The 56,832-nt window shown below is 72.4% G+C and carries 53 protein-coding genes (2 of these 53 only partly in view); 33 read left to right on the forward strand and 20 right to left on the reverse strand.

All coding sequences use genetic code 11. From position 1 onward, the window contains the following. On the forward strand, positions 1–495 hold the 3' portion of the coding sequence (locus C2L59_RS07390) for a sensor histidine kinase (protein WP_103348746.1). It extends 426 nt beyond the left edge of the window; only the last 495 of its 921 coding nucleotides appear in the window; its start codon lies off the left edge, out of view; the stop codon is at positions 493–495. Between the two features lie 87 nt (positions 496–582). On the opposite strand, the gene C2L59_RS07395 is transcribed toward C2L59_RS07390, so the two are convergent. Continuing rightward, positions 583–1,536 (reverse strand): alpha/beta hydrolase family protein, encoded by a 954-nt coding sequence (locus C2L59_RS07395; protein ID WP_103348747.1) that lies wholly within the window; start codon positions 1,534–1,536, stop codon positions 583–585. 79 nt (positions 1,537–1,615) lie between these two features. Then, positions 1,616–2,323 (reverse strand): TetR/AcrR family transcriptional regulator, encoded by a 708-nt coding sequence (locus C2L59_RS07400; protein WP_103348748.1) that lies wholly within the window; start codon positions 2,321–2,323, stop codon positions 1,616–1,618. Positions 2,324–2,394: 71 nt separating this feature from the next. On the opposite strand from C2L59_RS07400, the gene C2L59_RS07405 reads away from it, so the two are divergent. Then, positions 2,395–3,834, forward strand: a complete 1,440-nt coding sequence (locus C2L59_RS07405; RefSeq protein ID WP_103348749.1) for a carotenoid oxygenase family protein — start codon at positions 2,395–2,397, stop codon at positions 3,832–3,834. Here the strand turns inward: C2L59_RS07405 and fdhD are convergent. Next, positions 3,831–4,655 carry a formate dehydrogenase accessory sulfurtransferase FdhD gene (gene fdhD, locus C2L59_RS07410; RefSeq protein ID WP_103348750.1) on the reverse strand — a complete coding sequence of 275 codons (825 nt, stop codon included), beginning with the start codon at positions 4,653–4,655 and terminating at the stop codon, positions 3,831–3,833. The two genes, C2L59_RS07405 and fdhD, sit on opposite strands and share 4 nt — an antisense overlap. Positions 4,656–4,757: 102 nt before the next feature. Here fdhD and C2L59_RS07415 point away from each other — a divergent pair, with 102 nt between their 5' ends. From C2L59_RS07415 to C2L59_RS07430, 5 genes are all read left to right on the forward strand, one after another. After that, the gene (locus C2L59_RS07415; RefSeq protein ID WP_103348751.1) at positions 4,758–6,107 is read left to right on the forward strand and encodes an OFA family MFS transporter; all 1,350 of its coding nucleotides are present in this window, start codon (positions 4,758–4,760) and stop codon (positions 6,105–6,107) included. Then, positions 6,107–6,232: a hypothetical protein gene (locus C2L59_RS49790; RefSeq protein ID WP_255410247.1), complete on the forward strand. Its 126-nt coding sequence runs from the start codon at positions 6,107–6,109 to the stop codon at positions 6,230–6,232. Before C2L59_RS07415 ends, C2L59_RS49790 begins: the two co-directional genes overlap by 1 nt. After that, positions 6,229–6,981, forward strand: a complete 753-nt coding sequence (locus tag C2L59_RS07420; RefSeq protein ID WP_103348752.1) for an SDR family NAD(P)-dependent oxidoreductase — start codon at positions 6,229–6,231, stop codon at positions 6,979–6,981. The genes C2L59_RS49790 and C2L59_RS07420 overlap by 4 nt, the downstream gene beginning before the upstream one ends. A 48-nt stretch (positions 6,982–7,029) precedes the next feature. Further along, positions 7,030–8,436, forward strand: a complete 1,407-nt coding sequence (locus tag C2L59_RS07425) for an LCP family protein (RefSeq protein WP_103348753.1) — start codon at positions 7,030–7,032, stop codon at positions 8,434–8,436. 281 nt (positions 8,437–8,717) lie between these two features. After that, complete coding sequence (locus C2L59_RS07430) at positions 8,718–9,299, forward strand: hypothetical protein (protein WP_233223324.1); 582 nt, start codon at positions 8,718–8,720, stop codon at positions 9,297–9,299. A gap of 3 nt (positions 9,300–9,302) precedes the next feature. On the opposite strand, the gene C2L59_RS07435 is transcribed toward C2L59_RS07430, so the two are convergent. The 5 genes from C2L59_RS07435 to C2L59_RS07455 form a co-directional block, all read right to left on the reverse strand. Next, positions 9,303–11,609 carry an FdhF/YdeP family oxidoreductase gene (locus C2L59_RS07435; RefSeq protein ID WP_103348754.1) on the reverse strand — a complete coding sequence of 769 codons (2,307 nt, stop codon included), beginning with the start codon at positions 11,607–11,609 and terminating at the stop codon, positions 9,303–9,305. Between the two features lie 42 nt (positions 11,610–11,651). After that, a complete protein-coding gene (locus tag C2L59_RS07440; protein ID WP_103348755.1) occupies positions 11,652–12,953 on the reverse strand; it encodes an MFS transporter in 1,302 nt (433 codons plus the stop codon). Positions 12,954–13,024: 71 nt separating this feature from the next. After that, a complete protein-coding gene (locus tag C2L59_RS07445) occupies positions 13,025–13,462 on the reverse strand; it encodes a MarR family winged helix-turn-helix transcriptional regulator (RefSeq protein ID WP_103348756.1) in 438 nt (145 codons plus the stop codon). Positions 13,463–13,506: 44 nt separating this feature from the next. Then, positions 13,507–14,361 (reverse strand): hypothetical protein, encoded by an 855-nt coding sequence (locus C2L59_RS07450; protein WP_146060286.1) that lies wholly within the window; start codon positions 14,359–14,361, stop codon positions 13,507–13,509. A gap of 50 nt (positions 14,362–14,411) precedes the next feature. Further along, positions 14,412–14,705, reverse strand: a complete 294-nt coding sequence (locus C2L59_RS07455; RefSeq protein WP_103348758.1) for a hypothetical protein — start codon at positions 14,703–14,705, stop codon at positions 14,412–14,414. Positions 14,706–14,761: 56 nt separating this feature from the next. Between C2L59_RS07455 and C2L59_RS07460 the strand changes: the two genes are divergently transcribed. Then, entirely contained in the window at positions 14,762–17,383 is a 2,622-nt protein-coding gene (locus C2L59_RS07460) for a valine--tRNA ligase (protein ID WP_103348759.1), read from the forward strand. A gap of 86 nt (positions 17,384–17,469) precedes the next feature. Here the strand turns inward: C2L59_RS07460 and C2L59_RS07465 are convergent, their stop codons facing one another. Next, on the reverse strand, positions 17,470–18,354 hold the full coding sequence (locus C2L59_RS07465) for a LysR family transcriptional regulator (RefSeq protein ID WP_103348760.1): 885 nt from the start codon (positions 18,352–18,354) through the stop codon (positions 17,470–17,472). A gap of 86 nt (positions 18,355–18,440) precedes the next feature. Here C2L59_RS07465 and C2L59_RS07470 point away from each other — a divergent pair, with 86 nt between their 5' ends. Together C2L59_RS07470 and C2L59_RS07475 are read left to right on the forward strand one after the other, a co-directional pair. Next, complete coding sequence (locus tag C2L59_RS07470) at positions 18,441–19,202, forward strand: alpha/beta fold hydrolase (RefSeq protein ID WP_103348761.1); 762 nt, start codon at positions 18,441–18,443, stop codon at positions 19,200–19,202. Positions 19,203–19,215: 13 nt separating this feature from the next. Next, positions 19,216–19,992 (forward strand): alpha/beta fold hydrolase, encoded by a 777-nt coding sequence (locus tag C2L59_RS07475; protein ID WP_103348762.1) that lies wholly within the window; start codon positions 19,216–19,218, stop codon positions 19,990–19,992. Between the two features lie 18 nt (positions 19,993–20,010). Here the strand turns inward: C2L59_RS07475 and C2L59_RS07480 are convergent, their stop codons facing one another. Beyond that, positions 20,011–20,646, reverse strand: a complete 636-nt coding sequence (locus C2L59_RS07480) for a class I SAM-dependent methyltransferase (protein ID WP_103348763.1) — start codon at positions 20,644–20,646, stop codon at positions 20,011–20,013. Between the two features lie 74 nt (positions 20,647–20,720). Here C2L59_RS07480 and C2L59_RS07485 point away from each other — a divergent pair, with 74 nt between their 5' ends. From C2L59_RS07485 to C2L59_RS07500, 4 genes are read left to right on the forward strand one after another with little or no spacing between them, the layout of a single operon-like run. After that, positions 20,721–22,376 carry a folylpolyglutamate synthase/dihydrofolate synthase family protein gene (locus tag C2L59_RS07485; protein ID WP_103348764.1) on the forward strand — a complete coding sequence of 552 codons (1,656 nt, stop codon included), beginning with the start codon at positions 20,721–20,723 and terminating at the stop codon, positions 22,374–22,376. 38 nt (positions 22,377–22,414) lie between these two features. Next, the gene (locus tag C2L59_RS07490; protein WP_199198968.1) at positions 22,415–22,771 is read left to right on the forward strand and encodes a DUF4233 domain-containing protein; all 357 of its coding nucleotides are present in this window, start codon (positions 22,415–22,417) and stop codon (positions 22,769–22,771) included. Between the two features lie 40 nt (positions 22,772–22,811). After that, a complete protein-coding gene (locus tag C2L59_RS07495) occupies positions 22,812–23,402 on the forward strand; it encodes a hypothetical protein (protein WP_103348766.1) in 591 nt (196 codons plus the stop codon). A gap of 13 nt (positions 23,403–23,415) precedes the next feature. Continuing rightward, complete coding sequence (locus C2L59_RS07500; RefSeq protein ID WP_103348767.1) at positions 23,416–23,751, forward strand: hypothetical protein; 336 nt, start codon at positions 23,416–23,418, stop codon at positions 23,749–23,751. On the opposite strand, the gene C2L59_RS07505 is transcribed toward C2L59_RS07500, so the two are convergent. The 3 genes from C2L59_RS07505 to C2L59_RS07515 are packed head-to-tail and all read right to left on the reverse strand — an operon-like array spanning position 23,720 to position 25,792. Continuing rightward, a complete protein-coding gene (locus tag C2L59_RS07505) occupies positions 23,720–24,022 on the reverse strand; it encodes a helix-turn-helix transcriptional regulator (protein ID WP_103348768.1) in 303 nt (100 codons plus the stop codon). The two genes, C2L59_RS07500 and C2L59_RS07505, sit on opposite strands and share 32 nt — an antisense overlap. Continuing rightward, complete coding sequence (locus C2L59_RS07510; RefSeq protein ID WP_146060287.1) at positions 24,019–24,864, reverse strand: hypothetical protein; 846 nt, start codon at positions 24,862–24,864, stop codon at positions 24,019–24,021. The genes C2L59_RS07505 and C2L59_RS07510 overlap by 4 nt, the downstream gene beginning before the upstream one ends. 34 nt (positions 24,865–24,898) lie before the next feature. Then, positions 24,899–25,792 (reverse strand): SDR family oxidoreductase, encoded by an 894-nt coding sequence (locus C2L59_RS07515; protein WP_103348770.1) that lies wholly within the window; start codon positions 25,790–25,792, stop codon positions 24,899–24,901. A gap of 85 nt (positions 25,793–25,877) precedes the next feature. On the opposite strand from C2L59_RS07515, the gene C2L59_RS07520 reads away from it, so the two are divergent. Then, a complete protein-coding gene (locus tag C2L59_RS07520) occupies positions 25,878–26,447 on the forward strand; it encodes a TetR family transcriptional regulator (protein ID WP_103348771.1) in 570 nt (189 codons plus the stop codon). Positions 26,448–26,470: 23 nt separating this feature from the next. Here the strand turns inward: C2L59_RS07520 and C2L59_RS07525 are convergent, their stop codons facing one another. Next, positions 26,471–28,828 (reverse strand): penicillin acylase family protein, encoded by a 2,358-nt coding sequence (locus C2L59_RS07525; protein ID WP_103348772.1) that lies wholly within the window; start codon positions 28,826–28,828, stop codon positions 26,471–26,473. A 124-nt stretch (positions 28,829–28,952) separates the two neighbouring features. On the opposite strand from C2L59_RS07525, the gene C2L59_RS07530 reads away from it, so the two are divergent. The 7 genes from C2L59_RS07530 (at position 28,953) to C2L59_RS07560 (ending at position 37,817) form a co-directional block, all read left to right on the forward strand. Then, positions 28,953–30,557 (forward strand): alkaline phosphatase, encoded by a 1,605-nt coding sequence (locus C2L59_RS07530; protein ID WP_103348773.1) that lies wholly within the window; start codon positions 28,953–28,955, stop codon positions 30,555–30,557. 58 nt (positions 30,558–30,615) lie between these two features. Continuing rightward, positions 30,616–31,026 carry a nucleoside-diphosphate kinase gene (gene ndk, locus C2L59_RS07535; RefSeq protein WP_103348774.1) on the forward strand — a complete coding sequence of 137 codons (411 nt, stop codon included), beginning with the start codon at positions 30,616–30,618 and terminating at the stop codon, positions 31,024–31,026. 58 nt (positions 31,027–31,084) lie between these two features. Next, positions 31,085–31,804, forward strand: coding sequence for a maleylpyruvate isomerase family mycothiol-dependent enzyme (locus C2L59_RS07540; protein ID WP_103348775.1), 720 nt, complete (start codon positions 31,085–31,087; stop codon positions 31,802–31,804). 111 nt (positions 31,805–31,915) lie between these two features. After that, positions 31,916–35,206 (forward strand): phosphodiester glycosidase family protein, encoded by a 3,291-nt coding sequence (locus C2L59_RS07545; protein ID WP_370444721.1) that lies wholly within the window; start codon positions 31,916–31,918, stop codon positions 35,204–35,206. A gap of 30 nt (positions 35,207–35,236) precedes the next feature. Beyond that, positions 35,237–36,193 (forward strand): ABC transporter ATP-binding protein, encoded by a 957-nt coding sequence (locus C2L59_RS07550; protein ID WP_103348776.1) that lies wholly within the window; start codon positions 35,237–35,239, stop codon positions 36,191–36,193. Beyond that, positions 36,193–36,996 carry an ABC transporter permease gene (locus C2L59_RS07555; protein ID WP_103348777.1) on the forward strand — a complete coding sequence of 268 codons (804 nt, stop codon included), beginning with the start codon at positions 36,193–36,195 and terminating at the stop codon, positions 36,994–36,996. Before C2L59_RS07550 ends, C2L59_RS07555 begins: the two co-directional genes overlap by 1 nt. Beyond that, entirely contained in the window at positions 36,996–37,817 is an 822-nt protein-coding gene (locus C2L59_RS07560; protein WP_103348778.1) for an ABC transporter permease, read from the forward strand. Before C2L59_RS07555 ends, C2L59_RS07560 begins: the two co-directional genes overlap by 1 nt. 10 nt (positions 37,818–37,827) lie before the next feature. Here the strand turns inward: C2L59_RS07560 and C2L59_RS07565 are convergent, their stop codons facing one another. Then, complete coding sequence (locus tag C2L59_RS07565) at positions 37,828–39,246, reverse strand: S8 family serine peptidase (protein ID WP_103348779.1); 1,419 nt, start codon at positions 39,244–39,246, stop codon at positions 37,828–37,830. Positions 39,247–39,782: 536 nt separating this feature from the next. Between C2L59_RS07565 and C2L59_RS07570 the strand changes: the two genes are divergently transcribed. The 5 genes from C2L59_RS07570 (at position 39,783) to proB (ending at position 46,208) form a co-directional block, all read left to right on the forward strand. Continuing rightward, positions 39,783–42,755, forward strand: a complete 2,973-nt coding sequence (locus C2L59_RS07570; protein WP_103348780.1) for a translation initiation factor IF-2 N-terminal domain-containing protein — start codon at positions 39,783–39,785, stop codon at positions 42,753–42,755. A gap of 164 nt (positions 42,756–42,919) precedes the next feature. Next, a complete protein-coding gene (gene rplU / locus C2L59_RS07575; RefSeq protein WP_003067132.1) occupies positions 42,920–43,234 on the forward strand; it encodes a 50S ribosomal protein L21 in 315 nt (104 codons plus the stop codon). A 40-nt stretch (positions 43,235–43,274) separates the two neighbouring features. Next, positions 43,275–43,532 (forward strand): 50S ribosomal protein L27, encoded by a 258-nt coding sequence (gene rpmA / locus C2L59_RS07580; RefSeq protein WP_103348781.1) that lies wholly within the window; start codon positions 43,275–43,277, stop codon positions 43,530–43,532. 106 nt (positions 43,533–43,638) lie between these two features. After that, positions 43,639–45,102 carry a GTPase ObgE gene (obgE, locus tag C2L59_RS07585; protein ID WP_103348782.1) on the forward strand — a complete coding sequence of 488 codons (1,464 nt, stop codon included), beginning with the start codon at positions 43,639–43,641 and terminating at the stop codon, positions 45,100–45,102. Further along, positions 45,099–46,208: a glutamate 5-kinase gene (gene proB / locus C2L59_RS07590; protein WP_103348783.1), complete on the forward strand. Its 1,110-nt coding sequence runs from the start codon at positions 45,099–45,101 to the stop codon at positions 46,206–46,208. Before obgE ends, proB begins: the two co-directional genes overlap by 4 nt. A 150-nt stretch (positions 46,209–46,358) precedes the next feature. Here proB and C2L59_RS07595 read toward each other — a convergent pair whose 3' ends face one another. Continuing rightward, a complete protein-coding gene (locus C2L59_RS07595; protein ID WP_103348784.1) occupies positions 46,359–47,072 on the reverse strand; it encodes an SDR family oxidoreductase in 714 nt (237 codons plus the stop codon). A gap of 61 nt (positions 47,073–47,133) precedes the next feature. Between C2L59_RS07595 and C2L59_RS07600 the strand changes: the two genes are divergently transcribed. Then, the gene (locus tag C2L59_RS07600; protein WP_103348785.1) at positions 47,134–47,733 is read left to right on the forward strand and encodes a TetR/AcrR family transcriptional regulator; all 600 of its coding nucleotides are present in this window, start codon (positions 47,134–47,136) and stop codon (positions 47,731–47,733) included. Here the strand turns inward: C2L59_RS07600 and C2L59_RS07605 are convergent. The 4 genes from C2L59_RS07605 to C2L59_RS07620 all read right to left on the reverse strand — a co-directional run bounded on the left by C2L59_RS07605 (position 47,703) and on the right by C2L59_RS07620 (position 53,392). Continuing rightward, a complete protein-coding gene (locus C2L59_RS07605) occupies positions 47,703–47,987 on the reverse strand; it encodes a putative quinol monooxygenase (protein ID WP_103348786.1) in 285 nt (94 codons plus the stop codon). The genes C2L59_RS07600 and C2L59_RS07605 overlap by 31 nt on opposite strands. A gap of 13 nt (positions 47,988–48,000) precedes the next feature. Beyond that, a complete protein-coding gene (gene argS / locus C2L59_RS07610; protein WP_103348787.1) occupies positions 48,001–49,722 on the reverse strand; it encodes an arginine--tRNA ligase in 1,722 nt (573 codons plus the stop codon). A gap of 71 nt (positions 49,723–49,793) precedes the next feature. Continuing rightward, a complete protein-coding gene (locus C2L59_RS07615) occupies positions 49,794–51,080 on the reverse strand; it encodes an MFS transporter (protein ID WP_103348858.1) in 1,287 nt (428 codons plus the stop codon). A gap of 200 nt (positions 51,081–51,280) precedes the next feature. Beyond that, entirely contained in the window at positions 51,281–53,392 is a 2,112-nt protein-coding gene (locus C2L59_RS07620) for a RecQ family ATP-dependent DNA helicase (RefSeq protein ID WP_103348788.1), read from the reverse strand. A 197-nt stretch (positions 53,393–53,589) separates the two neighbouring features. Between C2L59_RS07620 and nadD the strand changes: the two genes are divergently transcribed. The 5 genes in view from nadD to C2L59_RS07645 are tightly spaced (at most 60 nt apart) and all read left to right on the forward strand, a layout consistent with a single transcriptional unit that may run on beyond the window. Next, on the forward strand, positions 53,590–54,159 hold the full coding sequence (nadD, locus tag C2L59_RS07625) for a nicotinate-nucleotide adenylyltransferase (protein WP_233223333.1): 570 nt from the start codon (positions 53,590–53,592) through the stop codon (positions 54,157–54,159). Between the two features lie 60 nt (positions 54,160–54,219). Further along, complete coding sequence (rsfS, locus tag C2L59_RS07630; protein ID WP_003067112.1) at positions 54,220–54,615, forward strand: ribosome silencing factor; 396 nt, start codon at positions 54,220–54,222, stop codon at positions 54,613–54,615. Beyond that, entirely contained in the window at positions 54,612–55,226 is a 615-nt protein-coding gene (locus C2L59_RS07635; protein WP_103348790.1) for a histidine phosphatase family protein, read from the forward strand. The genes rsfS and C2L59_RS07635 overlap by 4 nt, the downstream gene beginning before the upstream one ends. A gap of 3 nt (positions 55,227–55,229) precedes the next feature. Beyond that, complete coding sequence (gene octT / locus C2L59_RS07640) at positions 55,230–55,958, forward strand: diglucosylglycerate octanoyltransferase (protein ID WP_103348791.1); 729 nt, start codon at positions 55,230–55,232, stop codon at positions 55,956–55,958. Positions 55,959–55,962: 4 nt separating this feature from the next. Further along, positions 55,963–56,832, forward strand: partial view of a DegV family protein gene (locus tag C2L59_RS07645; protein WP_103348792.1) — the 5' portion only. 36 nt of this gene lie beyond the right edge of the window; only the first 870 of its 906 coding nucleotides appear in the window; its start codon is at positions 55,963–55,965; its stop codon lies off the right edge, out of view.

Here is a 56,832-nt window from a genome sequence, read left to right on the forward strand (position 1 = left end):
GTGCTGGCCGACGCCGAGCGGACCCACCCGGAGCTGTGGGGCCTGGCCGGTCCGTTCGTCAGCTCGCGCTTCGACCCCGACGGCGTCCGCGCGGACTTCACGCGGCCGCTCGACCCGCCGCCGGGCGCGGTCGAGCGCGGGTTCGACCTCGGGCAGCTGGCGTCGCTGCGCGGCTTCGCGGAGATCTGGGCCGCTCGCCACGGCCTGCGCCGGCCCCGCCGCGACGACTTCGCGCTGGCGATCGCCGAGCTGACCACGAACAGCGTCCTCTACGGCGGCGGCACCGGCCTCCTGCGGCTGTGGGCGGAGCCGACCGAGGTGATCGGCGAGGTGACCGACACGGGCACGATCGCCCAGCCCCTGGCCGGCCGCATCCCCCCGCCGGCGGCCACCCTGGGCGGCCGCGGCCTCCTGCTGGTCAACCGCCTGGCGGACCTGGTCCGCACGTACTGGGTCCCAGGCCGCACGACCACCCGCATCCACTTCACCCGATGAGGGGCCGCGGCGGGTCGGCTGGCGTACCTGGAGGGTCGGCTGGCGTACCGACCGTCTGGGTACGCGAGCCGACCGTCGGGGTACGGGTCAGTCGGCGCGGGGGACGTGCTTGCCGAGGAAGCTGATCAAGCTGGGCACCACCGTGCGGTTGAACGGGTCGCCGTGCTTGCCGTGCGCGGTGTGCGCGACCGCCGGGCGGGCCGCTTCGATGTAGCGCCTGACGCCGGTGATGAACGAGTCCTCCGTGCCGCACCAGATGCCGTTGGCCACGCCCTTGGTCTCGTCGACGTGGCGCAGCGGGTCCAGGGCCGTCCAGTCCTGGATGCCGGTGAAGATGTGGCGCTTGGCCATCTCCGGCCACGACGTGATCAGCGCCGGGGCCAGCGTCGCGACGGCGGCGGGCGGCTGGCGGCGCTCGACGCGGCGGCGCGTGTACACCAGCGCGCCGAATCCGCCCATCGACACGCCCGTGCAGCCGAACGGCTGCCCGGTGGGCCCGGCGAAGCCGCGGGCCCGCAGCCACTGCGGCACCTCCTCCAGCAGCATCGCCATGGGGTCGTCGCCGGGGTGGACCTCGTGCCAGTAGTTGTCGCCGCCGTCGACGGCCACGAAGCCGAACGCCGGGACCGCCTTGCGGGCGACGTCGCTGGCCAGCTGCTTGAGCGTGCCGGTCGGGGCCGCGCTGCGGGCGTTGCCGTGCAGGCCGTGCAGCACCAGCGACATCGGCAGCCCCTTCGGCGGGGTCTTCGACGGCAGGATGAACACCAGGTCGACCATCCGGCCGCGCGCGGCGGAGTAGACGCGCTCGACGCGGGTGCTGCCCAGCTGGGTAGTCGGGTTCGACGACGTCACGCCCAGCGTCCGCTGCAGGGCCTGGCTGAACGGCAGCTTGCCGGTCGCCGTGCCGGCGGCCAGACCGGTCACGGCCAGCCCGGACGCGCCCGCGATCAGCACCGACCGGCGGCTCAGCCACCGCCGGGCGCCCTGGACCGCCTCGGCGACCGTCCCGGCCGGCTCCGCGTCCCCGTTTTCCTCGTTCACCCTGTCTCCATCCCCCTGCCCCCGTAATCAGAGACGCCGCGCAGCCGCTCCGCGTTCCCTCGCGTCCCTGTTCACCGGGTCAATCGTTACCACCCTGCCCGGCGTTTCCGGTCCTCGCTCGCCAAACGGCCTTCGCCGCTTCGGCCGACTCCCGGGCCCGGTCCACAGTGTCCCCGAGGCCCGCCGCCATGGTGATCCCGAGGGGGACCAAAATGTGGTCTATGCCCTGTTCGGCGGGGCCGAAGTGACCGGACGCCTCCAGCGTGACGAACCCGTGCAGCGCGCTCCACAGCTGGGCGGCGGCCTGGTACTCGTCCGCGGCCCGGAACCGGCCGGCCGCGATCGCCCGCGCGGTGGCCCGGACGATCGGGGCGAACGCCTCCAGCCCCTCCGGAGCGGCTTCGCGGCCCTCCTCGGTGGTCAGGTCGGACAGCGTCGCCCGCTTGCCGCCGGGCGCGGACTGGCCGAACGCCACCGCGAACAGCTGCGGCCGCTCGGCGACCACCTGCCGGTAGGTGCGGGCCAGGCTGAAGATGTCCGCCACCGGGTCGTCGGTCTCGCCGACCTGCGCCAGCTCCTCCGAGAGGCGCCGGAACCCCGCCCGCGCGACCTCGTCGACCAGTGCGGCCATGCCGCCGAAGTGCGTGTACACCGCCATCGTCGAGGCGCCGACCTCCGCCGCCAGCTTCCGGGCCTGCAGGGCCTCCGGGCCGCTCTCGTCGAGCAGCCGGATGGCGGCTTCGACGAGCCGGGCCTTGACGTCGGTCGCGCGCGGTTTCGGGCTCATGCTTGCCAGTATCCCATAACCCTGTTATACCTGGATGCATAACCGAGTTATGGAAACCGTGGAGAGGTCACATGGGCAACAAGTTCCTCGAAGGCAACTTCGCTCCGGTCAGCCGGGAGCACACGATCACCGAGCTCGCCGTCACGGGCGCGATCCCGGAGTTCCTCGACGGCCGCTACCTGCGCAACGGCCCCAACCCGCTGTCCGAAGTGGACCCGGCGGCCTACCACTGGTTCATGGGCGACGGCATGGTCCACGGCGTGCGCCTGCGCGACGGGACGGCCGAGTGGTACCGCAACCGGTGGGTCCGCAACCCCGCCGTCACGGCCGCGCTGAACGGCGAGGACGCCGGCCGGTTCTGCGGCCTGGACGCGCTCGGCGCGAACACCAACGTCATCGGCCACGCGGGCAAGACCCTGGCCCTGGTCGAGGCGGGCGCGCCGATCTACGAGCTGACCGACGAGCTCGACACCGTCGGCCTCTGCGACTTCGACGGCACCCTGCCCGGCGGCTACACCGCCCACCCCAAGCGCGACCCGGCCACCGGCGAGCTGCACGCCGTCTCGTACTTCTTCGGCCTGGGCAACCAGGTCCGGTACTCGGTGCTCGACACGGCCGGCCGGGTCCGCCGCACGGTCGACGTCGAGGTCACCGGGTCGCCGATGATGCACGACTTCTCGCTGACCGAGCGGCACGTCGTGTTCTACGACCTGCCGGTGACCTTCGATGCCGAGCAGGCGGTCGCCGCGAGCGTGCCGGGGGTGCTGCGCGCGCCGGCGAAGCTGGTGGTGTCGGCCATGGTCGGCAAGGTCCGCGTGCCGGACCCGGTGACCGCGATGATGGCCCGCAAGATCGGCGCGAACGGCGGCCTGCCGTACCGCTGGAACCCGAAGTACCCGGCCCGGATCGGCGTGATGCCGCGCGAAGGCGGCAACGGCGACGTCCGCTGGTTCGAGGTCGAGCCGTGCTACGTCTTCCACCCGCTCAACGCCTACGACGACGGCGACGGCATCGTGCTGGACGTCGTCCGCCACCCGCGGATGTTCGACACGGAGCTGCACGGCCCGGACGAAGGCGGCCCGACGCTGGACCGCTGGACCGTGGACCTGACCGCGGGCAAGGTGCTGGAGGAGCGGCTCGACGACCGCGGCCAGGAGTTCCCGCGCGTCGACGAGCGCCTGGTCGGGCGCCGCCACCGCTACGGCTACGCGATGTCCGCCGACGACGGCGCGCAGCCGGGCGGCTCGCTGTACAAGCACGACTTCCGGACCGGCACCCGCGCCGAGCGCGCGTTCGGCGCGGACCGGCAGCCGGGCGAGTTCGTGTTCGTCCCCCGCCACGACGACGCGGCGGAGGACGACGGTGTCCTGATGGGCTTCGTGTTCGACCCGGCGACGCAACGCAGCGACCTGACGATCCTGGACGCGGAAACGCTGGAGACGGTGGCGGCCGTCCACCTGCCCGACCGCGTGCCCCACGGCTTCCACGGCAACTGGGTCGCCTCGGTCTAGGTCAGCACGCGGTGGTCGCCGGTGTAGAGGTTCATCGAGTCGCCGCGCAGGAAGCCGACGAGGGTCATGCCGTTCTCCTCGGCCAGCTCCACCGCCAGCGACGACGGCGCGGACACCGCGGCCAGCAGCCCGATCCCGGCCATCGCCGCCTTCTGCACCAGCTCGAACGAAGCGCGCCCGGACACCAGCAGGCCGTGGCCGGGCGCCGGGATCCGGCCTTCGAGGACCGCCCAGCCGAGTACCTTGTCGACCGCGTTGTGCCGGCCGACGTCCTCGCGGACGACGGCGATTTCGCCCTCCGGGGTGAACAGGGCCGCCGCGTGGAGGCCGCCGGTGCTGGCGAACACCTTCTGCCGGGCGCGCAGGGCGTCCGGCAGCGCCGACAGCGTCTCGCTCTTCACCGCGAACGCCGCCGAAGCGGGCGAGAAGCGGGTGCGGAGCTTGACCGCGTCGAGGGCCGCCTTGCCGCAGACACCACACGATGAGGTGGTGTAGAAGTTGCGCTCGACGCCGGTGTCCGGCGGCGGCACGCCGTCGGCCAGCGCGATGTCCAGCACGTTGTAGGTGTTGCGGCCCTGGTCGTCGACGCCGTCGCAGTAGCGGGCGACGGCCACGTCCTCGCGGCCGCCGATGACCCCTTCGGACAGCAGGAAGCCGTGGGCCAGCTCGACGTCGTGGCCGGGGGTGCGCATGGTGACCGCCAGCGCCCGGCCGCCGACCCGCAGCTCCAGGGGCTCTTCGGCCGCGAGCGCGTCGGGACGGCGCCGGTCCCCGGTCGCGGAGATCCGCCGCACCGGCCTGCGCACGGTCACCCTGCCCATCGGCACACCTTTCGCTGCCCGGAAGTTCGACACTCGTATGGTGCAACACCGGGAAATTGGTAATACATTCCCACCATCATCCCCAGAGTACGGAGGGAACCGATGGCTCTCGGCTTCCTGGACCGATCCCGGATCGTGGCACCGCCCGGCTGGACGCGCTGGCTGGTGCCGCCGGCGGCCCTGTCGGTACACCTGTCGATCGGGCAGGCCTACGCGTGGAGCGTGTTCAAGACCCCGCTCGAGAAGACGCTGCACCTGAACGGCACGCAGAGCTCGCTGCCGTTCCAGCTCGGCATCGTCATGCTCGGGCTGTCCGCCGCGTTCGGCGGCACGCTCGTCGAGAAGAACGGCCCGCGCTGGGCGATGTTCGTGTCGATGTGCTGCTTCGCCAGCGGATTCCTCGTTTCCGCGCTCGGCGTGGCGACCGGGCAGTTCTGGCTGGTCGTGCTCGGCTACGGCGGCATCGGCGGGGTCGGGCTCGGGATCGGCTACATCTCGCCGGTGTCGACGCTGATCAAGTGGTTCCCGGACCGGCCGGGCATGGCCACCGGCATCGCGATCATGGGCTTCGGCGGCGGCGCGCTGATCGCCTCGCCGTGGTCGTCGTCGATGCTGGGCACCACGCCGACGACGAGCACGATCGCCACGGCGTTCCTGGTCCACGGGATCGTCTACGCGGTGTTCATGTCGATGGGCTGGCTGCTCGTGCGCGTCCCGGCCGACGACTGGAAGCCGGCCGGCTGGACGCCGAAGACCGACCACGGCAAGGCGATGATCAGCACGGCGAACGTCTCGGCCGCCAACGCCATCAAGACGCCGCAGTTCTGGTGCCTGTGGGTGGTGCTGTGCTTCAACGTCACCGCGGGCATCGGGATCCTGGAAAAGGCTTCCCCGATGATCGTCGACTTCTTCAAGAACACGTCGACGCCGGTCGGCACGGCCGCGGCGGCCGGGTTCGTCGCGCTGCTGTCGCTGTGCAACATGCTCGGCCGGTTCGTCTGGTCGTCCACATCGGACCTGGTCGGCCGCAAGAACATCTACCGCACCTACCTCGGCGTCGGTGCGCTGCTGTACCTGGTGATCGCGCTGACGCAGAACTCGTCGAAGCTCGTGTTCATCCTGTGCGCGATGGTGATCCTGTCCTTCTACGGCGGCGGGTTCGCGACGGTCCCGGCCTACCTCAAGGACCTCTTCGGCACCTACCAGGTCGGCGCGATCCACGGCCGGCTGCTGACGGCGTGGTCGGTGGCGGGCGTGCTCGGCCCGCTGATCGTCAACCGCATCGCCGACGGCGAGAAGGCGGCGGGCAAGTCCGGCCCGGACCTGTACACGACGTCGTTCTACATCATGATCGGCCTGCTCGTGGTCGGCTTCGTGGCCAACGAGCTGGTGCGCCCGGTCAAGGAGAAGTACCACGAGCCGGCCCGCGAGCCGGTCAGGAGTGAGGCGTGATGAGCGAACCGTCGACGAAACCCGCCCGGGTGCCGCTGATCGTGCTGGCCTGGGCGTGGGTGGTCATCCCGTTCGGGTACGGGGTGTACCAGCTGTTCCTCAAGCTGGTGCAGTTGTTCGGATGAGCAGGGGAGTCCTGGTCACCGGCGCGTCCCGCGGCATCGGGCGCGCCGTGGCCACGGCCTTCGCGGCGCGCGGCGACCGCGTGGCCGTCCACTATGGACATCGCGCGGCCGACGCCGAAGCCACGTTGGAAGCGCTCGCCGGCGAAGGGCACCTGCTCATCAGCGGTGACCTCGCCGACCCCGAGGCGGCCCGCAAGCTCACCGACGCGGCCGAAACCGGGCTCGGCGGGGTCGACGTGCTGGTCAACAACGCCGCCGTGGCGACTTCGCCGGAGACCGCGCACCCGGTCGACGCGGTGTCCTACGCGGACTGGCAGGCGATCTGGCGGCGCACCCTCGACGTCAACCTCGTCGGCGCCGCGAACCTGAGCTACTGCGTCGCCCGGCACCTGATCGGGCGGGGTGTCCCCGGCCGGATCGTCAACGTCGGGTCGCGCGGGGCCTTCAAGGGCGAGCCCGACCACCCCGCGTACGGCGCGAGCAAGGCCGCGTTGCACGCGTTCGGGCAGTCGCTCGCCGTCTCGCTGGCGCCGCACGGGATCTCCGTCACCTCGGTCGCTCCGGGCTTCACCGCCACCGAGCGCGTGGCCGGCCGGATCGACGACGCCCTGCGCGCGCAGAGCCCGTTCGGGCGGGTCGGCACGCCCGAAGAGGTCGCGGCGGCGGTGGTGTACCTGGCTTCCGCCGAGGCGACCTGGGCCGCCGGCGCGATCCTCGACCTCAACGGGGCCTCGCACCTGCGGATGTGACGCCGGTCACCGGTGCAGCGGATCGCGCCGCCCGGGCGTCGAGAGGGCGTGCATGCTCTCGGCAAGATCGCCGTCGCCGGGCTGGCCCTGGTCGTCCTCGGCGGCACGGCGTACGGCTACGTGAACCTCCACGCCCTCGACGGCGTGTCGCGGGACAGCGTCATCGACGTGGACCCCGGGACGAAGCCGGGGGAACAGCCCGCCGACGGCTCGCTCGACATCCTGCTGGTCGGCCGGGACGCCCGCGCGGACAACCAGGGCAACCCGCTGCCCCCCGAGGTGCTGCGCGAGCTGCGGGCCGGCGCCAACGGGGACGACCTCACCGACACCCTGATCGTGCTGCGGATCCCGAACGGCACCAAGGAGGTGAAAGCGTTCTCCGTCCCGCGGGACAGCTACGTGTCGATGCCGGGCGGGAAGGGGAAGATCAACGCCGCGTTCGGGCGGGCGAAGGCCGCCGAAGCGAGGCGGCTGCGCAACGCGGGCGAGACCGACAAGGCGAAGATCGACCAGGGCGCGCTCACCGCCGGCCGGCGGGCGACGCGGCAGGCGGTCGAGGACCTCACCGGCGTGAAGATCGACCACTTCGCCGAGGTCAACCTGCTCAGCTTCTACGAGATCAGCAAGGCCATCGGCGGCGTCGACGTCTGCCTGAAGCGGGCCACCAAGGACGAGAACTCCGGCGCCGACTTCCGGGCCGGTGAGCAGCGCGTGGCGGGCGCGGACGCGCTCGCCTTCGTCCGGCAGCGCGACGGCCTCCCGGGCACCGACCTCGCCCGGATGCGGCGGCAGCAGGTGTTCCTCGCCGGGCTGGCCCGGCAGGTGCTGTCGGCGGGCACGCTGGCCGACCCGGGGAAGCTCGGGGACCTCATCGACGCCGTGAAGCGCTCGGTCGTGCTGGACAACGCCTGGAACCTGCTCGACTTCGTCGCCCAGATGCGCGGGGTCAGCGGCGGCGGGATCCGGTTCGAGACCATCCCGATCGTCAACGTCGACTACCGGTACGACCCGGCGAACCCGCGCGCGACGGCGGTGCAGGTCGATCCGGCCGCGGTGAAGGCGTTCGCGGCGAGCCTGATCGGGACCCCGCCCCCGGTCACGCCCGCCGCCCCGGTCACCGTCGACGTCGCCAACGCCGGCCCGAAGGTGGGGCTCGCGAACCGGGTGGCGGGTGTCCTGCGGGACAAGGGGTTCACGCCGGGCCCGACCCGCAACACCGACTCGCGGCGGACGTCGCTGGTCCGGTTCGGCCCCGAGCTCGCCGAGCGTGGCGCCGAGGTGGCGAAGCTGCTCGGCGGGCTGGCTACGCAGCAGTCCGCGACGGTCCCGGCCGGGCACATCGAGGTGGTCCTCGGGTCGGTGTACGCCGGCCCCGGCGCGGCCGGCGGCGGCGGGGCTCCCGCCGGTGACGGGGACGAGCCGATCACCTCGAACGGCGTCGTCTGCGTTTATTGACCGATTCCGGCGGACCGGATTTCGACGAATTCTCTGAAATGCCCCCGCAATTCCCGCGGGCGCCGGGCCCCCACCCGGTCACCGGACCACGGTGGACCACGCGGGTCAGTGGTCTTGACGCTGCCGCACTGGTGAGGCAGGGTGCGGTGACCGTCGGTGGGCAGGACCACGTGACGGCCCGAAAAGTTCACCCGATCGGTGAGCGAGTCGGAAAGTCAATTTCAGGGAATAAGGAAAGTCCGGGATTTATGCGCAGCAGCGTTGCCCGCGGTGGGTGGATCTTGCCGATCCTCGCGTCCGCCGTGCTTTGTGCCGGGTGCCAGCCGGCGTCCGCTTCGGTCCACTACCCCGGCGCGATCGACGCCTGCCGGCTGCCCGGCGCGAACCTGCCGGCGCAGCTCGCCGCCGGGACCGTCGAGATCCCGGCCGCCTCGGTCAAGACCGCCGACGCGAAGGTCGTCCCGGAGGACCAGCCCGGCGACGGCACCGAGGTCACCGGCTGCAAGCGCCTGTTCGCGCGTGACCTCGGCGGCGGGAAGGCCAACCTGCAGGACTACCGGCTGGTGACGATCGCCGTGGTGCGGTTCACCGACGCCGACTCCGACCAGGCGGCCACGAAGGCGAGCCAGCTGATGACCGACGCCCTCGGCGACCACTCCGGCGTCCGGCTCGTCACCGGGGTCGGCGACGAGGCCGGGTTCGCCGAGCAGTGGGCCGCCGTGCGCACCGGGAACGTCGTGCTGGGCGTGGCCATCGCCGACGGCGGCACCGAGGCCGCGCTGATCCCGGCCGCGACGCTGGACAACGTCCAGGCCGCGATGACGGACATGACCTCCACCCTGCAGCGGGACTTCCAGGGCTGAGGTTCAGGGCCGGGGTTCCAGCCGCACCACGATCGCCTTCGACACCGGCGTGTTCGACTTGTCCGCGACCGAGTCCAGCGGCACCAGCGCGTTCGCCTCCGGGAAGTACGCCGCCGCACAGCCGCGCGCGGTCGGGTACGCCACGATCCGGAACGCCGGCGCGCGCCGGTCGCCGTCGCGCCACTCGGAGACCAGGTCGGCCACCGTGCCGTCGGCGAGGCCGAGCGCGGCCAGGTCGTCCGGGTGCACCAGCACCACCCGGCGGGCGTTCTCGATGCCGCGGTAGCGGTCCGACAGCCCGTAGATCGTGGTGTTGTACTGGTCGTGGCTGCGCAGGGTCTGCAGCAGGAGCCGGCCCTCGGGCACCTGCGGGTACTCCAGGGCGGACACGGTGAAGTTGCCCTTGCCGTTGGCGGTGCCGGTGAATTCGCGGGAGTCGCGCGGGGCGTGCGGCAGCACGAAGCCGTCCGGCTCGCGGACGCGGCGGTTGTAGTCCTGGCAGCCGGGCACGACCCGCGAGATGCGGTCGCGGACCAGGTCGTAGTCGGCCTCGAACGTCCGCCACGGGACGGCGTGCCCCGCGCCGAACAGCTTCTCGGCCAGCCGGCAGACGATGGCGACCTCGGACAGCAGGTGCTCGCTCGCCGGCTTCAGACGCCCGCGCGAGGTGTGCACCTGGGACATCGAGTCCTCGACGGTGACGAACTGCTCGCCCGAGGCCTGGATGTCCCGTTCGGTGCGGCCGAGCGTCGGCAGGACGAGCGCGGTGCGGCCGTGCACGACGTGCGACCGGTTCAGTTTCGTCGACACGTGCACGGTCAGCGAGCACGACTCGAGCGCCTTCTCGGTCAGCTCGGAGTCCGGTGTGGCCGCCGCGAAGTTGCCGCCGACGGCGAAGAACACCTTGCCGCGGCCGTCGCGCATCGCCCGGATCGCGTCGACGGTGTCGAAGCCGTGCTCGCGCGGGACGTCGATGCCGAACTCGGCGGCGAGGGCGTCCAGGAAGGACTGCGGCATCTTCTCCCAGATGCCCATCGTCCGGTCGCCCTGGACATTCGAGTGCCCGCGCACCGGGCACAGGCCCGCGCCGGGCTTGCCGATCATCCCGCGCATCAGCGCGAGGTTGGCGATTTCGGAGATCGTCGGGACCGCGTGCTTGTGCTGGGTGAGCCCCATCGCCCAGCAGTAGATCGTGCGCGCGGACGACGCGATCATCCGCGCGACGCGTTCGATCTGCTCGCGCGGCAGGCCGGTCGCGCGCTCGACCGCCGCCCAGTCGATCTCCCGCAGGTGCTTCGCGTAGCCGTCGAAGCCCTCGGTGACCCGCTCGACGAACTCGCGGTCGACGATCGTGCCCGGCGCTTCGGCCTCCCACGCCAGCAGCAGGTGCCCGACGGCCTGGAACAGCGCGAGGTCGCCGCCGAGCCGGATCTGCGCGAACTCGTCGGCCAGCGGCGTGCCCTTGCCGACGACGCCCCGGACGTTCTGCGGGTTCTTGAACCGCATCAGCCCGGCTTCCGGCAGCGGGTTGACGGCGATGATCTTCGCGCCGCGGCCCTTGGCCTCTTCCAGCGCCGAGAGCATCCGCGGGTGGTTGGTGCCCGGGTTCTGCCCGACGACGACGATCAGGTCCGCCCGGTGGATGTCGGCGAGGCTCACCGAGCCCTTGCCGACGCCGGTGGTCGCCGCCAGCGCCGCACCCGAGGACTCGTGGCACATGTTGCTGCAGTCCGGGAGGTTGTTCGTGCCGAAGGAACGCACCAGCAGCTGGTAGAGGAACGCGGCCTCGTTGCTGGTGCGGCCGGAGGTGTAGAAGATCGCCTCGCCGGGGCCGGTCAGCGCCTTGAGCTCGCCCGCGACCAGCTCGAACGCGTCGTCCCAGGAGATCGGCTCGTAGTGCGTCGCGCCTTCGCGCAACACGAACGGCTCGGTGATCCGGCCCTGCTGGCCCAGCCAGTAGTCGGTCCTGGTCTTCAGCTCCCGGACCGGGTGCCGCGCGAAGAACTCGCGGTCCACCCGCCGTTTCGTGGCTTCCTCGGCGACGGCCTTGGCGCCGTTCTCGCAGAACTCGGCCGGCTTGCGCTTCTCGCCGTCGACCTCGCGGGGTTCCGGCCACGCGCAGCCCGGGCAGTCGAAACCCTCGCGCTGGTTCAGCAGCCGCAGCGCCTTGACGGTCCGGGCGGTGCCCATCTGCTCGACGCTGCGCGCGAGGGACACGGCGACGCCGGGTATCCCGGCCGCCCAGCCCTTCGGCTTGCCCACCTCGAGGCGGGTTTCGTCCACGTCCTGCGCCGGCGCTTCACGGGTCATGCGTTCATCGTGCGCCTCGATGATCGCCAGGCGCCACGAGGGTCACGCCTTTCCGGCGCGCAGCCCCCGGTCGGCGACGGTGACGAGCAGCAGCAGGCCGCTGATGACGACGAGCGCGACGGCCAGCCGGTGCAGGCCCGCGGAGTCCGCGTGCGGGCCGTAGCAGAGGGCGATGAGCGTCGAGGCCACGATCGCGCCGAGGTACTGGGCGGTGCGGAACAGGCCGCTCGCGGTGCCCATCTGCGCGGCGGGTGCCTCGCGGTAGAGCGTCGTCTGGTTGGCGACGCTGGTCAGGCCCTGGGCCAGGCCGAACAGCCCGGCGAGGGCGAGCAGCGCGCCCACCCCCGTGCCGTCGTGGACGAGCAGCAGCAGGGCCGAGCCGCCGGCCAGCGCGACGGCCACGGTGACCAGCCGCGCCTTGATCCCGGACGCGCGTCCGGAGAAGGCCGCGGCGCAGACGGCGGTGCCCGACATCGGCAGCAGCATCAGCCCGGCGGCTTCCTCGGACAGCTGCCGGGCGGTCTCCAGCCACTGGACGTAGCCGAACATGATCGCGTAGATGGCCATGAAGCTGAGCGCCTGCCGGAGGTAGGTCCGCAGGATCGCGCGGTTGGCCGCGAGCATCCGCAGGTCGAGGAAGGGCGCGTCGCGGCGCAGTTCGACGAGGGTGAAGGCGGTCCCGAAGGCGGCGACGACGGCCGGCAGCCAGACCTCGGCGCCCGGGTCCATCAGGAAGAACAGGAGCGCGAGCAGGGTCGCGGAGAACAACGCGATGCCGAGCACGTCGATCCGGGTGGCGGTGCGCTCGCCGCGGTCGTCCTTCGGCACCCACGCCCATGCCAGCACCAGCGACAGCCCGGCGAGCGGGATGTTCACCGCGAAGATCGCGGGCCAGCCGAACAGGCCGATCAGCACGCCGCCCAGCGTCGGGCCGATCACCATCACCGTCTGCGCGGACATCGACAGCACCGACAGCACGCGGGCGGGCACGCCCTGGCCGTGTGCTTCGGCGTGGTGGCGCAGGACGGCCATCGCGGCCGGGAACCCGGCGCACGTGCCGAGGCCGAGGACGACCCGCACCCCGGTCAGCCAGCCGACGGAGAGCGGGATCATCCCCGCGATCCCGGCGACGATCACCAGGCTCGCGCCGCCGAGCAGGACGCGGCGGGCGCCGTGGCGGTCGACCAGCAGACCGACCACGGGCTGCCCGACCGCGGTGGCGAGGTAGAGGGCGGAGATGAGCCAGGCGGTCTGGCCGGGGCCGGCGCCGAAGCTCTGCCCGATCGGTACGAGGGCGACGGCGATGAGCGTGGAGTTGATCGGGTTGAGCACCGCGCCGGCCACCAGCGGGGTGACCAGGCGGGCGCCGAACTTGGCGGGGGCGGTGGCGGTGGTCGTGGGGAACTCCCTGGTGGTCAGTGTTCGGCGACGCGCTGCAGCAGCGGCAGGGCGCGGGTGACGACGTCGAGCTCGGCGGGGGACAGCTCGTCCACCAGCGCTTGGGCCAGCCACTCGTCGCGGTGGTGCTGGATCCCGCGCACGGTGGCGGTGCCGGTGCCGGAGAGGCTGATCACCACCCGCCGCCGGTCGGCCGGATCGGGCGTGCGGGCGAGGTAGCCGAGCTCGTCGAGGACCCCGAGGGTGGCGGCCATCGACTGCTGCCGCACGTGCTCGGCCGCGGCCAGCTCGCCCTGCGTGGCCGGGCCCTCGCGGTGCAGCCGGTGCAGCACGGCGGACTGCGACGGCGTCAGGATCCCGGCGTTGTCGACCTGGCGCAGCCGCCGGTGCAGCTGCCCGACGACCCCGCGGATCCATCCGGCGCTTTCGGCCACGTGCGGAGGTACTTCGCCCATGCACACAGTTTAACTGTTCAGTCCAGACTGTGCATCTGGTGGGCTCAGGTGCGGCAGCGGTGGGCGGTCGGGACCGGGTGGTTCGGGTCGTAGTAGCCGGGCGCGTCCTGGTCGCCGGGGCCCGGGTCGCCGTCGTTCGTGTAGCCGGGGGCCAGGAAGCCGTCCTCGGCCGCGGCGCAGCCGGCCGACGAAAGCGCGCTTTCGGTGTGGAACGGCCACAGGCCGTTGCCGTAGGACATCCCGGTGTCGCGGCGGATCAGGAAGCTCTCGTCGACCCGCAGGAAGCTGACGAGGTCGCCCGGGCCGCGCAGCTGCTCCGGGTGCGCGGTGTCGAAGGCGTAGGCGATGGCGAACTGCGCGTCGATGACCAGCTGGTTCGGCCAGTCGGTCGCGCGCGCGGTGAGGGTGCCGGACGAGCGCGGGCCCTGACCGAGCAGGCGGTGGCCGTCGGCGATTTTCGTGAGGTGGCTCGCCACGCCGCCCTTCGACGGCTTCTGGGTCAGGTCGGCGCTGAGGGCCGGCCGGGCGTCCATGGCGAACAGCGCCAGGAAGGGTTGCGGATCGTGCCGGTAGAGCACCGCCGGGTCCAGCCGCGCGGCCGTGATGACCTGCCGGACCTTCGCGTAGGCGGCCGCGACCGCGTCGGCCTTGAAGGAGCCGATGTCGACGGCGGCCGGCGAGGTGATGCCGTCGAGGCCGGTGCGCCACGTGTCCGCGGGCGTGTGCGCGTACGGGTGCGCCAGGTCGACGGCCGTCACCCCCGAGAGGCGCGACGAGGAACGGCCGGCGAACACGACCAGGGTGGTCGTGACGGCCAGGATCGCCAGGAAGGCCACGAAGCCCCACCAGCGGCGGCGTTTCGGCGGCCTACGAGCCTGCTCCGGCTCCATCAGGTCCACGTAAGTCCCCCCAAGGTCGACGAATGATCATCGACGGCGGGGGACGGGCGTTACCCGAAGTAGGTGAACTCGTTGACGCCGGCGCCCTGGAGCTGGTGCACGATGACCGCCGCGGCGACCAGGGCGATCACGATGAGCAGGGCCAGCACGCCCGGCCAGCGGCTGTGCCCGGGCTGCCGGACCCCGCCCGTGCGGCGCTCGCGCTTGCGGCGCTTCTTGAGGTCCTTCTTCGCGCCCAGCCAGGCGTCCCGTTCGGCGTACTTCTGCCAGTCGGGGTTCATCAGGTCCGGGTGCGTTTCGAGGCGCCGGTCGTCCGGATCCTGCGGCTGCCGAGGCTCTGCCATCCCGAGTGCCTTCCCCCTGGGTGACCCGCCGTGACGGGTTCGTAGACTTGTCCATTGTGACCGAGAACGCTCCGCAGCAGACCACCGACCTTCCGGGTGCCTGGGACCCGGCCGCCGAGGAAGCACCGATGTACGACCGCTGGGTAGCGGCCGGGTACTTCACGGCCGACGCCTCGTCGGGGAAGCCGCCGTTCTCGATCGTACTGCCGCCACCGAACGTCACCGGCTCGCTGCACATGGGCCACGCCCTCAACCACACGCTGATGGACGCGATGAGCCGCCGCCGTCGCATGCAGGGCTACGAGGTGCTGTGGCTGCCGGGCATGGACCACGCCGGCATCGCGACGCAGAACGTGGTCGAGCGGCAGCTGGCCGGCGAGGGCCTTTCGCGCCACGACCTGGGCCGCGAGAAGTTCGTCGAGCGCGTCTGGGAGTGGAAGGCCGAGTACGGCGGCAAGATCCTCGGCCAGATGAAGCGCCTCGGCGACGGCGTCGACTGGTCGCGTGAGCGCTTCACCATGGACGAGAACCTGTCGAAGGCCGTCCAGACGGTGTTCAAGAACTTCTTCGACGAGGGCCTGATCTACCGGGCCGAGCGGATCATCAACTGGTGCCCGCGCTGCCAGACGGCGCTGTCGGACATCGAGGTCGACCACAACGACGACGACGGCGAACTCGTGTCGATCCGTTACGGCGACGGCGACAACGCCATCGTGGTCGCGACGACTCGCGCCGAGACGATGCTGGGCGACACCGCGGTCGCCGTCCACCCGGACGACGAGCGGTACGCGCACCTGGTCGGCACCGAGGTCGAGCTGCCGCTGACCGGCCGCCGCATCCCGATCGTGGCCGACAAGCACGTCGACCCGGAGTTCGGCACCGGTGCGGTGAAGGTCACCCCGGCGCACGACCCGAACGACTTCGAGATCGGCCGCCGCCACGACCTGCCGATGCTGACGATCATGAACGAGCGCGCGGAGATCACCGCGCCGGGCCCGTTCGAGGGCCTCGACCGCTTCGAGGCGCGCCCGGCGGTCGTCGCCGCGCTGCGGGAGGCCGGCCGGATCGTCGCCGAGAAGCGGCCGTACGTGCACGCGGTCGGGCACTGCTCGCGCTGCGACACGGTGGTGGAGCCGCGGCTGTCGCTGCAGTGGTGGGTCAAGGTCGAGGAGCTGGCCAAGCTGGCGGGCGACGCGGTCCGCGACGGCCGGACCAAGATCCACCCGCCGGAGCTGGGCAAGCGCTACTTCGACTGGGTCGACAACATGCACGACTGGACGATCTCGCGCCAGCTGTGGTGGGGCCACCGCATCCCGGTGTACTACGGCCCGGACGGTGAAGTGGTGTGCGTCGGCCCGGACGAGCAGCCGCCGTCGGGCGAGGGCTGGACGCAGGACCCGGACGTGCTGGACACGTGGTTCTCGTCGGGCCTGTGGCCGATGTCGACGCTCGGGTGGCCTTCGTCGTCGGACGACCTGGCCAAGTTCTATCCGACGAGCGTGTTGTCGACCGGCTACGACATCCTGTTCTTCTGGGTGGTCCGGATGATGATGTTCGGCGTGCACCAGATGGACGGGAAGCAGCCGTTCGACCACGTGTACCTGCACGGCCTGATCCGCGACGCGCAGGGCAAGAAGATGTCGAAGTCCCGCGGCAACGTGATCGACCCCCTGGAGTGGATGGACGCGTACGGCGCGGACGCGACCAGGTTCACCCTGGCCCGCGGCGCGAATCCGGGCGCGGACATGGCCCTGGCCGACGAGTGGGCGGCGGGTTCCCGCAACTTCTGCACGAAGCTGTGGAACGCGACGAAGTTCGCGATGATGAACGGGGCTTCGGTCGCCGATCCGCTGCCGGCTGCTGCTTCGCTGACCGAAGCTGATCGCTGGATCCTGGGCCGCCTGGGCGCGCTGGTGTCCGAAGTGGACGGCCTGTTCGAGGACTTCCAGTTCGCGAAGGTGGCGGGCGCGCTCTACCAGTTCACCTGGAACGAGCTGTGCGACTGGTACCTGGAGCTGGCGAAGGTCCAGCTGTACCAGGGCGATGCGGCCCGGGTGGCCGCTACCCGGTCGGTGCTGGGCCACGTGCTGGACACGGTCCTGCGGCTGCTGCACCCGTTCATCCCGTTCATCACGGAGAAGCTCTGGACGGCGCTGACCGGCGGTTCGTCGTTGGTGATCGCCGCTTGGCCGTCGCCGTTCGAGGGCTACGCGGACGCGGCGGCCGACGCCCGGATCGCGGACGTCCAGAAGCTGGTGACGGAGATCCGCAGGTTCCGGGCGGACCAGGGCCTGAAGCCGGGCCAGAAGGTGGCGGCCCGCCTGCAGGGGTACGCGGACGGCCACGAACCGGCGATCCGGTCACTGGTCCGCCTGACGGAGCCGGCTCCCGAGTTCGCGGCGAGCGCGTCCCTGGAGGTGGCCCTGACGGACGGCGTGGTGACGGTGGAGCTGGACCTGTCGGGCACGGTCGACGTGGCGGCGGAGCGCAAGAGGCTGGAGAAGGACCTGGCGGCGGCCCAGAAGGAACTGACCCAGACGGAGGCGAAGCTGGGCAACGAGGCGTTCATCGCGAAGGCCCCGGAGCAGGTGGTGGCGAAGATCCAGCTCCGCAAGGAGACGGCGTCGGCGGACATCGACCGCATCACGTCCCGGCTGGCGGCGCTGCCGGCTTCCTGAGGTCCCTCGACTGAGCCCGGCACTCCGCCGTTGTGGAGTGCCGGGCTTTGTCGTACCCCTCGGGTAGCGTGGAAATCGGGGGCTGCTCAGCCGGCTTCGACCGTCCGTGCCGCCTCGATCAACGCCACCACCTCCGGCGTCACCCGCCGGTCCGACGACGTGGCCAGGTACGTCGGCATCCGCGGGGTCGGGTCCCGCAGCGGCCGGAACGCCACGCCCGGCACCGGCAGCAGGTTTGCGTGCGCCCGGTAGAACACCGTCCAGTGTGGACGGCCGAACCCCAGTGTCCCCAACGTGTCCTGTGCCGTCGTGAACTCCTTGCCGAGCACCGGCTCGAACCCCGCCTCCCGGCAGCACGAAACGACCAGGTCGTACAACGGCTGGTTCCGCGCAGGCGGGCTCAACCGCACCGGAAGCGAAGCCAGCGAGGCGAACGGAACGACCGCCGAAGCAGCCAGCGGGTGCGAGGCCGGCAGCGCCACCAGCACCTCGTCCGTCCACAACGGCGTCAGGTCCAGCCCCGAAGCCGGCCACGAACCCCGCACGATCGTCGCGTCCAACGAGCCGTCGCGGACACGCTGGAGCCGTTGCAGAGTCGGCGCGTGGAGCAGCTCCAGCGAAACCGACGGGGCCAGCCGGGCGAAGGCGCTCAGCAGGACGTCCAGCCGGTCGCCCAGGCCTTCGCTCGTGCCCAACCGGAGCAGGCGGACGTCGCGGAAGTCCGCCACCGAGTCCGCCGCCCGGTCCGCCGCCGCCAGGACCGCGCGCGCGTGCGGGAGGAACCGGCTGCCCGCCTCGGTGAGGACCACCGACCGCGTCGTGCGCGAAAACAACGACACGCCCAGGGCCCGCTCCAGCCGCCGGATCTGCTGGCTCACCGCCGGCTGGACGATGTGCAGGCGCTCCGCCGCGCGGCCGAAGTGCAGCTCCTCCGCCACCGTCACGAAGTACCGAAGCTGACGCAGCTCCAACGCCGCCCCCGTTCATCAGGATCCGTGATCAGTGTAGGAGCCGACTGCTCATCGAAACGCGGGAAGCCGCGCAGCAAGCTCGAGCTATGCCCTTCTTGGAAGTCGACGACACCCGCCTCCACTACGAAGACGCCGGCACCGGTCCCGCCCTGCTGTTCGTGCACGGCTGGGGCACCAGCGGCCGCGTCTGGCAGTCGTGCCTGCCCGATCTCGTGCGTGACCACCGTGTCGTCACCCTCGACTGGCGCGGGTGCGGCCGCTCCGACCACCCCGCCGCCGGCAACACCATCGCCCGGATCGCCGCCGACCTGGCCACCGTGATCGAGACGCTCGAGATCAGGCCCACCGTCGTCGGGTCGAGCATCGGCGGCGTTTTCGCCACCGAACTCGCGCTCGCGCGCCCCGGTCTCGTCGGCCACGTCGTCGCGGTCGACAGCCCGGGACACTGGCCCAGCACCGGCATGCTCGAAAAGGTCCAGGACCTGCGGCAGCGGCTCGTCGACGACCGGGCCGGCACCCTCGGGAGCTGGGTGCCGAACTGGTTCGCCCCGGGCGCCGCGCGCGGGCTCGTCGACTGGACCGTCCGGCAGCTGCTCGACTCCGGCGTCTACATCGACGCCCTGTTCACCGAGTGCACCACCTACGACCCCCGGCCGCGGCTCAAGGACCTGAAGACCCCGATCACCTACCTGCACGGCGAGCTCGACGCCGAAATCCCCCTCGATGTGCCGCGCAGCTGCGCCGCCGAGACACCCGGTGCCCGCGTGCACGTCTTCGCCGGCTGCGGTCACCTCCCGCACCAGGAAAACCCGCGCGCGTTCACCGCCGCCCTCCGCGAAATCGCCTGAAGGAGCACGACGAATGCCCGAAGTATCACTACGCGCGACGACCGTCCACTACGACCGCACCGGCGACGGCCCCGCCCTGCTCCTGCTGCACGGCACCGCCGCATCCCGTGAACAGTGGGCGCCGCTGACCGCGCAGGCGGCCGGCTTCACCGTCCTGGCCCCCGACTTCCCCGGCTCCGGCCTGACCACCGACGACGGCGGCCCGCTCACCGTCGAAGCCCTCGCCGCCCAAGCCGAGGCCGTCCTGGACCACGCCGGCTTCGCCACCGCCCACGTCGCCGGGCACTCGCTCGGCGCGGTCGTGGCCGCCCACCTGGCCGGTACCCGCCCGGACCGCGTCCGGAAAGCGGTCCTGCACGCCGCCTGGCCGGTCACCGACACCCGCCAGGACGCCGAATTCCGCTACTGGCTCGACCTGCTCGCCACCGGCACCTTCGCCCGGATGCTCCCGCTGATGGCGTTCGGCCCGCGCTACTGGGACCAGGCCACCGCCGACAGCAACGAACAGCTGATCAAGACCCTGGAAACGGTGATCCAGCCCGGCACGGACCGGCAGGTCGCCGCGGACCGGGCCGTCGACCTGCGGCCGGTCCTCGGCCGGATCACCGCGCCCGTCCTGGTGCTCGGCAGCGCGCACGACCGGATCGTCACCGCGGACCAGCACCGTGCCCTGGTCGCGGCGATCCCGGACGCACGCGCCGCCGAGATCGACGCGGGGCACGGCGCCCCGGCCGAGCTGCCGGACGAGTTCGCCCGGCTCGTGCTGGACTTCGTCAGCGCCGCGCCCTGAGCACCACCGCGGCCGGCTTCACCCGTCGGCCGGGTCGCCGTCGCCCTGCTCACGGTAGGTGATCAAGGTGCGCCAGAACAGCAACGGCCGGACCGTGCTGCCGGGCAGCAGCCGGGCCGACTCGCGGCGCAGCTCGGCCAGCGTCGGGTAGTCGTCGAAGACGGGGGCCTTCGGACCGTCTTCGGGGCCGCCGTTCAGCCGCTCGCCGGCGTAGACGATCAGCCGCGCGAGCGCGTTGACCGGGACCGCGGCCAGTGCCTGCGCCCAGTCCACCGGCGTGCTCGGCCGGGCCAGGCCGAGCACCGCGAGCACCCCGCCCGGCACCAGCGCGCGGCGCAGCTTGGTGACCGTCCCGAACGGCAGGTGGTGCAGCGACGCGATGCACGAGATGTAGTCGTAGTGCGCCTCGGGCAGGGGGTCGGTGGTGACGTCGGCCTGCCGGTAGACGATCTCGCCCGGCCCCGGCGAACCCAGTCCGGCCGCCGCCGCCACCATCGCCGCCGAGACGTCGAGCGCCTCCACCGCCATGCCGGTCGCGGCCAGCCGCCGGGCGAACCGGCCGGTGCCGCAGCCGACGTCCAGCGCGATCCCCGGTCCCGGCGGCAGCAGGTCCAGCAGCAGCGGGTGGTAGTGGTCGTTGTGGTTGAACGGCATGCGTCGAGAGTGCCACTCGTCACGCACGTAGACTCGGAAGGCAAGTGCGAAAACCCCAGGCCGGAGGAGATTCAGTGCCGCAGGATGAGACAGGTCGCAGGCCGGACCTGTCGGATCTGGACAGTTTCGCGGGCGTCGACGAACTGGGGACGTCGGGCTACGAGGAGTCCGACGACCACGACCCGGAGCTGGACGTCCGGGACACCGCGTTCGAAGCCGGCGGCGGCTCGCGCGGCGGGATCGGCGGTGTCGGCCAGCTCGGCGACAACCTCGCCACCGGCCCGGTGCCCGACCTCACCGTGCCCGGGGACACCGAGCTGCACGAGCTCGACGACCAGGGCGAACAAGTCCAGTACGGCGACCCGGACGGCCCCGAGGCGCGCCGCGAGCTGATGGCCGTCGAAGCCGAGCTGAACCAGCGCTGGCCGGAGACGAAGATCGAGCCGTCGCTGACCCGGATCTCCGCGCTGACGCAGCTGCTGGGCGAGCCGAACCGCGGCTACCCGGTGCTGCACGTCGCCGGCACGAACGGCAAAGGCTCGACGGCCCGGATGATCGACGCGCTGCTGACCCGGATGGGCCTGCGCGTCGGCCGCTACACGAGCCCGCACCTGCAGCTGGTCACCGAGCGGATCGCGCTCGACGGCCGGCCGATCTCCGCCACGCGCTACGCCGAGCTGTGGCACGACATCGCGCCGTACGTGTCCATGGTGGACGGTGCTTCGGCGGACGGCGTCGAGCTGAGCAAGTTCGAGATCCTGACCGGGATGGCGTTCGCCGCGTTCGCCGACGCCCCGGTCGAGGCCGCGGTGCTCGAAGCGGGCCTGGGCGGCGCCTGGGACGCCACGAACGTCGCGGACGCCGACGTCGCCGTCATCACCCCGATCGGCCTGGACCACGTCGAGTACCTGGGGCCCGACGCGGTCAGCGCGGCGCGCGAAAAGGCGGGCATCATCAAGCCCGGCTCGGTCGCGGTGATCGCCGAGCAGGACCCCGAGGTGCTCAAGGTGCTGCTGGAGCGCGCGGTCGAGGTCGACGCCGCGGTCGCGCGCGCGGGCAGCGAGTTCGGCGTGCTGGAGAAGGAGGTCGCGGTCGGCGGGCAGCTGCTGAAGCTGCAGGGCCTCGGCGGCGTGTACGACCAGATCTTCCTCCCGCTGCACGGCGCCCACCAGGCCGCGAACGCCGCGCTGGCGCTGGCCGCGGTCGAGGCGTTCTTCGGCGCGGGCAAGGACAAGCAGCTGGTGGTCGAGGCGGTGCGCGAGGCGTTCGCCGAGGTCGAGACGCCGGGCCGGCTCGAGCGCGTCCGCTCGGCGCCGACGGTGCTGCTCGACGCGGCGCACAACCCGCACGGCGCCCGCGCGCTCGCGACGACGGTGTCCGAGGAGTTCGCCTTCCGCCGCCTGGTCGCGGTGGTCGGCGTGATGGCCGAGAAGGACGCCCACGGCATCCTCGACGCCCTCGAGCCGGTGGTCTCGGACATCGTCGTGACGCGCAACTCCTCGCCGCGGTCGATGCCGCTGGAAGAGCTCAACGCGCTGGCGATCTCGGTGTTCGGCGAGGACCGCGTGGTCGCCGAAACGGACCTGGAGACGGCGATCGAGACGGCGATCGCGCTGGTGGAGACCAACGACGACCCCGAAGAGTCCCTGTCCGGCGGCGGCGTGCTGGTCACCGGCTCGGTGGTCACCGCGGGCGAGGCGCGCACGCTGTTCGGGAAGGAGCCCGCGTGACGTCGCAGCCTCAGGAGAAGCCGAAGCCGAAGGACCCGATGAAGGGCTTCCGCGGCGTGATGTCGGGGACGCTGATCATGGAGGCGATCACGGTCGCCCTCGCCCTCCCGGTGGTGAACAAGCTCGGCGGCGGAATCTCCACGGGCACCGGCTGGACGGTCATCGCGGTGGCCGCCCTGCTGATCGTCACGTGCGGGTTCGTCAAGCGCCCGTGGGCGGTGCCGGTGATCCTCGGCCTGCAGGTGGTGTTGATCGCGCTGGTGGTCTGGCTGCCCGCGATCGCCGTGCTGGGGGTCATCTTCCTGGCCGTCTGGGCCTGGCTGCTGTGGCTGCGCCGCGACGTCGCCCGCCGGCTGGCGGCGGGGACGCTGGCGAGCCAGCAGCCCCAGCCGTGACATTTCGCTCCCGTCGTGCGACTCCTTGAAGGAATCGTCGATGGGAGCGAGCCTTGGCCAGGAAAGCCCTGCTCATCACCTTCACCTCGTACGACCCCCGTCGTTCCGCACGCCCGGCCGGAGTCAAATCGACTTCCAGGGGCTCTATGATGTCCTTCGCGATCCGGACATCGGCCGCCCGTGTCTCAGGCGGATGATCGTTCTCGACTTCTCCTGTTCCGGCTTGTTCATGGCGGCCTTGAAGAACCGGCGGAGTCCCTCGACGACGACGCTCGCCGTCGCAGCCACCAGCGCCCACCGGGACGTCCGGGCAGAGGCGGAGTGGTCCGGCGGACTGCTCACCGAGCGGCTGATCGACGGGTTGCGGACAGGGGCCGCCGATCTTGACCAGAACGGGGTGGTGACGGGACAGGGATTCGCGGACCACCTCGTCTGGCTCGCCGGAACGGAGCTGCAGCAGCCGGCGACGTATCGGCAGGGCTCTGTGGCCGACCTCGAAGTCGCCTGGAACCCTAGCTCGCCGAACGTGCAGGCGACCACGTCGGTCGTCGCCGAGGTGGCTCAGGACGACCCGCCGGGTTCCGACGTCGACTGGCGATGCACCTGCCGACCGGGATCTCCTCGACCGTGAGGCGCTCGCGAGCGTGGTCCGCGACCGCCTCGCTTACAGCATTTTCCGCTGCGTCCGCACCCTCGAAGGGGATACGCCGAGCCGGGACCCGCTGGCCTTGTGGAGCATCGTGCGGATGCGCCGGCCGAGCCTGTTCGACTACCTGGAATCGTGCCCCGAGGCCGTCGCCGGAGTCCTGGAGCCGATCTTGGTGGCCGGCCACTTCCCCACGGACTTGCACGGCGTGGCGACGTCCGCGCCGGTGCGGGAGGTGTTCACCTCGGCGCTGGGCGGGCCGCTGACGGCCGTCAGGATCCGGCAGTGCGCGGGAGAGCCCGTCACGGGTGCTGGCAGGCCCGCACCTCGGTGATGACGGCGTCGAGCGCGTCCAAGGCGTCCGCCGGTACGTCGAGGCGGTAGATCCGGTGCGGACCCGACCGGCTCACGGTCAGCAGGCGGGCGTCGAGCAGGATCCGCAGGTGCCGCGACACGGTGGACTGCGGCAGGCCCAGGGCCGCCTGGACCTCGCCGACCGTGGCGGACCCGCCGCGGTCGAGGAACACGCCGACGATCTGCACCCGGGTCGCTTCGCCGAGCGCCCGCAGCACGGGCAGGGCGGTGGTGAGGGCGTCCCGGATCACGCGGGCACCTGCTCCAGCAGCTCTTCGAGCTCCCCGGTCGGCAGGCCGTGCTGCCGGCCCAGGTCGACCCAGTCCCGCAGCATCCGGACCGTCTGCGGCCCGTGCCCGCCGAAGTGGCCGCGGAGGTAGCCCGGCACGTCGAACGGGGCCAGCCGGGGCAGCAGGGTCAGCGCCGCGAGCACGCCTTGCGAGCGCACCGGACGCGGATTCCGGCCGCCGTACCCGGCCGCGACCGCGGTGCGGGCCTGGGTCGCGGCCGCCGCGAGCTGCCGCGACGACCGGCGGGTCGCCGGCAGGTCGAACCCCGCCGCGTGCAGCCCGGCCACGACGGGCATCGTCGTCGCCGCGGACACCAGGGGAGCCGCGAGCGGGGCGGTCCGCGACCACCGCGGCCGGGCGAACAGGGACCGCAGCGAAGACGACGCGGGACCGGCGACGGTGAACCGGACCCGCGCCGGCGGCCACCACCACGTCGGATCGGCGCCGCCGGCGAAGAACTCGGGAACCACCAGCCCCCACGGCCGATCGCCCGCCAGCTCACGAAGCAGTTCGACCTCCGACGGCACCTGCGTGACCGCCGCGACGACCGCCGGCTGCGCGAGCAGCTCGGCGACGCCCGGCGAGGCGGGCGAGGCGGTGCTGATCACCACGTCCCAGCCTGCGCCGGCGGTCGTCAGTTCGACGCGCCGCCCGGCCTGCCCGGACCTCCGGAGCCGGCGGGTCCCGACGAGCCGGGACGCCGCCGTCCGTTCGCGCACCGCGAGCCCGACCTGGTGACCCTCGGCCAACGATGTTGCCAGCACCCGGGCCACCGGACCCCGGCCCACCACGAGAACACGCATGCCCGCACTATATCCGCATATCCGGATATAATGCTCAGAGGTAGTCGCCGTGCTCGATGTCGTCGAGCAGGGTCGGCTGCGTCGGTGACCAGCCCAGCTGCTCCCGCGTGAAGGCGCTGGAGACGGGCGCGTCGAAGCCGTAGACCGTGGCCATGAACGGGCTCGCGTAGTGGCCCGCCGCTTCGTCCGGCGTCAGCGACACCACGGGCAGGTCCAGGCCGCGCCCGATCGTCTCGGCGATGCTCCGGAACGGGACGTTCTCCGCGGCTCCGTGCAGCACGCTGCCGGCCGGCGCCTGCTCCAGGGCCAGGCGGAACAGGACCGCCGCGTCGAGCCGGTGCACCGCAGGCCAGCGGTTGCCGCCGTCGCCGACGTAGGCCGATTTCCCGGTCTTGCGCGCGGTGTCGACGAGCATGCCGATGAAGCCGTGGTCGCCCGGGCCGTGGACGGTCGGCGCGAGCCGGACGACGCTCGCGCGCACGCCGCGAGCGGCGAAGTCCAGGCAGGCCCGTTCGCCGGCGATCCGGAACGCGGCGAGCCCGGACGCGTCGGGCTCGTCCTGCTCGGTGCTCTCCCGGCCGGCGGGCATGACCAGCGTGCCGGACGTGCTGACGAACGGTTTGCCGGTCTGCTCCAGCGCGTGGCCGAGCGCCTCGATCGCCGTCCGGTCCCGCCGCATCATGTCGTCCGGGTCGCTGAAGTCGCCGCCGAAGGCCATGTGCAGGACGCCGTCGGCGGCTTCGGCGCCGGCGCGCAGGCTGCCGAGGTCGTCCAGTGCGCCGGGGTGCGGGGTGGCGCCGAGCGCTTCCAGCCGGGCGGCGGCCGCGTCCGAACGAGCGAGGCCGGTGACGGTGTGGCCGGCCGCGATCAGCCCGGCGACGACGGCGGGGCCGGTCAGGCCGGAACCGCCGGTGACGAAGACGTGCATGGGCTCTCCCGGGTAGTGACAGTGACTGACACCAACAACCGTAGCTCGTAATGTCAGTGACTGGCGTTACGGGTAAGCTGACCCGGTGCCACGCAGCGGGGAAGAAGCGCGCCGCCGCCTCCAGCAGGCGGCCCTGGAGCTGTACGGAGAGCGGGGTTTCGACCGGACGACGACGGCCGAAATCGCCGCCCGGGCCGGCGTCACCGAGCGCACGTTCTTCCGGCACTTCCCGGACAAGCGCGAAGTGCTGTTCGACGGCGAAGCCGCCCTGCGCGCGGACCTGACCCGGTCGGTGGCCGACGCTCCCGAGGGCTTGTCGCCGCTCGAAGTGCTGCTCCGCGCCTTCCGGAAGGCCGGGAAGATCCTCGAGCAGAACCGGCCGTTCGCCGAACCGCGGCTCGCGGTCATCGCCGCGACCCCGGCGTTGCGCGAGCGCGACCTGGCCAAGGCCGCGGCGATGGCCGACGCCCTGGCGGCGGCGCTGCGCGAGCGGGGCGTCGGCGACCGGCTCGCCGCGCTGGCCGCCCACGTCGGCTGGGTCACCTTCCACCACGCGGCCGGCGCCTGGATCCGGGAATCCGCGCGCAGCCTGGACGAGCACCTCGACGAGGCGTTCGCCGATCTGCGCGCGCTGTCGGCGGAGGCGAGCGGCTGAGTGCCCGCCTCCGCCGGGGCCCCTCAGCGCAGCACGACCACCCGCAGCGTGGGGGAGCGCAGGATGTCGGCCTCGCAGAACCGGCCCTTCACCCACTCGCCGCGGCTGTAGAGCTTCGTCTGGTCGCTGAAGTACGGCGACGCCGGGTTGGCCGACTGCGAGTACGTCAGCAACGTCGAGGAGTCCGGGCACCCGCGCCCGCCGAAGCCCACCACCTGGATGAAGCTGGACCCGTGCACGACCTCGGTGTTGCCGCGCGCCGGGTCCCACACCGGCGTCATCACATTGAGCACCCCGAGGAAGCCCTGGGCGCCGTGGAGGGGGATGCGCTCGCCGTTGCGGGTGACCGCTTGGCCGTCGCGCAGCCGTGCGTCGGGCGCCAGGCCCGCCGCGCGCAGCTCCACGAGGGCGTCCCCGAACGCCTTCCGGACGCCCGCGTCGCCGACGTTGAGCGTGTTCGGCGTGGTCAACGGCGCCTTCGGGTCGAACGGCACGCTGAAGCGCGGCAAGCCGCCGAGCCGGATGGCGAACCGCTGGAACAGCAGCGAACCCCGGCTGTCGAGCGAATACGTGTGGTCCCAATTCGCCAGCGCGGCGCAGGCCGGGCCGACCGGCACCGGGCCGGCCGACGAAGGCGCCTGCCCGTCCGGGAACGACGCGCACAGCTTCGCCAGGTCCGCCGCCGCCAGATCGGCGATCAGGCTGTGGTCGGCGAACAGCACCTTCTTCATCGAATCCGTGCTGAACCCGCCCTTTTCGGCCGTGAGCAACGCTTCCCGGGTGCGCGGGTTGCGTTCGGTGGCCTGGTCGCCGACGATCCGCGGGTAGCCGGTGATCGGCGCGCGGGCGTTCGCGAGCCACGCGCTGTCGTTCGTGTTCAGCTCGTAGTCCCGGCGCTGCTGCTGCGGCAGCCTCGACGGCGCGAAGAGCCCCGGTTCCAGCGCACCCGGGTCGGAACCCCACCGGCACGCCGACTTCCCACCGTCCAGAATGGGCAGTCCGTCGGCGGCGAACGTCTCCCGGCCCACCGGGGTGCTGCACGCCTTCGCCAGTTCGTCGGTGACGTGCGGGACGACCTGGATGTCGGCGTAGAGCGCATTGCCCGCCCGGTCGGTGGCGATCGTGTTGACCCACGGCACGCCCTGCGTGCTGCTGAGCGTGCGGACGATGTCGGCCGTGCTGCGGGCCTGGTCCAGCTCGAACCACGTGTTCAGCCCGCGCATGTTGGTCGCGTTGGCGTCGCGCAGCGCGTACGCCGACTTCGCCGTCCACGGCACCGCGAACCCGCCGACGTCGTTCAGCACCGGCCCGTACCGCGTCGCCCAGAAGGTCCGGCGGACCGGCTTCAGCGAGCCGTCGGCCTGGCGCACCTGGACCGTGACGTCACGGGAGGTCATCTTCTCGGCCTTGCCGTCGACGAGGTACGTCGTCGGGTCGCCGGGCGTCAGCGGCACCTCGAACAGGCCGAACGTGACCGGCGTGGACACCGTGTGCGTCCAGGCCGCGTCGGCGGTGTGCCCGATCATCACGAACGGCATGCCGAGCAGGCTCGCGCCGGCCACGTCGACCCGGCCCGGGATGGTCAGCTGGCTCTGCCAGAACCGGCGCCCGTCGTGCCACGGGTAGTGCGGGTTGCCGAGCAGCACGCTGCCCCGGCCCGCCGCGGTCCCGTCGCTGCCGACGGCGATGCCGTTGCTGCCGAGCCCGCCCTTGCCGAGCCCGTCGCGCAGGCTCGCGGACAGCTGCGCGGCCGGGCCCGGGCTCGCGGCCGCCGTGCCGGACGGCGGTGCCGCGAACAGCCCTTCGGTGACGAAGCCCAGGCCGCCGGTGACGGCGATCGAGTAGAAGTGGCGGTAGAAGTCCTGTTCGGTGATCGGCCGGACCCAGTCCGCGCCGCGGCAGGCCGGGTCGGTGATCCCGGACCGGCCGGTGCGGGCCAGGAAGGTGTTGAACCCCTTGACGTAGCCGGAGACGACCTGCCGGACCTCGGGCCGCGGCCCCTGCGGCGCGGGTTGCGCGACCAGCCGGTCGACCACGCCGGAGTCGTTGAGCTGCTGGAAGAACAGGTCGCTGTGCAGGTTGTTCTTCGCCTCGGACAACGACGGATAGCCTTCGCCGTCCGGGCCGAAGTACCGCGATCGCTGCGCGCTCACCGTGACGTAGATCTTCGCGAGTTCGCAGACGTTGTCGGTCGCCGCCGCGTAGCCGTAGCCGTAGCCGAGGCCCGCGAAGTCCCGGGCGACGATGTGCGGGATGCCGTGTTCGGTGTAGCGCAGGACAGCTTTCGCGTGGTCCTCTCCGGCGTTCGCGCCCCCCGCGCCGAGGGCCGTGACGGAGAGCGCGGCCGCGAAAACCGCCAGCGCCTTGCGGATGTGTGGCATTCGTACCCCCTTGTCGTGATCGCCACGCTACCGACGGCGATGACGTCCGGACATGGGGGAAACCCCCGGTATTCGTTCACCCGCGCGCAAACCGGCGTTGGCCGCGGCGGGATAGAAACCGCGCATGACCGAACACTCCCGCCGCACCCTCTTCAAGGCCGGGCTGACCGGCGCCTCCGCCGTCGCGGCCGGGCTCGCGCTGCCGTCCACGGCGTTCGCCGCGGTCCCGCTCGTCCGCCGCGACCGGCCGGTGCTCACCCACGGCGTCCAGTCCGGCGACGTCACCCCGGGCTCGGCCATCGTCTGGTCCCGCGCGGACCGCCCGTCGCGCCTGGTCGTCGAGATCGCGCGCGACCCGTCGTTCCGGCACGCCCGCCGCGTGCCCGGCCCGCTGGCCGGCCCGGACAGCGGCGGCACGGGCCGCGTGCGCGTCGCGGCGCTGCAGCCGGGCACCGAGTACCACTACCGCGTCACGGCGGAGGCGCTCGACGGCCGCGCCACGAGCGAGCCGTTGACCGGCCGGTTCGCCACGGCGCCAGTGGGCCGCCGCGACGCGCGGATCCTGTGGTCGGGCGACGTCGTCGGCCAGAACTGGGGGATCAACCCGGGCCTGGGCGGGATGACGATCTTCTCCGCGATGGCCGCCCGCTGCCCGGACCTGTTCCTGCACAGCGGCGACACGGTGTACTCCGACGGACCCCTCACCGAGACGGTCACCCTGCCGGACGGCCGGACCTGGCGCAACGTCGTCACGCCGGAGAAGTCCAAGGTCGCCGAGACGTTGGACGAGTTCCGCGGCCAGCACGCGTACAACCGCCTCGACGACAACTTCAAGCGCTTCGCCGCGCAGGTGCCCGCTTATGTCCAGTGGGATGATCACGAGGTCCTGAACAACTGGTACCCGGGCAAGATCCTCGACAACCCGGCCTACACCGAGAAGCGCGTCGACGTCCTCGCGCCGCGGGCGTACCAGGCGTTCCACGAGTGGCACCCGATCGACCCGCGCCGGGCCGTCGACGGGCGCGTCTACCGCAGCTTCACCTACGGTTCGCGGGTCGAAATCTTCGTGCTCGACATGCGGACCTACCGCAACGCCAACACCGCTCCGGAAAACACAGCGCCGCGCAGCGGCTCGGTCGAGGGCGGCGGCGGGGGCATGGATGGACAGACCAAGCCGGGCTACATCCTGGGTGACGCCCAGGCCCGCTGGCTGGCCGACGCGCTCGGCCGCAGCACCGCGACGTGGAAGATCGTCCAGGCCGACATGCCGCTCGGCCTGGTCGTCCCGGACGGCGCGAACATCGAAGCCGTCGCGAACAACCTGCCCGGAGCGCCCGGCGGGCGCGAGACCGAACTGGCGTGGGTGCTGCGGGAAATCCAGCGCCGCCGCGTCCGCAACGTCGTGTGGCTGACCGCCGACGTCCACTACACCGCGGCGCACCGCTACTCGCCCGACCGGGCGGCCTTCCAGGACTTCGATCCGTTCTGGGAGTTCGTGTCCGGGCCGCTGAATGCGGGCGCGTTCGGGCCCAACACGCTGGACCCGACGTTCGGCCCGGAAGCGGTGTTCGTGCACGCGCCGCCGGTGGCGAACACGGCCCCGGTCGACGGCTTCCAGCACTTCGGCGAGCTGAACGTCGACGGCGCGAGCGGCGACCTCACGGTGGACCTGCGGGACGCCACCGGGGCGTCGCTGTGGTCGAAGACACTGCACCCGCAAGGCCGCTGAACAGGGTCGGCTAGGCTCTCGCGCACCGAAACCCACCGTATTTAGGAGAAACACCGTCGTGACTGAACGCACGCTGGTCCTGGTCAAGCCCGATGGCGTCGCGCGCGGCCTCGTCGGCGAAGTCATCTCGCGGATCGAGCGCAAGGGCCTCAAGCTCGCCGCGCTCGAGCTGCGGACCGTGCCGCAGGCGCTGGCCGAGGAGCACTACGCCGAGCACAAGGAGCGGCCGTTCTTCGGCGACCTGCTGGAGTTCATCACCTCGGGCCCGCTGGTCGCGCTCGCCATCGAGGGCCCGCGCGCCATCGCCGCGTTCCGCCAGCTGGCCGGCGGCACCGACCCGGTCGAGAAGGCCACCCCGGGCACCATCCGCGGCGACTTCGCGCTGGAGACCCAGTACAACCTGGTCCACGGCTCGGACTCGCCCGAGTCGGCCGAGCGCGAGCTGAAGCTCTGGTTCCCCGACCTGTGATGCTCCTGAACCGGGGTCACGTGCGCGTGGCCCCGGTTCCCTGGTTCCCGGAGAGCCCATGACGACGATGCCGTTCGCGCCGCGTGACTACGTCCCGGTGCTCGCGGAGCTGACCGGCGCGTTCACCGAGGCGCTGCGCACGGCCGACCCGGCCGCGGCGGTACCCGACTGCGCCGGCTGGACCGTCGCCGACCTCGCGACGCACCTGGGCAACGTGCACCGCTGGGCCGCGACGGTCGTCCGCACCGGCGAAGTCCAGCCGCAGGACTTCGCCGCCGGGGCGGGCGACGACCTCGTGGCGTGGTACGCCGAAAGTGCGCAGCTCCTGCTCGGCGAGCTGCAGGCCGCCGAGCCCGCGGACCCGTGCTGGCACTTCGGCGGCACGGAAAAGACGAAGGCGTTCTGGTACCGCCGCCAGGTCCACGAGACCGCCGTCCACCTGGCCGACTCGGGGAGCGGGCACGTGCTCGACCCGGCCGTCGCCGCGGACGGGGTCGACGAGGTCCTGACCGCCTGGCTCCCGCGCGTCACCCGCTGGCACTCCGCGCCGTCGCTGGCCGCGCCACTCGTGCTGCGCGCCACCGACACCGGCGACGCCTGGACGCTGCACCCGGGGCAGCCGCCGGCCCTCGGTCCGGCCGTCGAGCCCGCCGCGACCGCCGAGGCGCCGGCGCGGGATCTCGTGCTGCGCCTCTGGAAGCGGACGGCCACGCCGCCGCGGTTCGGCGGCGACACCGCGCTCGCCGTCCGGTTCCTCGAGGCGCCCTTCACGGCCTGACCCGGTAGCTGTTCTAGACCATTCAGGCGGCGTTCACCGGGAAGCCTTCCCCCGGCCGTGCCGCTGCGCTGTGCTGATGTGGCTCACTCTCACTCGATACTGGGGTACCTGGTGAAGAAGTCACGCATAGCGCTGCCGTTCATCGCCCTCTTCGCGACGGCATTCGCCGTCCCCGCCGATCCCCTGAAAGCGCCGCTCGGCACCCCGCCGGTCGAGGCCGCGCCCGCCGCGTCGTCGGCCCGCGAAGGGCCGGCCTTCGCCGCCGCGAACCCCGACGACGGCCTGGTCACCGGCAGCGCCACCACCGAGGTCGCCCCCGGGCTGAACCTCACCCAGTTCGACCGGTTCGACCCGGCCGGCTGGATCCGCGGCGACACCCTCGCCGTCGACCTGGGCGGCAAGGTCCTCAAGCCGGCGTACCTGAGCCCCGGCACGGTCTCCGCGCGCACGCCCCTGTCGCAGCAGCTTGCGCGGACGGGCGCGGTGGCCGGCGTCAACGGCGACTTCTTCGACATCAGCGCCACCGGCGCGCCGATCGGCGTCGGCATCGACCGCGGGCAGCTGCAGGCCGCGCCCGCCGCCGGGCACAACCTCACCGCGTCGATCACCGACGCCGGCAAGGCCGCTTTGGCCTCCGTCTTCCTCGACGCCACCGTGACGCTGCCCGGCGGCGTCGTGCGGGCGACCAACTTCAACAGCCCGGTCCTGGGGGTGGACGCGATCGGCGTCTACACACCGTTGTGGGGCGCCTCGGACCGCCGGACGTCGGTCGCGGGTGCCTCCCGGGTGCGCGAAGCCGAACTGCGCGACGGCGTGGTCACCGCCGTGCGCGAGCAGCCCGCCGACGGCCCGATCGCGGCCGGGACGACCGTCCTGCTGGCCCGCGAAGCCGGCGCGGACGCGCTCGCCGGGCTGCAGCCGGGTGACGCGGTCGGCGTCACCTACGCGCCGCGCTCGGACGCGGGGAAGATCGCGGTCGCGGTGGGCGGCAACGAAATCCTGCTCCGGGACGGTGTCGTGCAGCCGGTCGACGACGTCGCCATGCACCCGCGGACCGCGGTCGGCTTCTCCGCCGACGGCCGGCGGATGTGGCTGGCCACCGTGGACGGACGGCAGGCCGACAGCCGCGGGATGACCGAGCTCGAACTGGCCCGGCACATGAAGAGCCTCGGCGCCGACGACGCGATCAACCTCGACGGCGGCGGCTCGTCGACGCTCCTCGCCCGCACCGAGGGCGAAGCGGCGCCGAGCGTCCGGAATTCGCCGTCCGACGGCGGGGAACGCCTGGTGCCCAACGGAATCGGCTTCACGACCGTGCCCGGCAGCGGCCGGCTGGCCGGCTTCGCGCCGGCGCCCGCGGTGGCGGCGGACGGCGCGGACCGCGTGCTGTCCGGGCTGACCCGGCACCTGGTCGCCGACGGCCACGACGAGACCGGCGCCGCGGTCGCCGCCGACCCGCGCTGGAGCACGTCGGATCTCCGGCGGGCCACCGTTACGCACGGGGTCGTCACCGGCCACCGCGCGGGGTCCGTCGAGGTCGTCGCGCGCTCCGGCCGGGCGTCCGGGAAGACGGCGCTTTCGGTGCTGGGCAAGCCGGTCCGGCTCGGCACCAGCACCGAGCAGGTCGCGCTGTCGGGCGTGGGCGCGAAGAGCATGTTCGAGGTCTACGGCTACGACGCCGACGGCTACGGCACCTGGCTCGAACCCGACGACGTCAAGCTGGACTACGACCACTCGGTCGTCCGGATCGAGCCGTCGGGGGACGGGTACGCGGTGACGGCGCTGACCGCGTCCGGTGCCGCGGCGATCACCGCCTCGGCGGCCGGCCTGACCACGCACCTGGCCGCCTCGGTCGGCACCGTGGCGCGGATCGCGTCGCCGCTGGACGGTCCGGCCGGCTGGACGGCGACGGTGTTCCCGGCGGTCGTCGGCGCGGCGCTGTCGGCGGCACCCGGCCGCGACGGCGGCGCCGGGCTCGCGCTGGACTACCGGCTCACCGGCACGACGGCCACGCGCGCGGCCTACGTGACGCCGTCGAATCCGCTGCCGGTCCCGGACGGCACGCAGAAGATCGGGCTGTGGGTGGACGGTGACGGCAAGGGCGCGTGGCTGCGGGCGGAACTGCGCGACGCGGCGAACGTGGCGTCCATTGTGGACCTGTCGCTGAGCGTCGACTGGACGGGCTGGCGGTACGTCACCGCGGCGGTCCCGGCCGGGCTGCCCGCGGGCCAGCGCCTGGCGCGCTTCTACGCCGTCGAGAACGTGCCCGACCAGCAGTACGAAGGCCGGCTCGGATTCGACGACCTGACGTTCGAGGTGGCGCCGTCGACGACCGTGCCCGCCGACCCCGCCCCGCACGACCCGGCGCTGGTCACGGACGGCGTCCTGGCCGGCGGCCTGCGCGTCGCGGTGGTCAGCGACGCGCAGTTCACCGCGGACGACCCGGCGGGGCCGCTGGTCGCGCAGGCCCGGCGCGCGCTGCGCGAAGCCGTCGCGGCGAAACCGGACCTCGTACTGCTCAACGGCGACTTCGTCGACCGCGGCACGGCACCCGACTTCGTGCTGGCCCGGCGGGTGATCACCGACGAGCTCGACGGCAAGGTGCCCTGGTACTACGTGCCGGGCAACCACGAGGCCGAAGGCGGCAACGGCCTGGCGAACTTCCAGGCCGCGTTCGGCGTCACGCACCGGGTCGTCGACGTGCACGGCATCCGGCTGGTGCTCCTGGACTCCTCCCGCGGTTCGCTGCGGGCGGGCGGGTTCGACCAGGTCCGGCTGCTGCGGTCGGCCCTCGACTCGGCCGCCGCCGACCGGTCGGTCCGCGGGGTCGTCGTCGCCATGCACCACCCGGTGCAGGACCCGGGCCCGACCGGGAACTCGCAGCTCGGCGACCGGAAGGAGGCCACGCTGCTGACCCGGTGGCTGACCGGGTTCGAGCAGTCCTCCGGCAAGCCGGCCGCCGCCGTCGCATCGCACGCCGGGGTGTTCTCGCTGTCCCGGGTCGACGGGGTGCCGTACCTGGTCAACGGCAATGCGGGCAAGGCACCGGCGGCCGCGCCGGGCGACGGCGGGTTCGTCGGCTGGACGCTGCTGCGCGTGGACCCGGCCGACCGCGCCGAGCCGGTGCGGTTCGAGACGCGGCCGAACGTCGACTCGCTGACGCTGACCGGGCCGTCGTCGCTGGCGCCCGGCGAGCGCGCGCAGGTGCGCGCTTCGGTGCGGCAGGGGACGCGGGACGTGCCGGTGTCCTACCCGGTGAGCGCGGACTGGCAGGTCGGCCGGGGCGTCGTGGCGTTCGACCCGGCTTCGGGCGTGCTGACGGCGTTGCGGCCCGGGGTGGCGCGGCTGTCGGTGCAGGTAAACGGGGTCTCGCAGACTCTGGTGGTGACGGTCCGCGGTTAATCCGCTCGGTTTTTGTCGGTGGTGGGTTCTATGGTGCGGAGCGTGGACGATTCGGAGGACCGGGAACCGGCTTTGGTGCAGGCCAAGGCCCTGGTGAAGCGCTTCGGCGAGTTCGAGGCCGTGCGCGGGATCGACGTCGAGGTGCGGCGCGGGGAGGCGTTCGGCTTCCTCGGCCCGAACGGCGCGGGCAAGTCGTCGACCATGCGGATGATCGCGTGCGTCTCGCCCCGCACCGACGGCGACCTGCGCGTGCTCGGGCTGGACCCGGAGGCCGCCGGGCCGCGGATCCGCGCGCGGCTGGGCGTGGTGCCGCAGCAGGACAACCTGGACGTCGAGCTGACGGTCCGGGAGAACCTGCTGATCTACGGCCGCTACTTCGGGCTGTCCCGGGCGGCGGCCCGGCGCAAGGCCGAGGAGCTGCTGGAGTTCGCCCAGCTGGGTGACCGGGCCGACGACAAGGTCGACCCGCTCTCGGGCGGCATGAAACGGCGGCTGACGATCGCGCGGTCGCTGGTCAACGACCCGGAGCTGCTCCTGCTCGACGAGCCGACGACGGGGCTCGACCCGCAGGCCCGCCACCTGCTGTGGGACCGCCTCTTCCGGCTCAAGGCCCAGGGCACGACGCTGATCGTCACCACCCACTACATGGACGAAGCCGAGCAGCTGTGCGACAGGCTGGTGGTGATGGACCACGGCCGCATCGCGGCGGAGGGTTCGCCGGCCGAGCTGATCCGGCGGTATTCGACGCGCGAGGTGGTCGAGCTGCGGTTCGCCCCGGGCGAGCAGGTCGCGGCGGCCCAGCAGGTCGAGGGGCTCGCGGAGCGCGTGGAGGTGCTCCCGGACCGGGTGCTCATGTACAGCGACGACGGCGAGGACACCCTCGAGCACACCCATTCCCGCGGGGTGCGGCCGTTGTCGAGCCTCGTGCGCCGGAGCTCGCTGGAGGACGTGTTCCTGAGGCTGACCGGCCGGACGCTGGTGGACTGATGGCGACGATCGCGACCGGCCGCGTGGTCGGCAAGTGGCACGGCGCCTGGCTGCGCGTCGAGGGCTACTGGACCTGGTACCGCCGCCACTGGGTGTCCACTTTGTACTCCACCGGCCTCCAGCCGGTGCTCTTCCTCGCCGCGATGGGGCTCGGCTTCGGTTCGCAGGTGCGGCCCGGCGCGGTCACCGGCGGCCTGTCCTACCTGCAGTACATCGCCCCCGCGCTGCTGGCCGCCGGGGCCGCGCAGCAGGCCGTCGGCGAGTCCAGCTACCCCGTGCTGTCCGGCTTCAAGTGGCAGAAGGACTACCTGGCCGTCACCGCCACCCCGGTGTCGCCGGGCCAGGTCTTCGGCGGCCACCTGATCTGGTCGGCCCTGCGGCTGACCCTCGCGGGCGCGATCTACGCCCTCGTCGCGCTGTTCTTCGGCGCCTGGACCGGGCCGGGCGTGCTGCTGGTCGTCCTGGCGGGCACGATCACCGGGCTGGCCTGCACCACGCCGATGGCCGCGCTGGCCGCCCGCACCTTCGACGAAGGCCAGCGGTTCGGCCTGATCTTCCGCTTCGTCGTGATGCCGATGACGTTGTTCTCCGGCACGTTCTTCCCGATCTCCCAGCTGCCGGCCGCGATCCGCTGGCTGGCCTGGATCTCCCCGCTGTGGCACGGCACGCAGCTGGCCCGCGGCCTCGGCATCGGCGGGGTCGGCGGCTGGGCGCTGCTCGGCCACTTCGCCGTGCTGGCGGGGCTGTTCGCGGCCGGGTGGGTGCTCGCGCACCGGGCCTTCTACCGGAGGCTGGTGGTCTGATGGCGACCGTCGAAACCCGTGCCGGGCTGCTCTTCCGCGTGCTGCCGCCCGGGCTGTACGCGGGCCGCGCGCGCATGCTCGTCGAACGCTCGGTCATGGTGTACCGCGGCAGCTGGCTGATCTTCCTGTCCGGCGCGGTCGAGCCGTTCCTCTACCTGCTGGCGTTCCAGCTAGGCTTCGGCCGGCTGGTCACCGAGGTGACCGGCCCCGGCGGGCAGCCGATGAGCTACGTCGCCTTCGTGGCGCCCGCACTGCTGGCGACGTCGGCGATGAACGGCGCCGTCTTCGAGTCGACCTACAACCTGTTCTTCAAACTGCGCTACGCCAAGCTGTACGACGCCATGCTGGCCACCCCGATCGGCCCGCTCGACGTGGCCCTCGGCGAGATCGGCTGGGCGATCACCCGCGGCGGCATCTACGCGGTGGCGTTCCTGGCGATCGCGGCGGCGATGGGCCTGCTCGCGTCGTGGTGGGCGCTGCTGATGGTCCCGGCCGCGCTGCTGGTGGGCCTGGCGTTCTCGGCGATCGGCATGGCCCTGGTGACGTTCCTGCGGTCGACCGCCCAGTTCGACTACATCCAGCTGGGCCTGACCCCGATGTTCCTCTTCGCGACGACGTTCTTCCCGCTGTCGGTCTACCCCGAGCCGCTGCAGTGGGTGGTCCGCTGCCTGCCGCTCTACCACGCGATCGAGCTGATGCGCGGCCTGGCGACCGGCATCCTCTCCGGCGGCATGCTGGTCAACCTGGCCTACCTGCTGGTGCTGGGCGCGGTGGGGCTCTGGGCCTCGACGCGGCGGATCGCGAAGCTGCTCCTGACGTGACGGCGGCGGGTCAGCGCGCCGGATCCGGCCGGCCGGCCGGGACAGCCGCGGCGGCCGGCGCGTCGACCATCCCGTGCCCGTAGAACCCGTTGTAGCCCTCGTACCCGGCGCAGTACGCGTCCTGGAGCCCGTCGCCGGTCAGGTCGTAGTCGGCCGGGCAGGGCATCGGCATCGCCTGCGCGTCGAGCGTGCGCCGCAGCTGCCGCGGGCCGGCCTTCTCCGCGGCCGACGCCAGCAGGGCCAGCACGCCGGTGACGTGCGGCGCGGCCATCGACGTCCCGCACAGCGGGGCGTACCCGCCGGGCACCGTCGAGAGCACGCACTGACCCGACTCCCCGCCGGGCGCGGTGATGTCGATCACGCCCAGCCCGTACGAGCTGTAGCCCGCCTTCACCCGGTCGGCGCCGACCGCGGACACCGCGACGACGTCCCGCAGGGCGGCCGGCAGGGCTTCGCAGCCGCTGCCCGCCCCGGGCGAGCCGGAGCGGGCCGACGGCGTCAGGTCGACCGCCTCGTTGGTCGCCGCCGCGACGTTCAGCGTCCCCGCCGACGTGCTGTATTCGACCGCCCGGGCCAGCACCTCGTGGACGACGCCGCGGTCGTTGCCGCGGATGCACGACAGCGTCCACGGGTTGACGAAGAAGCTGCTGTTCGTCAGCCGCATGTGCCGTGACGCAGCCCACATCAGGCCGCACACCGCGGCTTCGGGGTCGGCGTAACCGCGGTCGTCGATCACCTTCACCGACGCCACGCTCACCCCGGGCGCCACACCCGTCACACCGTGCCCGTCGTCGGCCGCCGCGATGATCCCCGCCACGTGCGTGCCGTGCACCGACGTCGTCGGCGCCCAGGCCGGCGGCGAGCGGTCCGGGGCGCCGGTCAGGCAGCCGGCCGAGTCGTCGCGGTCGAGCGCGCCGGCGAGGTCGGGGTGGCCCGGGTCGATCCCGGAGTCGAGCACGCCGACCACGACGTCGCGGTGGCCGCCGTCCCCGCGGTGCGCGCCGATCATCCGCATGTCCCACTGCTGCCCGCTCAGGTCCGTGGCCGGGACCTTCGCGGGGTCGGTCGCGGGCAGCGTCGCCCGCACGGGCTGCGGCCTGACCTCGGTGGCGCGCTGGGCGGCGAGCCGCTCGGCCTGGGCGCTGAACGCCCGGTCCGGCCCGATCCGCCCGCCGAAGCCCGGGTCGCCGGAGGTGGCGACCGCGACGGCGATCTGCGGGTAGTAGACGGTGGTCGCGCCGCAGGCGGCGGTGATCTCCGCGCGGGCCGCGGGCTCGGCGGTGCCGCGGTCGAAGGCGACGACGTACCGCAGGACCCGCCCGTGGGCGCAGCCGGGCTCGCCTGCCGCCGCGGGACCGGCGGTGACGCACCCCGAAAGCACCAGGACGGTGCACACGGCCGCCCGCAGGGGCCGCGCCAGCAGGGACACCGGACCTCCCACCGGATGCAGGACCGCGGGTGCCGGCGCGCGAGATCCCGGTCACCCCGAGCCGCACGGTAGCCACCCCGTGCCCGGCGGACAAGCGCTGCGGCCAAGTTCCCCCGGCCGGTGGGTCCGCGGCGCGCCCGGCGGCCGGGCGGAGGTACCGAGTACACCGGAGCGGTCACCCGGTGTGGGATACTCGGGGTGGCCGCTGGGCCGTGGGGCGCACGTGAGAGGTGCTGCCTGCGGCGTTGTGGCCCGGTGATGTGCGTGAACTCCCGCGACGCGCGTCGCCGCCCGTGAACCGGGCGGCTGGACGACGTGGCGGGCGGCCCGGGGGCCGCGAATGCGTTGCGCACGCCGCCGAGCAGACCCTTTGGCCGGGTTGCGTCCCACCGGAAGCGGTGGTGCGGCGCCCGGTCGTCGGGCAAGGATTCCCGCCGCTGGTGACCACCACGGCGGAACGAACAGAAAGGGGCCCCTGCGCGGCCGCGTCCCTGCCGGTGCGAACCGGCAGACGCGCCCGGGGGCGGAGGAGACACATGTCGAACGCGGAAACACCCGCCGAGCACGCCGGCGGGAATCCCGCCACACCCACGAGCGGCCCGCTGGCCGACCTGCCCGCCCGGATCCGGGTGCACGCACTGGCCAAGCTGCTGGAATCGCACAGCCGGGACGTCCTCGCGAAGCTCGCCGAACTGGGCGAAAGCGTCCGCAGCGCGCAGTCGAGCGTGACGCGGGAAGTGGCGCTCAAGGTCGCCGAGGCGTTCGCGCCCGCCGGCACCGGTGACGCGCCCGCCGAGCCGGCGGCGCCTCAGGGCAGCAAGCAGGAGACCCCGCAGCCGGAAGCCCGCGAGGCCGCACCGGCCCGCCCGGCGGTGCCCGAGGTGCCCCAGGTGCCGGTCGCGGAGGCCGAGAAACCGCGCCCGCGGCAGAAGGCCCGCGCGCACCTGCCGGTCTTCGCCGCGCCGTCGCCGGTCTTCCTGCCGCCGGAGCCCGCCGAGCCCGCGGCCAAGCCGGCCCGCAAGCCGGCCGACCCGTTCGCGGAGCCGGCGCGCCCGGAGCCCGAGGTGGCCGAGGAAGAGACCGAGGACACCACCGCGGCCGACGTCGACGCCGGCACCGACGATGACGACGACGCCGGCAGCCGCCGTCGCCGCCGCCGGGGCCGTCGCGGCCGTGGCCGGGGCAAGGGCGCCGACGGCGGCGACGAGACCGCCGACACCGAGGACGACCAGGTCGAGGAGCAGCCGCGCCGCAAGAGCCGCGGCGGGGACGAAAAGCCCGAAGCGGACGCCGAAGAGGCCGAGGACGCGGCCGAGTCGTCTTCGGAGGCCGAGAGCGACGCGGACGACGGCGAGGGCGGCAGCCGCCGTCGCCGCCGTCGCCGTCGCCGCAAGGGCTCGGACGGCGACGAGGCCGAGACCACCGACGACCCGCCCAACACCGTCACGCACGTCCGCCAGGCGAAGGCCGAACAGCCCGAGCGCCCGGCGCGCGACGAGGTGCGCAGCGTCCGCGGCTCGACGCGGCTGGAGGCCAAGCGCCAGCGCCGCCGCGACGGCCGCGAGGCGGGCCGCCGCCGCGCCCCGATCCTGTCCGAGGCCGAGTTCCTGGCCCGGCGCGAGTCGGTCGACCGCGCGATGGTCGTCCTCGAGAAGGGCGATTCGACGCAGATCGCCGTGCTCGAGGACGGCGTGCTGGTCGAGCACTTCGTGACGCAGTCGGGCTCCGGCTCGATCGTCGGCAACGTCTACCTCGGCCGCGTCCAGAACGTGCTGCCGAGCATGGAAGCCGCGTTCATCGACATCGGCCGCGGCCGCAACGCCGTGCTCTACGCCGGCGAGGTCGACTGGGACGCCGCCGGCCTGGAGGGCAAGGCCCGCAAGATCGAGCAGGCGCTGTCCACCGGCGACTCGGTGCTGGTCCAGGTGACCAAGGACCCGGTCGGGCACAAGGGCGCCCGGCTGACCACGCAGATCTCGCTGCCCGGCCGCTTCCTGGTGTACGTCCCCGCGGGCGGCGCCACCGGCATCTCCCGCAAGCTGCCGGAGAACGAGCGCCGCCGGCTCAAGGACATCCTCAAGCGGATCGTCCCGGAGGACGCGGGCGTCATCATCCGCACCGCCTCCGAGGGCATCGGCGAGGAGGAGCTGGGCCGCGACGTCGACCGCCTGAAGGCGCAGTGGGACGTCATCAAGGAGAAGGCCGCCGCCGGTTCCGGCAAGAAGGGCGGCGCGCCGACGATGCTCTACGAAGAGCCCGACCTGCTGGTCAAGGTCGTGCGCGACCTCTTCACCGAGGACTTCACCAAGCTGGAGATCCAGGGCAACCGCTCCTGGGAGACCATCAACGGCTACGTCAGCCACGTCGCGCCGGAGCTCGCCGACCGGGTCAAGCGCTACACCGGCACCGGCGACGCGTTCGCCGACCACCGGATCGACGAGCAGATCACCAAGGCCCTCGACCGGAAGGTCTGGCTGCCGTCGGGCGGTTACCTGGTCATCGACCGCACCGAGGCGATGACGGTGATCGACGTCAACACCGGCAAGTTCACCGGATCGGGTGGCAACCTCGAGGAGACGGTGACCCGCAACAACCTGGAGTCGGCGGAGGAGATCGTCCGCCAGCTCCGGCTGCGGGACATCGGCGGCATCATCGTGATCGACTTCATCGACATGGTGCTCGAGTCCAACCGCGAGCTGGTGCTGCGCCGCCTCACCGAGTGCCTCGGCCGCGACCGCACGCGCCACCAGGTCGCCGAGGTCACCTCGCTCGGCCTGGTCCAGATGACCCGCAAGAAGATCGGCACCGGCCTGCTGGAGGCGTTCTCGACGCCGTGCGAGCACTGCAAGGGCCGGGGTGTGCTCGTCTCGACCGAGGTGCAGCGCACCGGCGGCGGCTCGGCGCCGTCCCACGCCCACACCCACGGCGGGAACGGCAACGGTGGCAACGGCGGCGGCAACGGCGGTGGCGGGGAGAAGAGCTCTCGCCGGTCGCGGGGCCGCGGCAAGGGCGAGGAAGCCGCCAAGGAGCAGGCCGAAGCGGCCAAGGCCGAGGTGCACGCGGTTCCGCCGCCGGAGCGGCGCGAGTCGATCGCGTCCGCGGTGGCCGCGGTGGCCAACGCCGCGAAGGCCGCCAAGGACCACGACCACGGCGGGCTGAACGGCCACGGAGCCGTCCCGGAGCCGGCCCGTGAGGTCGCGGACGTCCCGGCGACCACGGAGGCGGACGAGACGCCGGTGGCGGCCGAGCCGGCCGCCGAGCCCGCCCAGGAGGTCGCCGGCACCCCGGTGACCACCGAGGCGGACGAGGTGCCGGTGCCGCAGGACGAGGAGCCCGAGGTCGAGGCGTCTTCGGCGCCGGAGCCGGCCGAAGAGCCGGTCACCGCGTCCGAGCCGGTCGCCGAGGTCAGCGTGCCCGAACCGGCCGGACGCTCCACCCGGCGCCGTCCGCGCCGGGCGGCGTCGCGGCCGGCGGGTCCGCCGGTGCACGCCTCCGACCAGAGCCAGTGAACGACTAGGGGACCCCGGTGCCGACGCACCGGGGCACCCCACGTAACCTGTAGTACGGCCTGCCACCAGAGCAGGTCGCCTGCGCGAGTCCAGGACCACCGTTTCCATCGGGTGGGCCGGTTGCGCAAGCCCCCACCCATTGTCGAGTAATGCAGGAGACTTCCGTGTCGGCGTACGCGATCGTCAAGACCGGCGGCAAGCAGTACAAGGTGGCCGTCGGCGACGTCGTCGAGGTCGAGAAGCTCGAGGGCGAGCCGGGCACCGAGCACATCCTCCCCGCCGTTTTGTACGTCGACGGTGGCGATGTCACCACGGACGCCGACGCGCTGGCGAAGGTCTCGGTCACCGGCAAGGTCGTCGAGCAGACCAAGGGTCCGAAGATCCGGATCCACAAGTTCAAGAACAAGACGGGCTACCACAAGCGCCAGGGTCACCGGCAGAAGCTGACCCGCGTCGAGGTCACCGCCATCTCGCTGTAAGAACTTTCTCCGGATCTTAAGTAAGAAAGAGGACTGGGCTATGGCTCACAAGAAGGGTGCATCCAGCTCCCGCAACGGTCGTGATTCGAACGCGCAGCGCCTCGGCGTCAAGCGCTACGGCGGCCAGGAAGTCAACGCGGGCGAGATCCTCATCCGCCAGCGCGGCACCAAGTTCCACCCCGGCGTCAACGTCGGCCGTGGCGGCGACGACACGCTGTTCGCCCTGGCCGCCGGCGCGGTCCAGTTCGGCGAGAAGCGCGGCCGCAAGACGGTCAACATCGTGCCGAGCGAAGTCTGAGTTCCGGCTTCGACGTAGCTTTCTGAGCGAGGGGTGGGCCGGAATATCCGGTGCCACCCCTCGCTTCTTTATGTGTCCGATCTTCCGCAGGTGAAAGAGGCAAGTCATGGCGTCCCGGTTCGTGGACCGAGCGGTCATCCATCTGACCGCAGGCGACGGGGGCAACGGCTGCGCCTCGGTGCACCGCGAGAAGTTCAAGCCCCTCGGCGGCCCGGACGGCGGCAACGGCGGCAACGGCGGTGACGTCCTGCTGGTCGTCGACCCGAACGTGCACACCCTGCTCGACTTCCACTTCCGCCCGCACGCCAAGGCGGGCAGCGGCAAGATGGGCCAGGGCGGCAACCGCGCCGGCGCGGCGGGGGAGACGCTGGTGATGAAGGTGCCCTCCGGCACCGTCGTGTTCACCGAAGACGGCGAGATGGTCGCCGATCTGATCGGCCCGGGCACCACGTTCGTCGCCGCGCAGGGCGGCCGCGGCGGGCTCGGCAACGCCGCCCTCTCGTCCAAGGCGCGCAAGGCGCCCGGGTTCGCGCTGCTGGGCGAGCCGGGCGAAAGCCGTGACCTGACGCTGGAGCTGCGGTCGGTCGCCGACGTCGGCCTGCTCGGCTTCCCGTCCGCCGGCAAGTCGTCGCTGATCTCGGTGCTGTCCGCGGCCAAGCCGAAGATCGCCGACTACCCGTTCACCACCCTGGTGCCGAATCTCGGCGTGATCACCGGCGGCGAAACGGTGTTCACGATGGCCGACGTGCCCGGCCTGATCCCCGGCGCGTCCGAGGGCAAGGGCCTGGGCCTCGACTTCCTGCGCCACATCGAGCGCTGCGCGGTGCTGGTGCACGTCGTCGACTGCGCGACGCTGGAGCCGGGCCGCGACCCGCTGTCCGATGTGGACGCTCTGGAGGCGGAGCTCGCGAAGTACACGCCGAGCCTCGGCGGGAAGCTCGAAGAGCGGCCGCGCGTGGTCGTGTTGAACAAGATCGACGTGCCGGAGGCCGCCGAGCTCGCCGAGTTCGTCCGCCCGGACTTCGAGGCTCGCGGCCTCCAGGTCTTCGAGGTTTCGACGGCTTCGCGCAAGGGCCTGCGTGAGCTGACGTTCGCGTTGGCCGCCATCGTCGAGAAGTACCGCGAGGCGCAACCGGTGCTGGAGCCGGAGAAGATCGTCCTGCGGCCGCTCGCCGTCGACGACTCCGGGTTCACCGTCGAGCTGGACCCCGAGGAAGAGGGCGCCTTCATCGTCCGCGGCCCGCGGCCCGAGCGCTGGATCCGCCAGACCGACTTCGCCAACGACGAGGCCGTCGGCTACCTCGCCGACCGGCTCAACCGCCTCGGCGTCGAGGACGAGCTGGCGAAGCGCGGCGCCCGGCCCGGCAGCCCGGTCACGATCGGCGACGTCCAGTTCGAGTGGGAGCCGTCGACTCCTTCGGTGGCCGTCCACCTGTCCGGGCGTGGCACCGACGTCCGGCTGGAGCGCACGGACCGGATCGGCGCGGCCGAGCGCAAGGAGGCCCGGCGGATCCGGCGGGCGGGCTCCGGCGAAGACTTCGAGGACGACGAGCTGGACATCGACGAGTGAGCGGCACCCGGGAAGCCATCGCCGCCGCGCGGCGGCTGGTCGTCAAGGTCGGCTCGTCGGCGCTGACGACCGCGGGCAGCGGGCTCGACGTGGCCCGGCTGGACGCGCTGGTCGACGCGATCGCCGAGCGCGTCGCCCGCGAAACCCAGATCGTCCTGGTGTCCTCGGGCGCGATCGGCGCCGGCCTGGCCCCGCTGTCGCTGGGCAAGCGCCCGCGCGACCTGGCGACCCAGCAGGCGGCGGCGAGCGTCGGCCAGCTGGCCCTGGCGCACGCGTACGCCGAGTCGTTCGGGCGGTACTCGCTGACGGTCGGCCAGGTGCTGCTGACCTCCGACGACGTCGTCCGCCGGTCGCACTACCGCAACGCCCAGCGGACGTTTTCGCGGCTGCTGGCGCTGGGCGCGGTCCCGGTGGTCAACGAGAACGACACGGTGGCGACCGAGGAAATCCGCTTCGGCGACAACGACCGCCTGGCGGCCCTGGTGGCCCACCTGATCGGCGCGGACGCGCTGGTGCTGCTGTCCGATGTGGACGGTCTGTACGACGGAGACCCCCGCGACGGTGCGACCCGCAAGCTGACCGAGGTGCTGTCGGAGTCCGATGTGGACGGAATCTCGGTCGGCATGTCCAGCTCGGGCCTGGGCACCGGCGGCATGGTGTCCAAGCTGGCGGCCGCCCGCACGGCGGCCGGCGCGGGCATTCCGGTGCTCCTGGCGGCGGCCTCGGAGGCCGCGGCGGCGTTGACGACGGCGTCCCCGGGCACGGCGTTCGCCCCGGCGGACACGCGCCTGTCGGCCCGCAGGTTCTGGCTGGGCTACGCGGCGGACACGACGGGCAAGCTCCGCCTGGACGACGGCGCGGTGACGGCGGTGGTCCGCCGCCGCAGGTCCCTCCTGGCCGCCGGCATCACCGGCCTGGAGGGCGACTTCCAGGCCGGCGACGTGGTCGACCTGGTCGACGCCCGCGACCGCCCGATAGCCCGCGGCGTGGTGGCCTTCGACGCAACGGAACTCCCGGACCTGATCGGCCGCTCAACCCCGGAGCTCCCCGAGGACCAACGCCGCGAGGTAGTCCACGCCGACGACCTGGTCCCCCTCCGCCCCTAACCCACGAACCGACCCTCCAATCACGCGAGATGCGCTCCCAATCACGCGAGATGCGCTCGCAATCACGCGAGATGCGCTCCCAATCACGCGAGATGCCTCCCCCGCACACCTGTGAGCCCTGCCCGTGCGCCTGTCGCGGCCCCCGCGTCGTCAGCCCAGCGAAACCAGCCGGGCCCCGCCGTCGGCTTCCAGGACCGTGCCCGTCAGGTTCCGGTTCGTCGCGGCCAGCGTCACCACCTCCGCCACGTCGTCCGCCGTCGCCACCCGGCGGGCCGGGGTCGAAGCCGCCGTCTGCGCGAAGAACCCCTCCCGCAGTTCCGCCGGGAACCCGCTCCACCACGCCGTGTCGACCACCCCCGGCGACACCGCGTTCACCCGCCGCGGCGCCAGCTCGACCGCCAGCGGCTTGACCAGCGCCTCGATCGCCGCGTTCAGCGCCCCGATCCCGGCCGTGCCGGCCATCGCCGCCCGGGCCGTGATCGCGCTGAGCAGGGTGATCGAGCCGTCCGCGGCCAGGTGCGGCAGCACGGCCTGGACCGTCGTCAGGTGCGCCCAGAACTTCGCGTCGAACGCCCGCCGCAGCATGGCCAGGTCCAGCGCCTCGATCGGCCCCATGCCTTCGGTGCCGGACAGGCTCACCACCAGCACGTCGACCGTCCCGAGCGAGCCGGCCAGCGCGGCCATCGCCGTGGCGTCGCCGCCGTCGGCCTGATGGCCGGTCAGGTCCGGGTCGCTCAGCGCGACGTCGTCGAGGCGTTCCTTGCCACGTCCGGTGACGTGGACGTCGTAACCCCGCTGCCGAAGCCGCCGCGCGGTCGCCAGGCCGATGCCCGACGTGCCGCCGGCGACGAGAGCGATGCTCATGCTTGTTCCCCATTTCGAACCGGTACGTCTCGTTTCGAAATCGACGCTACCATCGGAACCCATGACCGACCAGTCCCGCCCCGGCCGCAAGCGCAGCGAGCAGAGCCGTCTGGCGATCCTCGCCGCCACGCTGGAGCTCGTCGCCGAGAGCGGCTACGGCGCGCTGACCATCGAAGGCATCGCCGCGCGTTCGGGCGTCGGCAAGCAGACGATCTACCGCTGGTGGCCGTCGAAGGCCGACGTCCTGCTCGACGCGCTCGCGACGAAGGCGGACCTGCAGATCCCCATCCCCGACCAGGGGTCCTTCCGCGCCGACCTGGCCCGATTTCTGGACAGCACCTTCGAACTGGGCGGGAAATCTCCGGTCGCGGACACGCTTCGCGCGCTGATGGCGCAGGCGCAGATCGACCCCGAGTTCGGCCACCGCTTCCGGGCGGACTTCCTCCTACGCCGCCGCGACGCGCTCGGCACGCTCGTCGACCGCGCCGGCGAACGCGGCGAACTCCCGGCCGGCGTGCCGCCCGGCACGGTGCTCGACGTCGTGTTCGGCACGCTCTGGTACCGGCTTCTCGCCACGCGCGAGCCGGTCGACCGCGGCTTGGCCGGCGAGCTGGTGACGCTACTGGCGGATCACGGCGCCTCGACCGCCGAAATCCGGTAGCGCGCCACCGACGCACCGAGAATCTGCGCCGCCTGCTCGTCCGACGGCCCGGACCCGCGGAAGCGCGCCAGGTCTTCGTCGGACTCCCAGCGCTCGTACACCGTGACCCGGCCGGCGTCGAGCAGGTCGGCACCCAGCGCGTACTCGAGACACCCCGGCGCCTCGCGCGCGAGACGCACGGCTTCGGCGCAGTCCTCGAGATAGGCGTCGCGCGCTTCGGGGGCGACGGCGAGCCAGCCGGCCACGATGATCATGCGTGTTCTCCCGTCAGAGCCGTTCGGGTGCCTCGATGCCGAGCAGTGAAAGCCCGAGCGCGAGCGTCCGCGACGTCACCACGGTCAACCTCAACCGCGAAGCGCGCAACTCCGGCGAAGCCGCCTTCAGCACCGGACATTCCTCGAAGAACCGCGAGAACGCGACCGCGGTTTCGTACAGGTACGTACACAGCTTGTGTGGCGCGTAGCCGCTTGTCGCCGCCTTCAACGCTTCGCCGAACCGAAGCAGCTTCAGCGCCAATGCCCGCTCCGCCGGAGCTTCGAGCACGACGTCGTTGCCGTCCGGCAGACTGCCCGCCTTCCGGAGGATCGACTGCGTCCGCGCGTGGGCGTACTGGAGGTACACCGACGTGTTGCCTTCCTTGGCCAGCATGCGATCCCAGACGAAGACGTAGTCGCGTTCGCGGTCGCCGGACAGGTCGGCGTACTTCACCGCGCCGATGCCCACGGCGTGGGCGACCCCGGCCTGGCCCGCCGCGTCGAGCTCACTGCGTTCGGCGACGACCGCGGCGGCCTGCGTCACGGCTTCGGTGAGCAGGTCGGCCAGCTTGACGGTCTCGCCGGCCCGGGTCCGCATGGCCTTGCCGTCGGCGCCCAGCACCGTGCCGAAGCCGATGTGCTCGGCGTGCCCGGTCAGCCAGCCCGCCGCGCGGCAGGCGGCGAACACCATCGCGAAGTGCTGCGCCTGCGGCGTCCCGACGACGTAGAGCAGGTCGGTCGCGCCGCGCTCCGACGTCCAGTACCGGACGGTCGCCAGATCCGTGGCGGCGTACCCGTAACCCCCGTCGCGCTTGCGGACGATCAGCGGCAGCCGGTCGCCTTCGCGGTTGCGGAACCCTTCGGGGAACACGCAGATCGCGCCGTCGCTGACCTCGGTCAACCCGGCGCCCTCGAGGTCGTCGACGACGGTCGCGAGGTACGGGTTGTAGAAGCTCTCGCCGTAGATGTCCTGGTCGGTCAAAGAAATGCCGAGCAGGGCGTAGACGGCGTTGAAGTGGCGTGTCGACTCGTCGACGAGCTCCTGCCAGACGGCGAGGGTGTCTTCGTCCCCGCTCTGCAGCTTGACGACGCGGGTGCGCGCCCGCGTCGCGAACGCTTCGTCGGTGTCGAACTTCCGGCGCGCTTCACGGTAAAAAGCGTCGAGGTCGGCGATCGCGCGTTGCCCCGCGGAGACGTCGAGGAGGTGCTCGATGAGCATGCCGAAGGGTGTGCCCCAGTCGCCGAGGTGGTTGTGCGGCAGCACTTCGTGCCCGGCGAACCGCAGCAGGCGGGCGAGCGCGTCGCCGATAACGGACGAGCGCAGGTGCCCGACGTGCATTTCCTTGGCCACGTTCGGGCTGCTGTAGTCGAGCGCGATCCGCCGGGGCGCCGTCGTTTCCGGCACGCCGAGCCGCGGATCGCCGAGCAACGCGCCGGTGCGCGCGGCGAGCCAATCCGTGCGCAGCACGAAGTTGAGGAAGCCCGGCCCGGCGACGTCCGGCGGATCGGCGATCCCGTCGAGCTCCAGCGCTTCGGCGATCAGCCCGGCGACCTCGCGCGGCGGCCGGCCGAGCCGCTTGCCGAGGCTCATCGCGAGGTTGGCCTGGTAGTCGACGCCGTCCCGCGGCGACGCTTGGATCAGCGCCTGCTCAGCTGTCAGTTCGACGCCGAGGGCCCGGCCGGCGGCGGTCACCACGCGGCGCGCCAGCTCCTCGGTAACGTCGGCGGTCTGCACGGTGTCCCTCCTTCGGCTCGGGTTGCGGAAGGGGGCAGCGTAGCGAGCGTGACCGGCCGATGACGAAGGGTTTACCGCAGCTCGCTGCCCCGGGTTTCCGGCAGCGTGAGGATCACCGCGAACGCGATCGCGGCCCCCGCGGCGACGTACCAGAAGTAGAGCGTCGGCGACACGGCACCGAACAGGGTGATGAGCAGGGGAGCGGTGCCGCCGAAGATCGCGACGGTCAGGTTGTACCAGGCCCCGATGCCCAGCCCGCGCAGTTCGGTCGGGAACAGCTCGCTCATGATGGCCGGCGCGATCGACGTCATCGCCGTGTACAGGCCGAGCCCGACGCAGAACACGACGAGCAGCCCGCCGACACCCGGACCGATCAAAGTGGACAGCGGGACGACGACGACCGCGGTCGCCCCGGACCAGACGAGCAGCTGCGGCTTCCGGCCGAACCGGTCCGACAACGCCCCGAGCGGGTACTGCAGTGCGATGAACAACGCGGTGCCGACCGAAAGTGCGAGGAAGACGGCGTCCGCGCCGGCGTGCCGGTTCTTCACCGCGAAGGACGTGAGCGCGCTGAAGAAGGTGTAGTAGCAGAGGGTCGAGAGCATCGTGAAGCCGACGAGCCGGCCGACGGCCTTCGGGTGGTGGGTCAGCGTGGTCAGCAGCGGCCGTTCGATCTTCCGCGCTTTGGCCTTGGTCTGCTCGAACAGCTCGGTCTCGGCGATGCTGCGGCGCAGCCACAGCCCGACCAGCCCGAAGACGCCGCCGAGCAGGAACGGCAGCCGCCAGCCCCACGAGGCGAGCTGCGCCTTGTCCAGCGTCCGGGCCAGCACGAAGCCGAGCACGGTCGCGACGAGCACCGCCGAACCGGTCGAGATGTAGAAGAACGCGGAGTACCGGCCGCGCCGCGCGGGCGGCGCGATCTCGCCCAGGTAGGCGGACGCGTTCGACACCTCGCCGCCGAGCGACAGCCCCTGCGCGACGCGGGCGAGCAGCAACAGGATCGGCGCGAGCCAGCCGACCTGCGCGAACGTCGGCAGCAGCCCGATCGCCACCGAGCCGCCGGCCATGAGCACGATGGTGAGGATCATGGCGGGCTTCCGGCCCCGGGTATCGGCGAAGCGCCCGAGCAGGACGCCGCCGAGCGGCCGGAAGAAGAAGGCCAGCGCGTAGGTGGCGAAGGTGTTGATCAGCGCGAGGGTGTCGTTCCCGGCGGGGAAGAAGGCGCTGGCGAAGTAGATGCTGAACGTCGCGTAGATCGTCCAGTCGAACCACTCCAGCGCGTTCCCGGCGCTCGCCGCGAACAGCTTGCGCACCGGCAGCCGGTGGCGCTGCGAAACCTGGACGGCGGATTCGGTCATGGCGGCCTCCACGTCACCCGAAGGTGCAACGGGACTTTGCCACATCCGTTCGCAGTCCGGAAGATGCCCACCATTGGCCGATGCTGTTCACCTCGAACCGACCCGCCCGCTACGCGAGCCGACCCTCCAGGTACGCCAGTCGTCCGTCGGGGTACGCGTGTCGTCCGTCCAGGTACGTCTCCTCTCCTCGTCCTCCTCCCTCAGGCCGTACTGGCCAACGCGAACGGCAGCACCGCGGGCGCCCCGGCCCGCCGCAGCAGCCGCGCGGCCAGCGTCATCGTCCACCCGGTGTCGATCACGTCGTCCACCAGCAGCACCGGCCCCGACGGCAGCGTCGCCGCGAGATCGGCCGGCATGCTCAGCCGCCGCCACAGGTCCGCCAGTCGTTGCGCGCTGTTCGCCTGGCGGGGCGGCGGACCGTCGGCGTCGAGTGCGCCGAGGAAGTCCAGCCTGCCGATCTCCGCCAGTCCGGTCGCCAGGCTGTACACGAGCTGCGGCCGCGTCGACGACGGCACCGCCACCACCGCCACCGGCCGTTCCGCCCACTGCCACCCGGCGAGCACCTGCACGCACGCCTTGAACACCGAGTCCGGCACCTCGGCGTCCACCGCGTTCGGCCCGACGAGCTCCCGCAGCCGGTTGCCCCAGCCGACGTCGGTGAGCCGCCCGAGCACCTGGCCCGGCTCGGCCTGGTCGTCGGCCGAGATCCGCCCGGACACCGGAACGTCCAAAGAGGACATCCCGGTCGGCCACTGCTTCCGCGGCGCGACCTCGACACCCGGCCGCTGCAGCCGTTCCCGGGTCGCGTCGACGACCTCGTCCGCCACCGCCGTGTCCCAGTGCTGCCCGGTGCAGTTGTCGCACCGCCCGCACGGCGTCGCTTCCGGGTCGTCGAGCTGACGCCGCAGGTACTCCATCCGGCAACCCCCGGTCGCGAGGTAGCCGAGCATCGCCTCCTGCTCGCGGTCGCGCGCCTCCGCCACCCGCCGGTACCGCCCGCGGTCGTACTGCCAGTCCTCGCCCGTGCTCGTCCAGCCGCCCTTGACGCGCCGCACCGCGCCGTCGACGTCCAGCACCTTGAGCACCATCTCCAGCCGCGACCGGGAAAGCTCCACCGACGGCTCGAGCGCGGCCGTCGACAGTGGACGGTCGGCGTAGGCGAGGGTGTTCAGCACCTGTGTCACCCGCAGCTCGTCCGGGAAGGCCAGCGACCCGAAGTACGCCCAGATCGCCTTGTCCTCCTCCCCGGGCAGCAGCACGACCTCGGCGCGCTCCACGCCACGCCCGGCGCGGCCGACCTGCTGGTAGTACGCGATCGGCGACGACGGCGCACCGAGGTGCACGACGAACCCCAGGTCCGGCTTGTCGAACCCCATGCCCAGCGCGGACGTCGCGACCAGCGCCTTGACGCGGTTGCCGAGCAGGTCGTCCTCGGCCGCCTGCCGGTCCGCCGGGTCCGTCTTGCCCGTGTAGGCCGCCACCGGGTAACCGCGGTCCTTCAGCAGCGAGGCGACGTCGTGCGCCGCCGCGACGGTCAGCGTGTAGATGATCCCGGACCCGGGCAGCTCGGCCAGGTGTTCCGCGAGCCAGGCCAGCCGCGCCTGCGACGTCGGCAGCCGGCACACCGACAGCCGCAGGCTTTCCCGGTCGAGGCTGCCGCGCAGCACGAGCGTGTCCGCGCCGGTGCCGAGGCCGAGCTGCTCGGCGACGTCGGTGACCACGCGGTCGTTCGCGGTCGCCGTCGTCGCCAGCACCGGCACCCCGTCGGGCAGGTCGCCGAGCAGCGTGCGCAGCCGCCGGTAGTCCGGCCGGAAGTCGTGGCCCCAGTCCGAAATGCAGTGCGCCTCGTCGACCACCAGCAGGCCGGTGCTCGCGGTCAGCTTCGGCAGCACGTTGTCGCGGAAGTCCGGGTTGTTCAGCCGTTCGGGGCTGACCAGCAGGACGTCCACCTCGCCGGCCGCGACCGCCGCCTGGACCTGGTCCCACTCCTGCGGGTTGGCGGAGTTCATCGTCGCCGCGTGGATCCCGGCGCGCGCCGCCGCCGAGATCTGGTTGCGCATCAGGGCCAGCAGCGGCGAGACGATGACCGTCGGCCCGCTGCCCTGCTCCCGCAGCAACGCCGTGGCCAGGAAGTACACCGCCGACTTGCCCCACCCGGTGCGTTGCACGACCAGCGCGCGGCGCCGCTGCGCGACCAGGGCCTCGATGGCCGTCCACTGGTCTTCGCGCAGCTTCGCCGAATCGCCGGCCAGGGCCCGGAGGAGGGTCTCGGCGCGGTCGCGGAGGGCTGAGGCGGTGCAGGTCGTGTCCACGTCCCCACGTCTACCCCATGACACCGACAGATCGGGAATCGGAACCGTCGCGAACGGAGCGTTCGCGACGCATACGGGGTGTATTGTGACCTGAATCACATAATCGGCCCGGTCGGGCGGGGTGGCGAACAGCACCCGGCCACGCGGGGCTCCGCTGTATAGGCTCTCCGGTCATGTCACCACGGCGGATCGGGGTCATGGGCGGCACCTTCGACCCCGTGCACCACGGCCACCTCGTCGCGGCCAGCGAGGTCCAGTCCCGGTTCGGGCTGGACGAGGTGATCTTCGTCCCCACCGGGCAGCCGTGGCAGAAGACCGGCCGCGAGGTGACCCGGGCCGAAGACCGCTACCTGATGACGGTGATCGCGACCGCGTCCAACCCGGTCTTCTCCGTCAGCCGCGTCGACATCGATCGCGGCGGCCAGACCTACACCGTCGACACCCTGCGCGACCTGCACGCCGAATACCCCGAAGACGAGCTCTTCTTCATCACCGGCGCCGACGCGCTGGAACAGATCCTGACCTGGCACAAGGCCGACGAGCTGTTCGACTTCGCCCACTTCATCGGCGTCACGCGACCCGGCTACCGGCTCAACTCGCACCACCTGCCCAGCGGCAAGGTGAGCCTCGTCGAGGTCACCGCGATGGCCATTTCGTCGACCGGCTGCCGCGACCGGGTCGAGCGCGGGGAGCCGGTCTGGTACCTCGTTCCCGACGGCGTCGTCCGCTACATCGCCAAAAAGGACCTCTACCGGAAGAGCGACTGAAGGGCCGCTGGTGCCTGCGGGTACCCTTCTCGGGCGAACCCGAACTGGAAAAGGAGCACCGTGGCAGCCACGTCCGAGGCTCGAGAGCTGGCCGTAGCGGCCGCCCACGCGGCGGCGGACAAGAAGGCCAGCGACGTCGTCGTGCTGGACGTGTCCGAACAGCTCGTCATCACCGACGCCTTCGTCATCGCCTCCGCGTCCAACGAGCGCCTGGTCGGCGCGATCGTGGACAACGTCGAAGAAAAACTGCGGGAGAGCGGCCACAAGCCGGTCCGCCGCGAAGGTGCGCGCGAAGGGCGCTGGGTGCTGCTCGACTACGTCGATGTGGTCGTGCACGTCCAGCACGTCGAAGAGCGCACGTTCTACGGCCTCGAGCGGCTGTGGAAGGACTGCCCCCGCATCGAGGTGGCCGGACTCGAGGAGCCACCCGCCGACGAGGACCCGGACGTCCCGTGAGCCCCCGGCGGCTGGTGCTCTGGCGTCACGGCGAGACGGACTACAACGCCGCCGGGCGGATGCAGGGTCACCTGGACTCCGCGCTGACGCCTCGCGGCTGGAACCAGGCCCGGTTCGCGGTGCCCGCACTGGCCCGCTTCTCCCCGGACCTCGTCATCGCCTCCGACCTGCGCCGGGCCACCGACACCGCCACCGTGCTCACCGACGCCATCGGCGTCCCGCTCCGGATCGACAAGCGGCTTCGCGAGACGCACCTGGGCGAATGGCAGGGCCTCACCGGCGAAGAGGTCGACAAGGCCTACCCCGGTGAGCGCGACCGCTGGCGCACCGACGCGACCTGGGCCCCGCCGGGCGGCGAAAACCGCGTCGACGTCGCCGACCGCGCGAGCGAAGTCGTCACCGACCTGCAGCAGGCCAACTCCGACGCGGGGGAGACCGTGCTGCTGGCCGCGCACGGCGGGCTGATCATCGCGCTCACCGCGCGGCTGCTGAACCTCCCGGTCGCGATCTGGCCGTCGCTCGGCGGCATCTCGAACTGCCACTGGGTCGAGCTGGGCCGTCGCGACGGGAAGTGGCGGCTGCACGCCTACAACGCGGGGATGCACGGCTAGCCGATGGGGCCGCGCCTGCTGGTGTTCGGCGATTCGCTGAGCTTTCACGGTCCCGAAGGGCCCTGCGCCGCGGACGAGCCGCGGCTGTGGCCGAACGTGGCCGCTGCCGCGTTGGGTGGTTCCGCCGACCTGGTCGCCGGGATCGGCTGGAATGCCCGGGACGCCTGGTGGTCGCTGACCGGCGATCCGCGCGTCTGGGCCGACCTGCACCACGTGGACGCCGTCGTGTTCGCCATCGGCAGCATGGACACGCTGCCCTCGCCGTTGCCGACCTACCTGCGCACCGGGCTGCGGTACCTGCGGCCCGATCCGGTGCGGCGCGTCGTCCGCAAGGCCTATCTCGCGGCGCAACCGCGGCTGTCGGTCGCTTTTCGCGGCCGTCCCGCGGTGTTGCCGGCCAAGCTGACCGTGCAGTACCTCGACACCGCCGTGGGGGCGCTGCGCGTCCTGCGGCCCGGCCTGCCGATCTTCGGCATGCTGCCGTCGGTGCACCGCGCGGCGGCCTACGGCGGCGTGCACACGGCACGGCCGGCCGCGGCGGCGGCGATGAGGGCTTGGAGCGAGCGGGCGACGGTTCCTTTGCTGGACCTCGAAGCCGTTGTGGGGGAGCACGTGCTCAGCGGCGCGGGCAACCCGGACGGCATGCACTGGGGCTGGCCGGGGCACGCCGCGGTGGGCGAGGCGATGTCCGTGTTGATGGCGCCGGTGCTGGCCTCCCGGCACGTAGGCTGACGGCGTGTCGGTCGCCGTAGTCACGGATTCCACCGCCCACCTGCCGGAGGGTTTCGCCGAACGGCACGCGGTCCGGGTGGTGCCGCTGCACGTCCTGGTCGACGGCGTGGTTTCGCTCGACGGCGTCGAGACCGGGCCGGCGGCGGTCGCTGAGGCGATGAAGCAGCGGAAGATCGTCACGACCTCGCGGCCGACCCCCACCGAATTCGCGGAGGAGTACCGGGCGGCGTTCGCCGACGGCGCGGAGGCGATCGTGTCGGTGCACCTGTCGCGCGAACTGTCGGGCACCTGGGAAGCGGCGGTGCTGGCGGCGCAGGAAGTCGGGCCCGACCGGGTTCGCGTCGTCGATTCCCGGACCACCGCGATGGGCCTGGGGTTCGCCGCGCTGCACGCCGCTTCCGCCGCCTCCGCAGGGGCCGCGGCGGCCGAAGTCGAGGCCGCGGCGGTGACCGCCGCCGGCTGCTCGTCGACGTTGTTCGTCGTGGAAACCCTCGACCACCTGCGCCGTGGCGGCCGGATCGGCCCGGCGGCGGCGCTGCTCGGCACGGCGCTGGCGGTGAAGCCGGTGCTGCACATGTCCGACGGGCGGATCCTGCCGCTGGAGAAGGTCCGCACCATGAACCGGGCGATCGCGCGGCTGGTCGAGCTGGCCGCCGCGGCCGCGAAGGACGACGACGTCGAGCTCGCCGTCCACCACCTCGCGTCGCCCGAACGGGCGGTCGAGCTGGCGAACCGGCTTGAAGAGGCCGTGCCGCGCTCGGCGGGCTGCGTGGTCTCCGAGCTGGGCGCGGTGATCGGGGCCCACACCGGGCCGGGGGTGCTGGGCGTGGTCGTCCAGCGGACGGTCGCACCCGGCCGCCGGCGCGCCGAACCC

This window comes from Amycolatopsis sp. CA-128772 (assembly GCF_002904295.1).
Lineage (GTDB): Bacteria > Actinomycetota > Actinomycetes > Mycobacteriales > Pseudonocardiaceae > Amycolatopsis.

What these genes read in the sequence shown, in the direction of transcription:
- C2L59_RS07550 (WP_103348776.1), top strand. Translation starts at nt 35,237, where the DNA reads ATGGTGCGGAGCGTGGACGATTCGGAGGACCGGGAACCGGCTTTGGTG.
- C2L59_RS07525 (WP_103348772.1), bottom strand. Translation starts at nt 28,828, where the DNA reads ATGCCACACATCCGCAAGGCGCTGGCGGTTTTCGCGGCCGCGCTCTCC.
- C2L59_RS07595 (WP_103348784.1), bottom strand. Translation starts at nt 47,072, where the DNA reads ATGAGCATCGCTCTCGTCGCCGGCGGCACGTCGGGCATCGGCCTGGCG.
- C2L59_RS07555 (WP_103348777.1), top strand. Translation starts at nt 36,193, where the DNA reads ATGGCGACGATCGCGACCGGCCGCGTGGTCGGCAAGTGGCACGGCGCC.
- C2L59_RS07530 (WP_103348773.1), top strand. Translation starts at nt 28,953, where the DNA reads ATGACCGAACACTCCCGCCGCACCCTCTTCAAGGCCGGGCTGACCGGC.
- C2L59_RS07490 (WP_199198968.1), top strand. Translation starts at nt 22,415, where the DNA reads ATGAAGGGCTTCCGCGGCGTGATGTCGGGGACGCTGATCATGGAGGCG.
- fdhD (WP_103348750.1), bottom strand. Translation starts at nt 4,655, where the DNA reads ATGGGCAGGGTGACCGTGCGCAGGCCGGTGCGGCGGATCTCCGCGACC.
- C2L59_RS07615 (WP_103348858.1), bottom strand. Translation starts at nt 51,080, where the DNA reads ATGACCGAATCCGCCGTCCAGGTTTCGCAGCGCCACCGGCTGCCGGTG.
- C2L59_RS07600 (WP_103348785.1), top strand. Translation starts at nt 47,134, where the DNA reads ATGACCGACCAGTCCCGCCCCGGCCGCAAGCGCAGCGAGCAGAGCCGT.
- C2L59_RS07435 (WP_103348754.1), bottom strand. Translation starts at nt 11,609, where the DNA reads ATGACCCGTGAAGCGCCGGCGCAGGACGTGGACGAAACCCGCCTCGAG.
- C2L59_RS07560 (WP_103348778.1), top strand. Translation starts at nt 36,996, where the DNA reads ATGGCGACCGTCGAAACCCGTGCCGGGCTGCTCTTCCGCGTGCTGCCG.
- C2L59_RS07400 (WP_103348748.1), bottom strand. Translation starts at nt 2,323, where the DNA reads ATGAGCCCGAAACCGCGCGCGACCGACGTCAAGGCCCGGCTCGTCGAA.
- C2L59_RS07515 (WP_103348770.1), bottom strand. Translation starts at nt 25,792, where the DNA reads ATGCACGTCTTCGTCACCGGCGGTTCCGGCCTGACCGGCCCCGCCGTC.
- C2L59_RS07415 (WP_103348751.1), top strand. Translation starts at nt 4,758, where the DNA reads ATGGCTCTCGGCTTCCTGGACCGATCCCGGATCGTGGCACCGCCCGGC.
- C2L59_RS07420 (WP_103348752.1), top strand. Translation starts at nt 6,229, where the DNA reads ATGAGCAGGGGAGTCCTGGTCACCGGCGCGTCCCGCGGCATCGGGCGC.
- C2L59_RS07605 (WP_103348786.1), bottom strand. Translation starts at nt 47,987, where the DNA reads ATGATCATCGTGGCCGGCTGGCTCGCCGTCGCCCCCGAAGCGCGCGAC.
- C2L59_RS07445 (WP_103348756.1), bottom strand. Translation starts at nt 13,462, where the DNA reads ATGGGCGAAGTACCTCCGCACGTGGCCGAAAGCGCCGGATGGATCCGC.
- C2L59_RS07480 (WP_103348763.1), bottom strand. Translation starts at nt 20,646, where the DNA reads ATGCCGTTCAACCACAACGACCACTACCACCCGCTGCTGCTGGACCTG.
- C2L59_RS07405 (WP_103348749.1), top strand. Translation starts at nt 2,395, where the DNA reads ATGGGCAACAAGTTCCTCGAAGGCAACTTCGCTCCGGTCAGCCGGGAG.
- C2L59_RS07455 (WP_103348758.1), bottom strand. Translation starts at nt 14,705, where the DNA reads ATGGCAGAGCCTCGGCAGCCGCAGGATCCGGACGACCGGCGCCTCGAA.
- rpmA (WP_103348781.1), top strand. Translation starts at nt 43,275, where the DNA reads ATGGCTCACAAGAAGGGTGCATCCAGCTCCCGCAACGGTCGTGATTCG.
- C2L59_RS07470 (WP_103348761.1), top strand. Translation starts at nt 18,441, where the DNA reads ATGCCCTTCTTGGAAGTCGACGACACCCGCCTCCACTACGAAGACGCC.
- C2L59_RS07510 (WP_146060287.1), bottom strand. Translation starts at nt 24,864, where the DNA reads ATGCGTGTTCTCGTGGTGGGCCGGGGTCCGGTGGCCCGGGTGCTGGCA.
- C2L59_RS07495 (WP_103348766.1), top strand. Translation starts at nt 22,812, where the DNA reads ATGGGAGCGAGCCTTGGCCAGGAAAGCCCTGCTCATCACCTTCACCTC.
- C2L59_RS07570 (WP_103348780.1), top strand. Translation starts at nt 39,783, where the DNA reads ATGTCGAACGCGGAAACACCCGCCGAGCACGCCGGCGGGAATCCCGCC.
- octT (WP_103348791.1), top strand. Translation starts at nt 55,230, where the DNA reads ATGGGGCCGCGCCTGCTGGTGTTCGGCGATTCGCTGAGCTTTCACGGT.
- obgE (WP_103348782.1), top strand. Translation starts at nt 43,639, where the DNA reads ATGGCGTCCCGGTTCGTGGACCGAGCGGTCATCCATCTGACCGCAGGC.
- C2L59_RS49790 (WP_255410247.1), top strand. Translation starts at nt 6,107, where the DNA reads ATGAGCGAACCGTCGACGAAACCCGCCCGGGTGCCGCTGATCGTGCTG.
- C2L59_RS07540 (WP_103348775.1), top strand. Translation starts at nt 31,085, where the DNA reads ATGACGACGATGCCGTTCGCGCCGCGTGACTACGTCCCGGTGCTCGCG.
- nadD (WP_233223333.1), top strand. Translation starts at nt 53,590, where the DNA reads ATGGGCGGCACCTTCGACCCCGTGCACCACGGCCACCTCGTCGCGGCC.
- C2L59_RS07475 (WP_103348762.1), top strand. Translation starts at nt 19,216, where the DNA reads ATGCCCGAAGTATCACTACGCGCGACGACCGTCCACTACGACCGCACC.